Origin of the sequence: Pseudomonas sp. PGPPP1 (assembly GCF_002255865.1) — a bacterium.
Lineage (GTDB): Bacteria > Pseudomonadota > Gammaproteobacteria > Pseudomonadales > Pseudomonadaceae > Aquipseudomonas > Aquipseudomonas cremoris.
Genome location: NZ_NKIG01000033.1, coordinates 1 through 57671 on the forward strand (window position 1 = coordinate 1; position 57671 = coordinate 57671).

Genomic DNA, 57671 nt, shown 5'->3' on the forward strand with positions numbered 1-57671 from the left:
GTGTGGGTAAGACCACCACCAGCGCCGCTATCGGTACCGGCCTCGCTCTGCGCGGCCACAAGACAGTCATCGTCGACTTCGACGTCGGTTTGCGTAACCTCGACCTGATCATGGGCTGCGAACGCCGCGTGGTGTACGACTTCGTCAACGTGGTGAACGGCGAAGCCAACCTGCAACAGGCCCTGATCAAGGACAAGCGCCTTGAGAACCTGTACGTGCTGGCTGCCAGCCAGACCCGCGACAAAGACGCACTGACCAAGGAAGGCGTAGGCAAAGTCCTGGCAGAGCTGAAAGAAACCTTCGAATACGTGGTGTGCGACTCCCCGGCCGGTATCGAAACCGGTGCTCACTTGGCGATGTACTTCGCCGACGAAGCCATCGTGGTCACGAACCCGGAAGTGTCCTCGGTACGTGACTCGGACCGCATGCTGGGCCTGCTGGCCAGCAAATCCAAGCGCGCCGAAGAAGGCCAGGACCCGATCAAGGAGCACTTGCTGCTCACCCGCTACAACCCTGAGCGCGTCAGCAATGGCGAAATGCTCGGCGTTGAAGACGTGAAGGAAATCCTCGCAGTGACCCTGCTGGGCGTGATTCCAGAATCCCAGGCAGTCCTGAAGGCCTCCAACCAAGGCGTTCCGGTCATCCTCGATGACCAGAGCGACGCCGGCCAGGCGTACAGCGATGCAGTTGATCGCCTGCTGGGCAAGACCGTGGAACATCGCTTCCTCGATGTAAAGAAGAAGGGATTCTTCGAGCGTATCTTTGGAGGCAACTAAACAATGAAATTTCTCGACTTCTTTCGCGCCAACAAAAAGCCTACGACCGCGTCGGTAGCGAAAGAGCGTCTACAGATCATCGTGGCGCACGAACGCGGCCAACGCAGCACGCCGGACTACCTGCCAGCCTTGCAGAAGGAACTGGTCGAGGTGATCCGCAAGTACGTCAACATCGGGAACGACGATGTACATGTCGCCCTGGAAAACGACGGCAGCTGCTCGATTCTGGAACTCAATATCACCCTGCCTGATCGTTGATCGAACAGGCGGCCGCCACGGCGGCTCGCACACCTTGATCCCTTTTCGGGAGCCAGGTGGGCGAGCCGCCGTTGGCGTTTGTTACGAGGCTGTTTAATGCCGCTGTCCAATATCCATATCCTGCATCAGGACGACGCTGTCCTGGTGGTGAACAAGCCGACCCTGCTGCTCTCGGTGCCTGGCCGCGCCGACGACAACAAGGACTGCCTGATCACCCGCCTGCAGGAAAACGGCTACCCCGAAGCCCGCATCGTCCATCGCCTGGACTGGGAAACCTCAGGGATCATCCTGTTGGCCCGGGACGCCGATAGCCACCGCGAACTGTCCCGCCAGTTTCACGACCGTGAAACCGAAAAAGCCTACACCGCCCTGGCCTGGGGCCAACCGGAACTGGACAGCGGCAGCATCGACCTGCCCTTGCGCTACGACCCGCCGACCAAGCCGCGTCATGTGGTGGATTACGAGTTCGGCAAGCACGCGCTGACTTTCTGGAAGGTGCTGGAGCGCTGTGGCGACTGGTGCCGTGTGGAGCTGACGCCGATTACCGGGCGTTCGCACCAACTGCGCGTGCACATGCTTTCCATCGGCCACCCGCTGCTGGGTGATGGCCTGTATGCCCACGAACAAGCCCTGGCGGCCTGGCCGCGCCTTTGCCTGCACGCGAGCATGCTCAGCTTCACGCACCCGCAAAGCGGCGAGCGTTTGCGCTTCGAGTGCCCTGCTCCGTTCTAATGCTGCAAATGCGTTCAATGTGGGAGCTGGCTTGCCTGCGATAGCGGTCTTTCTACAAAAAAATGTGGAACTGACACTCCGCTATCGCAGGCAAGCCAGCTCCCACAGTAGTTTTGTGTTGGGTTCAAGACAGCAGCTTCACGCCAAATTCCGAGCCAATACGGTAAACTCCGCGCATTGCTGTCTGGAGCTATTTATGCGCGAAGCGTTGAATCAAGGCCTGATCGACTTCCTCAAGGCCTCCCCTACTCCTTTTCATGCCACTGCTGCCCTCGCCCAGCGCCTGGAAGCGGCCGGTTACCAGCGCCTCGACGAGCGCGATACCTGGACCACCGAAGCCAACGGTCGCTATTACGTGACCCGCAACGACTCCTCGATCATCGCCTTCAAGCTCGGCCGCCATTCGCCGCTGCAGGGCGGCATTCGACTGGTCGGCGCCCACACCGACAGCCCGTGCCTGCGGGTCAAGCCCCAGCCTGAGCTGCAACGCCAGGGTTTCTGGCAGTTGGGCGTTGAAGTCTATGGCGGCGCGCTGCTGGCACCGTGGTTCGACCGTGACCTGTCCCTGGCCGGCCGCGTGACCTTCCGCCGCGATGGCAAGGTCGAAAGCCAGCTGATCGACTTCAAGCTGCCCATCGCCATCATCCCCAACCTGGCCATTCACCTGAACCGTGAAGCCAACCAGGGCTGGGCGATCAATGCACAGACCGAGCTGCCGCCGATCCTCGCGCAGTTCGCCGGCGACGAGCGCGTAGACTTCCGCGCGGTGCTCACCGAGCAGCTGGCACGCGAACATGGGCTGAACGCCGATGTGGTGCTCGACTACGAGCTGAGCTTCTACGACACCCAAAGCGCTGCGGTGATTGGCCTGAATGGCGACTTCATTGCCGGCGCGCGCCTGGACAACCTGCTGTCCTGCTACGCCGGCCTGCAAGCCCTGCTCACCAGCGACACCGATGAAACCTGCGTGCTGGTGTGCAACGACCACGAAGAAGTCGGCTCCTGCTCCGCCTGCGGCGCCGATGGCCCGATGCTGGAACAGACCCTGCGCCGCCTGCTGCCGGAAGGTGATGAATTCGTACGCACCATTCAAAAATCCCTGCTGGTGTCTGCCGACAACGCCCACGGTGTGCACCCGAACTACGCCGAGAAACACGACGCCAACCACGGCCCCAAGCTTAATGCCGGCCCGGTGATCAAGGTCAACAGCAACCAGCGCTACGCCACCAACAGCGAAACTGCCGGGTTCTTCCGTCACTTGTGCATGGCCGAAGAAGTACCGGTGCAGAGTTTCGTGGTGCGCAGCGACATGGGCTGTGGTTCCACCATCGGCCCGATCACCGCCAGCCACCTGGGCGTGCGCACCGTGGATATCGGTTTGCCGACATTTGCCATGCATTCCATTCGTGAGCTGTGCGGCAGCCATGACCTGGCGCATCTGGTGAAGGTGTTGGGGGCTTTTTACGCGAGTCGCGATTTGCCCTGATTTCTGGGCTGAGTGCGGTCGAAAATGTGGGAGCGGGGTTGCTCGCGAAAGCGGAGTGTCAGTCACTGAGTATGCTGACTGATCCACCGCATTCGCGAGCAAGCCCGCTCCCACATTTAGTTTTATGTACACCTGATCTACATCACCTGCATTTCCCGCAATCCGACCTAAACTTGTCAGTATTCCCACTCCGACAAGGCCGTCGCACCATGATCTCCATGTCCTCCTTCCACGCCATGCTTATTCCTATCCTGATCGGCATGATCCTGCTGGCCGTAGGCTTCAACTTTCGCGACAAGCCCGTTGGCGTCTTTGGCATGTGGATCGGCATGCTGCTGATCCTGGGCACCGTGGTCTACAAAATCCTCGCCAAACTGGCCGAATGACCCACGCCCTCGTACACTCGGTCAACTCGTCGTTTTCAAGGTTGACCGCCTAGTGTTCTCCCGTCTCTTTGCCCTGCCCTGCACCCTGCTGATCGCCCTGCTCATGTTGCTGCCGCTCGCGCCTGCCCACGCCGTGAGCCTGCCGGGTCTGCTGGGCAACGCCACCAAGACTCAGCCTCAAGCCGACGTACCGCTGGGGCAGTCGCTGGACGAGGTGATCAAGACCCTGGAAAACGACCAGCAGCGCACCCAACTGCTGAGCGACCTGAAAAAACTCCGTGAAGCCACGCAAAAAGCCCAACCGGCCACCGAAGAAGGCGTACTCGGCTTGATCGGCGGCACCCTGGCCAATCTGGAGGCACAGTTTTCCGGTGCCGACAGCCCGCTGGGGCGCTGGTCCAATGAAATCGACCAAGCCCAGGAAGAACTCAGCGCCCTGATGTTGCCGGCCAACGAGTGGCTGCCGATCATTTTCGGTTTTGCGTTGATCCTCGCGGTATGGAGCCTGCTGGCGTACGCGTTGATCTGGCTCAGCCACCGCGTACGCGAACGTTTCGGCCTGCCCGAAGAACTGCCGCAACACCCGCGTACCTGGGACATGGTGCGCTTCGCCCTGCGCAAACTGGGGCCGTGGCTGATCGCCTTGGTGATCACCGTCTACTTGAGCTACGCGCTGCCTTCGTCCCTGGGTAAGTCCCTGGCGATGGTGCTGGCCTACGCGCTGGTGGTCGGCACGTGTTTCTCGGCGATCTGCGTCATTGCCTTCTCCGTTCTCGACGGGCCGCACCGCCACCGTGCGCTGTATATCCTGCGGCACCAGGCGTTCCGCCCGCTGTGGTGGATCGGCAGCTTTGCCGCGTTTGGGGAGGCATTGAGCGATCCCCGCCTGGTGCAAGCGTTGGGCCAGCATCTATCCCACACCGCCGCGACTGTCGCCAATGTGATGGCCGCGTTGTCCACAGGCGTATTTATCCTGCGTTTCCGCCGGCCCATCGCCCACCTGATCCGCAACCAGCCGCTGTCGCGCCGCCTGACGCGTCGCGCCCTCAGCGACACCATCGAGATCATCGGCTCGTTCTGGTACATCCCGGCGTTGCTGCTGGTCGGCATCTCGCTGTTCGCCACCTTCGTGTCCGCCGGCGATACCAGCACGGCCTTGCGCCAATCGCTGTTGTGCACGGTGCTGCTGGTGCTGTGCATGGTGATCAACGGCCTTGTACGCCGCCACGCCCTCAAGCCGCAGCGCGGGCATAAGCGCCACGCCCTGTATTCCGAGCGGTTGAAGAGCTTTTTCTACACCTTGGCGCACCTCGTGGTGTGGCTGGTGTTTATCGAACTGGGCCTGCGGGTGTGGGGCTTGTCACTGATTCGGTTTACCGAGGGCGATGGCCACGAAGTCAGCGTCAAGCTGTTCGGCCTGGCCGGGACCTTGCTGTTTGCCTGGCTGATCTGGATTCTCAGCGACACGGCGATCCACCACGCGCTCACACGCTCGCGCAAAGGCCTGGCCAATGCCCGCGCCCAGACCATGATGCCGTTGATTCGCAACGTGCTGTTCGTGACCATCTTCATCATTGCCGCCATCGTGGCCCTGGCGAACATGGGCATGAACGTCACGCCCCTGCTGGCCGGTGCCGGTGTCATCGGCCTGGCCATCGGTTTTGGTGCGCAATCACTGGTAGCAGACTTGATCACCGGCCTGTTCATCATCATCGAAGACTCCCTGGCCATCGATGACTACGTGGATGTGGGCGGCCACCTCGGCACCGTCGAGGGCCTGACCATCCGCACCGTGCGCCTGCGCGACATCGACGGCATCGTGCACACCATTCCGTTCAGCGAGATCAAGAGCATCAAGAACTATTCGCGGGAGTTCGGCTACGCGATCTTCCGGGTGGCAATCCCGTACAACATGGAGATCGACGACGCCATCAAGCTGATGCGTGATGTCGGCCACAAAATGCGCAACGACCCGCTGCAGCGCCGCAACATCTGGTCGCCGCTGGAGATTCAAGGGGTGGAGAGTTTCGAGTCAGGCAGCGCGATCCTGCGGGCACGCTTCAAGACCGCGCCGATCAAGCAGTGGGAAGTGTCGCGGGCGTTCAACCTGTCGTTGAAGCGGCATCTGGATGAGGCGGGGTTGGATTTGGCGACACCACGCTTGAGTGTGCAGGTGGTGACAGGGGCATCGGGCGGTTTGGAGAAAGAAAAAACCACTTAGAATGTGGGAGCTGGCTTGCCTGCGATAACGGTGTATCTGGTCCAAATGTGCCGGCTGACCCACCGCTATCGCAGGCAAGCCAGCTCCCACATTTTATCGTTTAAGCGATAGCGGCGCTGTCCATCTTCTGGCGCAGGCTCAATGGCCGCATATCGGTCCACACCTCTTCGATATAGGCCAGGCATTCCTTCTTCAGGCCGCTCTTGCCCACGGTGCGCCAGCCTTCCGGCACGGCCTTGTAGTCGGGCCAGATGGAATACTGCTCTTCATGGTTGACCACTACCTGAAACAGGATGTCGTCGCGGTCGAATACTGAGGTCATTGCTGTTCTCCATCGCTGAAAGACTGGCTGCGCACCACGCGCAGCACTGATATCTGTAGAAACGTGCCAAGCCGCCAAAAAATTAGAGGCTGGCCACCGCTGCCGCCAGGGCGCGCCCGAAGATCTCGGCCACGCGGTCCACTTCGGCGCCGGTGATCACCAGCGGCGGCAGGAAGCGCACGACGCTGCCGTGCCGGCCGCCAAGCTCCAGGATCAGCCCGCGCTTGAGGCATTCGCGCTGCACCCGTGGCGCCAATTGGCGATGCACGGGCGGATGGCCCTGTATGTCGGGTGTGCCGTTCGGGTCCACCAACTCGACGCCCAGCATCAGTCCGCGACCGCGAATATCGCCCAGGTGCGGGAAATCGCGCTGCAGGATGCGCAGGTGTTCACCGAGGCGCTCGCCCATGGCGGCGGCGTGGCCAGCCAAGTCGTGATCCTTGAGGTAGCGCATCACCGCCGAACCTGCCGCCATCGCCATTTGATTGCCACGGAAGGTCCCGGCATGCGCACCCGGCAACCAGGTATCGAGCCAGTCGCGATACACCACCACCGCCAGCGGCAGGCTGCCGCCGATGGCCTTGGACATCACCACCACGTCCGGGATGATGCCGGCGTGTTCAAAGGCAAACATCTTGCCGGTACGGCCGAAGCCGCTCTGGATCTCGTCGACGATCAACGCCACGCCGGCCTGTTCGGTGATGCGTCGCAGGCCACGCAGCCAGTCCAGATCGGCCGGAATCACACCGCCCTCGCCCTGCACCACTTCGACAATCACCGCTGCCGGCAACGCCACCCCGGCTTCCGGGTCGTTGAGCAGGTTTTCCAGGTAATGCAGGTTGACCCGCACCCCTTCCACGCCGCCCAGGCCGAACGGGCAACGATAGTCATAAGGGAATGGCAGGAATTGCACGCCATTGCTGAGCAACGCGCCCAAGGGTTTCTTCGGCCCCAGGCTGCCCATCAGGCTCAGGGCGCCCTGGCTCATGCCGTGGTAACCGCCCTGGAACGACAACACGGTGCTGCGCCCAGTCGCGGTGCGCACCAGTTTCAACGCGGCTTCCACCGCATCGGTGCCGGTCGGGCCACAAAACTGGATTTTTGCCTCCCGTGCAAGCTCTGCCGGCAGCAGGCCGAACAGGTCCTGCACGAACTGGTCCTTGACCGGCGTGGTGAGGTCCAGGGTGTGCAAAGGCAGTTCGTCGCTCAACACTTGCTGGATGGCTTCGATCACTGCCGGGTGGTTATGCCCCAGCGCCAGGGTGCCGGCGCCGGCCAGGCAATCGATAAAGCTGCGGCCCTCGACGTCTTCCACGTAAATCCCCTTGGCGCGCTTGAGCGCCAGGGGAATCCGCCGAGGGTAGCTACGGGCGTTCGACTCCTGCTGGCGTTGGCGTGCCAGCAGTGGGGTTTCTTCGAACTGATAAAGCGTTTCTTGAAGCGGGGCTTCTTCGATATGGCTGATAGCGACGGACATTACTTGATCCCTCATCTGGTTCCTGTTCTGGAAACGCACCAGCAAGGAAAGGATTTAGGGACCCTGATCTTTTACTGACGGATGAGGCTTCACAATCCAAGGTACTTTTCATTCAAGGCATAAAGAGTCGCGCACGTCTCTGCATCCAGAAACCCGCAATAATCCCGTGGACGATAGTGCATCTGAAACGCCCGCGTCCTGTGCTCAAACGCCTGGCGATTCTGCGCGGGCTTATACCCATAGCGCTGAAATGCCCGCTCCACCTCCACCTCCGGCGGCAGCCCCATGCAAAACCTGCGCTGGTACATCGCCCGCGTCGGCTCGTCATACCAAGCGCCTACACCCGCCTCGTGCAGGCACTGCCATGGCAGCCGGGGGCCCGGGTCGCTCTTGCGCCAGTACGCCACATCCGAATGCCCGAGGATGTCGGTCGGCCCGATCTGCGGATATCGCCCAAGCAGGTCGCGAAGCAGCAAGATCAGCACCTCGATCTGCGCTTCGGTATACGCCGGGAAGGTGAACACACCGCCGTCATCGCGCGCCAGGTTGACGATCTCGATGCCAATCGAGCGGCTGTTGAGGTTATCGCGACCGCCCCAATGACTGACCCCGGCATGCCAGGCGCGCTTGTCCTCGCTTACCAGGCAAAAAGCCCGCAGCTCATCGTAGCCAGCGGCTCGGTAACTGGGCTCATTTGGGTCGGGTAGTAGATAGTGCGCACTGACCCCGTCTTGGGTCAGGGTACGCAGGGATGACGCAAAGGCTGCTGCCGTGTAATGCAGGATCACCTGCCGCACCGGCTCACCGTTACGTTCGTTGAAGCCTTGGGCAGGAAAACTGGTGTCGATAACCAACATTAGAACCGTCCTTTTCAATACAGGCCGAGTCTTTCGGCCCGTTCAAGCGCAAAAAAATTACCGCCATCCTGAAGGCTTGAACCTCAGGAAGGCGGTAACTATTTGGCACTTGAGAGAACGGCAGTCAGCGCCGCAACGGCATACCCAGGTCAACGCGCAAGCCGTCGGGCCGGCTGTCGAACTTCAGCGAGCAAGAACAGCGCTGCACAATCGCCTGCACAATTGCCAGCCCCAGGCCGCAGCCTTCGCTGCTGCCATTGCGCCAGAAGCGTTGGGTCAGGTATTGCAGGTCTTCGGCAGAAATTTGCTTGCCATGGTCACGCACGCGGAACACCACCTGATCGCCAGCGGTGAACACGTTGAGTTCTACGCGGGTGTCCGCCGGAGTGTGGCGCAAGGCGTTGTCCAACAGGTTACGCAGGGCCGCAACCGCCAGGCCTACTGGCATTTCCACCGGGGCGTCAGTGAGGTTGTCCGGCAAGATCAGGTCGATGCGCTGATTGTCGCCCGCATTGGCGTCTTCGATGGCCAGCCGTGCGACGTCCTCCGCGCTGGACTGCAGGCCATCGTCAAACGACAGGCTGCCCTCGACCCGCGCCAGCAGCAGCAATTGCTCCAGGGTGCGGTGCAGGCGGTCGGCGCCTTCTTCGGCGTGGGCCAGGGATTGGTCGCGCGCGGCGCCTTCGGTCATGCGGGCCACTTGCAGGTGGGTCTTGATCGCCGTCAACGGGCTGCGCAGTTCATGGGCGGCGTCACCGGTCAGGCGGCGCTCACGCTCGATGGTCTTGGCGATGCGTTGCAGCAGTTGGTTCTGGGTGTCCAGCAACGGTTTGAGTTCGCTGGGCAACGGGTGAATCTGCAGGGGTTCGAGGGAGTCGGCGCTGCGGCGCATCAGTGCATCGCGCATGCGGTTGAGCGGCAACAGGCTTTGGCCGATGCCCAACCACAGCAGGCACAAGCAGCCCAGCATCGCCACACCCACTGGCACAGAGGCCGCCAGCAAGATCGACAGGTTGAGCGCTTCACGCTCGACCTGGCGGTCGGCGGTGGTGATCAACAAGTCGCCCCGGGACAGGGTGAAACTGCGCCACCCCACACCGTCGATCACCTGGTCACGAAAGCCGCTTTTGCGCGACTCCAGGCCTTCCTCCGGGGTGGTATGGCTGCGTGCGAGGATTTCCCCGCGCAACGAACTGACCTGGCAGGCCATGCCGCCGGGCACATGCAGTTGTTCAGCGCTGAAATGCGCCCCGCCACTCACACTGGCCAGCCCCGGCATTTGCTCGGTCAGCCCCGCGACCATTCGCGCGGAAGCCACCAGGCGCTGGTCGAGGGAAAACATCATCTGGTTGCGCAGGTCGTTGAGCATCCAGGCCGCTGCCAGGGCCCAGATCAATACAAATGCGGCGCCCAATTTGAACGTCAGCCGCAGGCGCAGGCTTTTCACGAAGAGTGCTCTCCACCATCCGCCGGGCCCAGCCGGTAGCCCAAGCCGCGCACGGTCTCGACGATGCCATTGCCCAATTTGCGCCGCAGGTGGTGAATGTGCACGTTGAGGGCGTTGCTTTCCAGCTCGTCATTGAAGCCATAGACGCTGTCCTTGAGCTGCTCGCTGGACAGCACGCGGCCCTTGTTATGCAGCAGCGCCTGCAACAACGCCTGTTCACGGCGGGACAGGTCCACCGGCTCGCCACCCAGGAAGGTCTCGCGACTGCTCGGGTCATAGGCCAGGCGCCCGTGCTCGATCAGGTTGACGCTACGCCCCGCCACCCGCCGCAGCAGGGTTTGCAGGCGTGCGGCAAGTTCGCGCAGGTCGAAGGGTTTGAGCAGGTAGTCATCGGCGCCGGCTTGCAGGCCATCGACACGGTTGGTCACCGAATCCCGCGCGGTGAGGATCAGCACCGGAATCTCCAGGCCCTGGCTGCGCTGTTGCTGCAGCAACTTCAGGCCGTCTTCATCGGGCAGGCCGAGGTCGAGCACCATGATGTCGAACGTCGCGGCCTTGAGCATCGCGCGCGCAGCCGACGCCGAGCCCACACGCTCCACGGTAAAACCCTGGGCGGTGAGGCCGGCCACGATGCCGCTGGCGATCAGTTCGTCGTCTTCACAGACCAGTACGTGCATGCTGAACCCTTCATGAAAGATGGGGGAATTAAAAGGGCAACGGATTAAGCGCAGATTATGCCGCTAAACGGTGCGCACTCACTCTAGAATAGCCCCGGTTAATCATCGGTTAATCAACGCCACACATTGTGTGCCTAACTTGCATCGAACTAAGGCTTGACCATGCGGCATCTGTTTACCTTTCTGCTGGTATTGTTCGCGGGATTCGCCCAAGCGTCACCGGGCAATCCCTTTGAAACCAAACCCGATTTCCTCCCGGTGGGCAAGGCCTTCACCTTTACCTCCGAGCGCCTGGAAAGCGGCGAGACCCAGCTGTATTGGCAGATTGCCGACGGTTATTACCTGTACCAGCAACGCATGAAATTCGACGGGCTGGCCGAAAAACCGACGCTGCCCCAGGGCGAAGCCCATAGCGACGAGTTCTTCGGCGAGCAGCAAGTGTACCGCCAGGGCCTGGAAGTGAAGATCCCGGCCGGCGTCACTGGCCAGGTCAAGCTGGGCTGGCAGGGCTGCGCCGATGCTGGCCTGTGCTACCCGCCGCAATCGATCACCGTGGACCTGGGCGGCAATCCGGCGGTAGCGGCCACCGCACAAGCCCAGGACCAAAGCCTGGCCAGCGGCCTGCAACAGCGCAGCCTGGGTTGGAGCCTGCTGGTGTTCTTCGGCCTGGGCCTGTTGCTGGCATTTGCGCCGTGTTCGTTGCCGATGTTGCCGATCCTCGCTGGCCTGGTCGTTGGCAGTGGCGCCAGCCCGCGTCGTGGCTTCGCCTTGGCCAGCAGCTACGTGGTGTGCATGGCGTTGGTGTATGCGGCGCTGGGCGTATTGGCCGCTCTGGCCGGCAGTAACCTGGCTGCGCTGCTGCAAACCCCGTGGATTCTTGGCAGCTTCGCCGCTCTGTTCGTGATCCTCGCCCTGCCGATGTTCGGCTTCTTTGAACTGCAACTGCCCGCCTTCCTGCGCGATCGCCTGGACAACGCCAGCCGCCAGCAAAGCGGCGGCAGCCTGGTAGGCGCCGGGGTTCTTGGCGCGCTGTCGGGCCTGCTGGTAGGCCCGTGCATGACTGCGCCGTTGGCCGGCGCCCTGCTGTATATCGCCCAAAGCGGCAATGCGCTGCATGGTGGCCTGATCCTGTTCGCCATGGGCATCGGCATCGGCATTCCGTTGTTGCTGCTGGTGACCGTGGGCAACCGCTTCCTGCCTAAACCGGGCACCTGGATGAACGTGCTCAAGGGCGTCTTCGGCTTCCTGTTCCTGGGCACCGCTGTGCTGATGATTCGTCCGGTGGTCGATGCCAGCCTGTGGATCGGCCTGTGGGGGGCGCTGGCATTGGTCATGGCGTACTGCGGCTGGACGCTTGCCCGCGAATACGGCCTGGCCGCCAAGGTATTTGGCGCTGGCTCCTTGCTGCTGGGCCTGTGGGGCGCGGTGCTGGTGGTGGGCGCAGCGGGGGGCAGCGACGACCTGTGGCAGCCGCTGAAGGTCTACAGCGGCTCGCGTACTGCTAACGCACCCAGCGCCCACGACGCCTTCATGACCATCAACGACCCGGCCGTGCTGCAAAACCAGCTCGACAGCGCCAAGGCCCAGGGCCAATGGGTACTGGTGGACTACTACGCCGACTGGTGCGTGTCGTGCAAGATCATGGAAAAACAAGTGTTCGGCCAACCCCAAGTGATGGACGCGCTGAAAGACGTGCGCCTGCTACGCCTGGACGTCACCGCCGACAACGCCGCCAGCCGCGAGCTGCTCGGCCGCTACAAGGTGCCAGGGCCACCGAGCTTTGTGTGGATCGGCCCGGACGGTGAAGAACGCCGTGCCCACCGCATCACCGGCGAAGTGGATGCCGCCGCCTTCCTGCAACGCTGGACGCAAACCCGAGACGCGCCCTGATGCTGACCCTGACCATCGGTACCTTCGCCATCGCCCTGAATCACATCCTGCTGATCAGCGCGCTGATTCTCGCCACCCTGGTGGGCTGGCGCGTGGCCAAGCGCGGTGGTGAGAACCCGGAATCGGTGCTGTTCAGTCTGTTCCTGCTGGGCATGCTGGCCGCGCGCATCAGCTTTGTGCTGATGTACTGGAGCGACTACCGCAACGACTGGGTGCAGATGGTCGATCTGCGCGACGGTGGTTTTCTCGCGTGGCCCGGCGTGATCGTGCTGATCCTCGGCGCGCTGGTCTACGGCTGGCGCCGCCCGGCCTTGCGCAAACCGCTAAGCGCCGGGGTGGTCACAGGCCTGGTGTTCTGGGGCATGACCAGCCTGGCGTTGAACCTGTATGACAAGGGCTCGCAACTGCCGGATATCACCCTGCGCAACGCCAATGGCGACGTGGTGCAACTGGCCGACTACAAGGGCGGCCCGCTGGTGATCAACCTATGGGCGACCTGGTGCCCACCGTGCCGGCGCGAGATGCCGGTGCTCGAGCGCGCCCAACACCAACGGCCTGACGTGACCTTCCTGTTCGTCAACCAGGCCGAAAGCATGCAAAGCGTCAGTACCTTCCTGGCAACTCAGGGCCTGACGCTGGACAACGTGCTGTTCGACGCCAGCGGCCGCCTCGGCCAGGCCGTCGGCTCCATGGCATTGCCTACTACCCTGTTCTACCAAGCCGATGGGCGCCTGATCAACAGCCACCTGGGCGAGTTGTCCCAAGCCAGCCTGGCCCGCGCCATGGAACCCTTCGACACCGCCACAATAAGGAAACCCACATGCCAAGCCTCCGCCACCTGCTGACCCTGCTGCCCCTGACACTGGCGGCTACCCTGGCCCAGGCCGAAGACTGGCCGGCACCGATCAAACAGATCGAAGCCAAGGGCGCCAAGATCCTCGGCAAGTTCGACGCCCCGAGCGGCCTCACCGGCTACGCCGCGCAATACCAGAACCGCGGCATGGCGCTCTACCTGACCGCTGACGGCAACAGCGTAATCGCCGGCAACCTGTACGACGCCCAGGGCAATGACCTGAGCAGCGCGCCCCTGGAAAAACTGGTGTACGCGCCGATGGCCAAGGAAGTCTGGGCCAAGATGGAAAAAAGCAGCTGGATCCAGGACGGCGACGTCAAGGCGCCACGCATCGTCTACCTGTTCAGCGACCCCAACTGCCCGTACTGCAACATGTTCTGGGAACAGGCCCGCCCATGGGTGAAGGCTGGCAAGGTGCAGTTGCGCCACATCATGGTCGGCATCATCCGCGAAGACAGCCCGGGCAAATCCGCCGCACTGTTCGCCGCCAAAGACCCGCAAAAAGCACTTGAAGAACATGAGGCCGCCGGTAAAGGCAGCAAGTTGCAGGCACTGGCCAAGATCCCGGCGGATATCGAGGCCAAGCTCGATGCCAACATGAAGTTGATGGATGAATTGGAGTTGTCGGCGACGCCGGCGATTTTCTATCTGGATGACAAGGGTGGGTTGCAGCAACAGCAAGGGGCGCCTTCGCCGGAGAAGTTGGTGAAGATACTTGGGCCAAAATAAATGCCACACACCCGGCGTTGGCAATGCCCGCGATTTGCGGGCTTTGCGTACGAGGTAAATACCTCTGGCGCTAAACGACCTTCAGCTTGAAACCTTTCATTCCGTAGTCGTTTCCAGCCCCAGATGCGACATGGCTTACGATCTCCACCACTCCAAATGTCGCCTTGGCCGTGAACTCCCCCTTCAAGCTACGCCATTGCGTGGTGTTGGAAATATCTGTCGGCGGTATGAGAGGTTCACCGTTCACTGTGACGGAGAGGCGGGGGACGGAATGCACGCTTCCAATGCGCATAAAATCCCCGCTGAATTCATACTTCCTGCCGACTTCAAGTGGGCTATAACCTTTTGACAATACGATCCCATTTGATTTGTTGGTATACGTATAGTTCAACACATACCAGATGCCAGCACTGTCTTGCACGATCTTCAGGTCCCTGGGATCAGTGCCAGGCGTAATTTCCCAACCACCCCAACCGTTCTCAAAGTCCGAAAACTCTTCAAAAGGCGGCTCTTCAGGGTCGCCTTTACGCAAATTTTCCGAAGAAGCAGGTAATTCAATCGCATTCGCCGGCAACAGCGACAACTCTGGGTCGGTGGGAGGCTCACCCTCTTCATGACTGAAGGTTACAGCGGTGCTCAACGTCACCGAACCATAGTCATCAAACTCATTCAGTGCATCCCGAGAAAGATGCATGACGATGTGTGTCGCCTTGGCCTCCTCTTCGGTCACTTTATCTCCATTGCGAACCCAGAAACACGACGGATCACTGTCTGCCGGATTGCTCATGGCGAGAACCCACAATCCCTGCCCTTCATGGATCAATGGATAACGGCACAAATTAATCACGGCGCTGCCACCGAATTTACGCATATCCAACCATCGCCCCCCGTGTTCTTGCGTCACATCCTGAAACTTTGCAGCAGGTAAATCCTCAGGTTTGAAGTGACGAACAGTCAGCTCAGCGACAGCAGATGTGACACCCTCCCCGTCGACCACAGCGGAATACCTACTGGAGAATGTTCGTCCTATAAAAAGCGCAAACCATTCAGCGTCAATATTAATTTCAGTATCGCGATCACCATTGGCGACACCGGTAAAGGATACAACGGGGTTTTCGACATCATCGACGCGCGATATATACAACGTAATAGGAGTTCCAACTTCCATTCTACCGGGAGCGATGATGGCTTTTCCCCCATATCTTATAGCCATCGGATCTATGTTGTTATTTTGGTCAGCATACTGATATTGCGGAGCAATCGGTTCGTACGTTCTTGGTTTAGACGCGGTCGTGCTCATGAATGTAACTCCTCTGTTGAGCAGCCACTCACGTGCGTGGCTACCTGTATTCAACACCACGCCTAAATCATTTAGATACTGTCAGATCTCACAGTGCGTCCATGAGAGTCACTGCATTCTGATCAACGGTTCCTTCGTCCGTGAGTAGCTGTGGAACTACAGCCCCTCCAACTCCGCCATCAAATCACTCAACCGATCCACCTTCTCGGCACTGATCTCTTTGGCCGCCAATCCGTCGATATACTCGGCCAACTCCGCCACCGTGCTGCACTCGAACATCGCCCTGAGCGGCACATCCCGCTGCAAGGTCTTCTGCACACGCGAGGCAATCTGCGTGGCCAGCAGCGAATGCCCGCCCAGTTCGAAGAAGTTGTCTTGCACCCCGACCCGTTCAACCTTCAGCACCTCAGCCCAGATCGCGGCCAACCTGGTTTCCAGTTCGTTGCGTGGCGCCAGGTAGTCCTGGCTGTGCAACTGGCCGATGTCCAAATCAGGTAGAGCCTTGCGGTCGAGCTTGCCATTGGCGTTCAACGGCAGGCGGTCGAGCCACAGCCAGTGCAACGGCACCATGTATTCCGGCAGTTCGGCGCGCAGGCGTTGCTTGATGCGGTCCAGACGTTCGCTTGGGTTCAGCGCTTCGTCGACCGCCACCAGATAGCCCACCAAGTGCTTGCCATTGACGCCCTCCTGCACGCCCACCGCCCCATCGCGAACTTCCGGTTGCTCATGCAGGCGCGCTTCGATTTCACCCAGCTCGATGCGGTAACCGCGAATCTTCACTTGATGGTCGATACGTCCGACGTACTCCAGCACGCCATCACTGCGCCGACGTGCCAGGTCACCGGTGCGATACAACCGCTCCCCTGGCGTACCGAACGGGTTCGGTACAAACACCGGCGCGGTGCGCAGCGGATCGCTGACGTAACCACGACCCACGCCGATGCCCGCTACACACAACTCACCCACCGCCCCTTGCGGCACCAGCTCCAGTGCGCCGTCGAGCAGGTACAAACGGTTGTTATCCGTCGGCGTACCAATCGGCAGATAAGTGCCTCGGGTCGACGCCAGATCGACGCGGTAGAACGCCACATCGTCCGAGCACTCAGCCGGGCCATAAGCATTCACCAGGCCAATCTCTGGGTAACGCTGCAACCACTGATGGGCCAGCTCCGGCGGCATCGCTTCACCGGTTGGCAGCATCCAGCGCAGGCCGTCCAGGCTGATGCGGTCCTGGGCAAGCATGCCCTGGATCAGCGACGGCACGCTTTCCAGCACGGTGATGCCCTGGGCCTGTACATGCGCAAGCAGCCCCTGCGGATCGTGGGCGATGGTGTTCGGCACGATATCCACCCGTGCGCCAAACAGCGGCGCGGCGAGGAATTGCCACACGGAAATATCGAAGCTTTGTGAGGCGGTCTGAGCGATCACATCTGCCGGGCCCAGGTCGAGGTACGGCACCTTGCTCAACTGGTTATTGAGCATGCCGCGTTGTTCCACCATCACGCCCTTGGGCAAGCCGGTGGAACCCGAGGTGTAGATCACGTAGGCGAGATTATCCGGGCCGCTGTAGACGCCAGGGTTTTCATCACGCTCATCCAATGCTTCCCACACCAGCAGTTTGGGCCGGCCCGAGCAAGCGAACTCTTCCAGCAGTTGCTCGGCCTGTTCGCGACACGCCTCGGTGCACACCAACAACGGCGTACGGCTCAAGTCGATGATGCGGCTCAACCGCTGGCTTGGCAGGCCTGGGTCCAGCGGCAAGTAACCGGCACCGGCCTTGAAGCTGCCGATGATCATGCCCAGCAAGTCCAGGCTGCGTTCAGCCAGCAAGGCCACCGGTTGATCCAGGCCAACACCCGCCTTGATCAACGCATGCCCCAGGCGATTACTGCGACGGTTCAGCTCGGCATAGCTCCATTGCTGGTCGAGGCAACTGGCGGCGATGCGTTGCGGGTGGGCGACCACCTGTGCTTCGAACAGCTCGACATAGCTGCGTTCCAGCGGATACGCGTGCTCGCTCTGGTTGCAGCCGTCCAGCAGGAATGCACGTTCCTGCTCGCCAATCAGCGGCAGGTCGGCCATGTCGCCATGGAAGCCCTGCACCAGCGCCAGCAGCAGGCGCTTGAACTCGCCGAGCATGCCTTGCACGGTGGTTTCGTCGAAGTAGCGTTGGTCATAGGACAGGTGCAAGCCCAGATCATCGCCCGGGTAGCACACCGCCGTCAGCGGGAAGTTGGTGTGGGTGCGGCCAGAGTCCGAGGTGGCATTCAGGCTTTGTGCGCGGTCCAGCACCGAGACTTCCACCGGGGCGTTTTCAAACACGAACAGGCTGTCGAACAGGGGTTGGCCCTTGGGCAGTTCGCTGTGTTCCTGAATGGTCACCAGCGGCAGGTATTCGTACTCGCGCAGTTGCATATTGCTGTCGAGCAAACTGCTCAGCCATTGGCGCACGCTGCACGGCTGATCGTCCTCAGGCAGCTTCACCCGCAGTGCGATGCTGTTGATGAACAGCCCGACGGTGCGCTGCATCTCGGGCATTTCCACCGGACGCCCAGCCACGGTGACGCCAAACAGCACGTCGCGATCGCCGCTCAAGCGGCGCAGTACCAACGCCCAAGCCGCTTGGGCGAAGGTGTTGACGGTCAACTGATGGGCCTGGGCCAGTTCACGCAATTGCGCACCATCACGGGCATCAAGACGGGTGTAGCAGTCACCCACCACCATGCCGCCATGGCCTGCGTGGTCACGCATAAATGGCCGGTCACTCGGGATCGGCGTGGTGCGCTCGAAACCTTGCAAGTTCTGTTGCCACCACTGGCGCGCCTCATTCAGGTTCTGGCGTTGTAGCCAGGCGATGTAGTCGCGGTAGCGCGGCGGTGTTGCCAGTTGCGCCTCGCGGCCTTCGCCCAGGGCCATGTAGATATCGAAGAAGTCATTCATCAGCAGCGAACGGCACCAGGCATCGATCAGGATGTGGTGGTTGCTCATCATGAACCAGTAGCGCTCCGCGCCGACGCGAATCAAACGCAGGTGGAATGGCGCCTGGTTGAGCAGATCAAAACCAGCTTCGCGCTCGCTCTTGAGCAAGGCTTGCAGGCGCGGCTCCTGCTCATGTTCCGGGTCATGGCTCCAATCCAGGTATTCAACCGGCGTACTGCCCGGCTTGTGGATCACTTGCAACATGTCTTCGCCGACGTTCCAGCAGAACGACGCGCGCAGGGCTTCGTGACGAGCGATCACCGCCTGCCAGGCTTGGGCGAAACGCTGCGGGTCCAGGGCGCTGTTGATGCGGTAACGGTCCTGCATGTAGTACAGGCCGGTGCCCGGCTCCAGCAGGGTATGCAGCAACAGCCCTTCCTGCATGGGCGTGAGCGGGTACACATCCTCGATGGCGCTGGCCGGTACTGGTAGCGCATCCAGTTGCGCTTGGGTCAGGTGCGCCAGGGGAAAGTCGGAAGGCGTGAGGCCACCGGCATCATCCTTGAGGCAATGGGCAACCAGGCTTTGCAGTTCGGCCAGGTAGGCGTCGGCCAATTCACGGATGGTCTGTGGGTCGTGACGTTCGCGGCTGAAGGTCCAGCGCAGCACCAATTCACCGCCATACACCTGGCTGTCGACGCTCAGGGTGTTGGGCAACGGTGCATCCGGATCATGGGCGATGCCAGCCGATTCATCCAGCGGATGGAACAGCGCATCGCTGCCGAAGCTCTGGTCGAACTGGCCGAGGTAGTTGAAGGTGATTTCGGCGCTTGGCAGCGCGGCCATGGTCTGTTTGATCAGGTCATCTGCGAGGTAGCGCAGCACGCCATAACCCAAACCTTTGTGCGGTACGCCGCGCAGTTGCTCCTTGATCGCCTTGATCGAGTCGCCCTGCCCTGCCTGCGGTGTCAGGCGCAGCGGATAAGCACTGGTGAACCAGCCGACACTGCGGGTCAGGTCGAGGTCATCGAACAGGGTTTCACGGCCGTGGCCTTCCAGCTGGATCAGCGCCGAGGCGTGGCCGCTCCAGCGGCACAACACGCGGGCCAAGGCGGTCAGCAGCAGGTCGTTGACCTGGGTGCGGTAGGCACTTGGCGCCTGTTGCAGCAACTGGCGCGTGTGTTCGGCGTCCAAGCGCACGCTGACCGTGTCGGCGTCGCGATTGCGCAGCGAGCCCCGGGGACGGTCCACCGGCAACGCCACCGCAGGGCCGGCCAACTGGTCTTGCCACACGCACAGTTCTTCACGCAGGGATTCGCTGCCGGCATAGGCCTGCAAGCGCGACGCCCAGTCTCGCAACGCACTGGTCTTGGCCGGCAGGCTGACGGCTTGGCCGTCGCTCAACTGGCGGTAGACCGTTTGCAGGTCTTCCAGCAACACGCGCCACGACACGCCGTCCACCACCAAGTGGTGAATCGCGATCAGCAGGCGTTGCTGACCTTCAGGGCCGTCCACCAGCAGGGCGCGCAGCAGCGGGCCGTGTTGCAGGTCGAGGCTGCGTTGGGTGTCGGTGAACAGCGCGGTGCACTGCGCCATGTCACGCACTTGCGCCTGCATCAGCACGCCACCTTGAGGCACAGCCAAATGCTCGGCGTGCCATCTGGCATCGCGCCGGGTGAAGCTCAGGCGCAGGGCGTCGTGGTGTTCCAGTACCGCCAGCAGGGCTTGCTCCAGGCGATGGGGTTCCAGCAGTTGCAGCGGCTTGAGCAACAATGCCTGGTTCCAGTGCTGACGCTGTGGAATCTCGGTGTCGAAGAACCAATGCTGAATCGGCGTAAGGCCCGAGCCTCCGGTGAGCACGCCCTGCTCCGCCGTGACCTGCTCGGAGCGCGTGGCGACGGCCGCCAGGGTTTGCACGGTCTGGTGCTGGAACAGGTCACGCGGGCTGAAATGAAGCCCCACCTGCCGCGCGCGGCTGACCACCTGGATCGACAGGATCGAGTCGCCACCCAGTTCGAAGAAATTATCGTCTAGGCCGACTTGCTGCACGTTCAACACCGACGCCCAGATCGCCGCGAGGGTTTGCTCCAGCTCATTGCGTGGCGCCACGTACTGTTGACGGTTGGCCTCGGGGTCCGGTTGCGGCAAGGCGCGGCGGTCGAGCTTGCCGTTGGCGGTCAGCGGCATGCTGTCGAGCACGATCAGGTGCGCGGGCACCATATAGTCCGGCAGTTGCGCCTTGAGATGAGCCTTCAAGGCGTCGCGCAGAGCGCCGTGTTCCGCATCGCTGACCAGGTATGCAACCAGCTGTTTGCCACTCGGCGAATCCAGCGCCAGCACCACCGCTTCACGTACGGCGTCGTGTTCCAGCAGGCGGGTTTCGATCTCGCCCAGTTCAATGCGGAAGCCGCGAATCTTCACCTGATGGTCGATACGCCCCAGGTACTCCACCAAGCCATCGGCGCGTTGGCGCACCAGGTCGCCGGTGCGGTACAGGCGGCCGCCATTGCTGGCAAACGGATCGGCAACAAAGCGCTCCGCCGTCATGCCTGGGCGTTCGTGATACCCCTGGGCCAGGCCAGCGCCACCGATGTACAACTCCCCCGTCGCACCTTGAGGCACCAATGCCAGGTCGGCGTCGAGGATGTACGCCACACGGTCACCGATGATGCTGCCAATCGGCACGCTGCCGGCGCCCTCTTCCAATTGCTCAGGCGCCAGGCTGGCCAGCGGCATCACCACCGTCTCAGTTGGGCCATAGGCGTTGAAAAACACCTTCGGTTGGAACGCTGCCCGGATGCGCTGCAAGTGTTCACCGGTCAGCGCTTCGCCACCGGTGATGCACATGCGCACCGGCAAGGTCTGTTGCTGGGTAGCCAGCCACTGCGCCAACTGGCTGCCGTAGCTTGGGGTGAAGCCCAGGACAGTGATGCGATGGGTACGGATCAGCGCGCAGATTTCTTCGGCATCCCACTGCCCTTGAGCACGCAATACCACCTGCGCACCACTGAGCAACGGCACCAGCAGACGCTCGGTGGCGGCGTCGAAATTGATTGAATAAAAATGCAGCTCGCAGTCGTCCGGGCGCATGCCAAAGCGCTGGATCACCGCCGCACAGTGCATGGCGATTTCACCGTGGGACACCACCACGCCTTTGGGCTTGCCGGTGGAGCCGGAGGTGTAGATCAGGTACGCCTGGTGTTGCGGCAGGCTGATAAAAGGCAACTCGCCGGACGGGTAATTGGCCAATACGGGAAGGTCATCTTCCAGGCACCAGCACGCCACAGTGGCCGGCAGTTCGCCGAGGGCTTCGAACATCGCCGCATCGCTGAGCAACAGGCCGATGCCGCTGTCTTCGATCATGTAATGCAGGCGGTCGAGCGGGTATTCCGGGTCCAACGGTACATAGGCGCCACCGGCCTTGAGGATCGCCAGCAGGCCGATCACCATTTCCAGCGAGCGCGGCAGCGCCAGGCCGACGCGCACCTGCGGGCCGACGCCACGTTCACGCAGCATCCAGGCCAGGCGGTTGGCACGTTCGTTCAATTCGCGGTAGCTGAGTGTGACGCCGGCAAACGTCAACGCTGGAGCATCAGGACGATTAATCGCCTGCTGGCTGAACAGTTGATGGATGCACTGGTCGAGGCGGTGCTCGCCTTTTTCGACACCCAGGCTGTCTTGCAACGCTTGTTGCTCCACGACGCTGAGCAATGGCAACTCGCTGAGGCGCTGCTGCGGATTCGCGATCAAGGCTTCCAGCAGATTGCGCCAATGCTCGGCCATGCGCGCAATGCGCGGCTCATCAAACAGGTCGGTGCTGTAGGTCAGGCAGCAACCCAGGCGATGGTCGAGGTCGGTGACTTCCAGGTTCAAGTCGAACTTGGTGGCACGGGCATCGTTGGCCAGGTACTCCACGGTCATGCCGGCCAACTGGCGGCTTTGCTGGAATTCCCAGCGCTGCACGTTGCACATCACTTGGAACAGCGGGTTGTACGCCGCACTGCGGGGCGGTTGCAGGGCTTCCACCAAGTGGTCGAACGGCAAGTCCTGGTGCGACTGGCCTTCGATCACAGTGTGACGCACGTGCTCGAACAGCTCGGCCACATTCATCTGCCCACTGAGCTGGCAACGCAGCACTTGGGTGTTGAGGAACGCACCGATCAACCCTTCGCTTTCCGGGCGAATCCGGTTGGCCACCGGCGCGCCGATGCGCAGGTCGGTCTGGCCGCTGTAGCGGTAGAGCAGCACGGCCAGGGTGGCGGTCATGGTCATGAACAGGGTCAGGCCGCGCTCGGCATTGAAGGCGCGCACGCGGGCGGCCAGGTCATCGCTCAAATCGAAACGGTACAGCTCGCCCTGGTGACTTTGCACCGGCGGGCGTGGGCGGTCGCCGGGCAGTTCCAACAGCGGGTGTTCACTGCCCAGTTGCTGCGTCCAGTAATCCAGCTGGCGCTGGCGCTCACCGGACTCCAGCCACTGGCGCTGCCACACGCTGTAGTCCAGGTAGTGCACCGGCAACGGCGCCAGGGGCGATAGGCGTTCATCGATAAACGCTTCGTAAAGCGCACTGAGTTCACGGGCAAAAATGTCCATGGCCCAGCCTTCGGTGACGATATGGTGCAGGGTCAGCACCAGGTAGTGTTCCTGCTCGCCGGCCTTGACCAGGCACGCGCGCAATAACGGACCGGTTTCCAGGTTGAACGGCGTATGCGCTTCGTGATCGGCCAGGCGTTGCAATCGCAGCTGGCGCTCGGCTTCATTCAGCGCTGAAATGTCCTGCCAGTCCATGCGCAGGTCGGTTTGCGCCGAGACCTTTTGATAAGCCACGCCATCGACACTTGGGAAGGTGGTGCGCAGGGTTTCATGGCGCATGATCAAGGCCTGCAACGCCGCCTCGAAACGCCCCACATCCAGCACGCCACGCAGGCGCGCCATGCCACCGACGTTGTAGGCCGGGCTGTCTGGTTCCATCTGCCAGAGGAACCACATGCGCTGCTGGGAATAGGAGAGCGGCACCGGTTGGTTGCGGTCGACCTTGGCGATAGCGGTTTGCTGGTTACGCTGGCCCGACGCCTGGATCAGCCCCACCTGCTCGGCAAACGCCCCCAGCTCACTGGCTTCAAACAGGGTGCGCAACGGCAGCTCGACGTCACACGCCTGGCGTGTGCGGGAGATGATTTGCGTGGCCAGCAACGAGTGGCCGCCAAGGGCGAAGAAGTCATCGCGCAGGCCGATGCGTGGCAGGCCAAGGACTTCGCGCCAGATCGCGGCGACCTGCTGTTGCAACGGGGTTTGTGGCTCCACGTGTTCACGGGTTTGCCACACAGGTGCAGGCAGCGCGCGGCGGTCCAGCTTGCCGCTGGGGCTCAGGGGCATGGTGTCCAGGCGCATCAGCAGCGCGGGCACCATGTACTCCGGCAGCTCAGTGGCCAGGGCGGTTTTTACCTCATCTTCATCCAGCTCGGTATGGGCGGTGTAGTAACCGATCAACTGTGCGTCGCGCACCAGCACCACCGCCTGGGCGATACCGTCCAGGGCCAGCAGGCGTGCTTCGATTTCTTGCGGCTCCACACGGAAACCACGCAGCTTGACCTGCTGATCCAGCCGGCCTAGGTATTCGAGCACACCGTCGGCACTCCAGCGTGCACGGTCACCGGTACGGTACAGACGAGCGCCGTGGTGATCGGCGACAAAACGCTCGGCGGTCAACCCCGCGCGGCCAAGGTAACCCCGGGCCAAGCCGATGCCACCGATGCACAACTCGCCTGGCACGCCCAGCGGCACAGGATTGAGGTGCTCGTCGAGCACACAGCAGATCACATTGCCCAGCGGCCGGCCAATCGGCGAGCGCTCGCCGTCTTCGGCGCGGCAGTGCCAGTGCGTCACGTTGATCGCGGTTTCGGTGGGGCCATAACGGTTGTGCAATTGCACCGCCGGCAGTTGCGCCAAGACGCGGTTGCGCAACTCGGCCGGCAACGCTTCACCGCCAGAGAACAAGCGGCGCAGGCTGGTGCATTCGCTCACCAAGGGTTCGTCGATAAACAGCTGCAACAGCGGCGGCACAAAGTGCAGCGTGGTCACGCCGTGCTCTTGCACCAACTGCGCGATGCGGTGCGGATCGCGATGTTCGCCGGGGCCAGCCAGTACCAAGCGGCAACCGGTGATCAGCGGCCAGAAGCACTCCCACACCGACACGTCAAAACTGATCGGCGCTTTTTGCATCAGCACGTCGGTGTCGTTCAACTGGTAAGTGGCTTGCATCCACTGCAAGCGCTCGGCCAAGGCCGCGTGAGTGTTGCCCACGCCTTTGGGCTGGCCGGTAGAACCGGAGGTGTAGATCACGTAGGCGAGGTTGTCGCCATTGAGATGCAGACCCGGCGGCTGGGTGGGCCAGCTGTCCAGGTGCAGGCTGTCCATGGCGATCACGCACACGCCATCAGCCGTGGGCAGTTGCACCAACAGCGCGGTCTGGGTCAGCAGCAGATGTACGCCACTGTCCTTGAGCATGTAGGCCAGGCGGTCGGCGGGGTAGTCCGGATCAAGCGGCACATAGGCGCCACCGGCCTTGATGATTGCCAGCAGTCCGATCAGCAATTGCGGCGAACGCTCGGCGGCGATCGCCACGCATACGTCCGGGCCGACGCCTTTGTCACGCAGGTAATGGGCCAGGCGGTTGGCCTGGGTGTGCAGTTGGGCAAAGGTCAGGCTGCCGTCCTGCCAGACCAGTGCGGTAGCGTCCGAAGTCTGCCGGTTGAGCAATTCGGGGAGCCATTGCTCGGCGGGCGCACACGGCGCTTGGCTCCAGGGTTGCTGTTCGTCTTGCTGCATCAGCTTGAGGTCGCCGATGGCTTGCTGGGGTTGGTCGCACACCGCTTGCAGCAGCTGGGTGAAGTGCTCGGCCAGGCGCTCGATGGTGCGGGTTTCGAACAGCTCGTCGGCGTAGTCGAACGACAGGCTCAGGCGCCCGTTGCGGTCCTCTTCACTGTGCAGTTGCAGGTCGAACTTGGCTTCGCGGCTGTGCCATGGCAGCTCATCGGCGAGCACGCCCGGCAGGCGGCGCAATGCACTGAGGTCGCGTTGCTGGTGATTGAACATGACCTGGAACAGGCCTTGTTCGCGGGCCTGCGGGAAGGCTTCGAGCAGTTGCTCGAACGGCAAGTCCTGGTGGGCCTGGGCGCCCATCGCCGTCTCGCGGGTGGCGGCCAACAGCGCGTCGAACGACAGGCGGCTGTCCAGTTCAGCACGCAACACCAGCGTGTTGATGAAGAAGCCGATCAAGCCCTGGGTTTCCTGGCGCGGACGGTTGGCGTTGGGCACGCCGATGCGGATATCACGCTGGCCGCTGTAGCGGTACAGCAAGGTCTGGAACGCCGCCAGCAACAGCATGAACGGCGTGGACAGGTTGGCCTGGGCGGTCTGGCGAATCGCTTCGCTGAGGCCCGCATTCAACCGCACGGTATGGCGCGAGGCGCTGTTGCGGTGATGCGCCGAGCGCGGGTGGTCGGTGGCCAGGCTCAGGGTCGGATGCTCCTCGCCGAGTTGCGCCTTCCAGTAAGCCAGTTGCCGCTGGCCTTCGCCCTCGGCCAGCCATTGGCGCTGCCAACTGCCGTAGTCGGCGTATTGCAGGGCCTGGGGCGGCAGTTCCAGGCTTTGGCCTTGGGCAGCGGCGGCGTACAGGCGGGAGAACTCGTCGATCAAAATGTTGAGCGACCAACCGTCGGCGATGATGTGGTGCAGGGTCACTAGAAGTTGGTGGTCTTCATCATCCAGACGAACCAGGGTCACCCACAGCAGCGGGCCTTTTTCCAGGTCGAACTGAGTGCGTGCTTCGTCCTCACGGATCTGTTGCGCGCGGGCTTCGCGTTCGGCCAAAGGCAGGTCGCTGAGGTCGATGACTTGCAGCTCGAAATCAGCCTTGGCATCGACGCGCTGGAAGGCCTGGCCATCGCGTTCATAGAAACGTGTGCGCAGCGCTTCGTGGCGTTGGATCAGTTGCTGGAAACTGGTGCGCACCGCGTCTTCGTCCAGCTCGCCGCGCAGGCGCAAGGCGCCGGGGATGGTGTAGGCGCTGCTATGGGGATCCAGTTGCCAGGTGATCCACAGGCGGTTCTGCGCCAGGGATTGGGGCAGTTCATCCTGGCGCGACAGGCGGTGGATGGCGCCTTGGGCGACGCCACCGTCCTGCTGCAATTGCGCGACATTCGTGGCGAAGCCTTGCAGGGTTGGCGCTTCGAACAGCATGCGCAGGTTCAGCTCCAGGCCCAGGGTTTCGCGCAAGCGCGCCACCACTTGGGTGGCGGTGATGGAGTTGCCGCCGAGCAGGAAGAAGTGGTCATCGGCGGCGACGGTTGCGACATGCAACTGCTCGCACCAGATCGCAGCGATCCTGTTTTGCAGTTCGGACTCCAACACCGCATCACCGACCTGGGTTTGCACCTCGGGAAACTGCGCGTAGCTATCGAGGCTGCCATCGGCGTGACGCAAGCCACACGCCGCCCGCTGCACCTTGCCGCTGGAAGTCTTGGGCAGCGCACCGGGATTGAGCAGCACCACCACGCTCGGCGCCTCTTGATAAGCCTCGGCAACCGCTTGGCGAATCGCCTTGATCAACGCTTCGGGCGGCAGGATTTTCTGCACGCTGCGGCTGATCTCGGCGGCAATGCCGATGCCTTCTAGGCCCCGGTCATTCACGGCAAACGCCGCAACCCGGCCCTTGCGCACCACTTCCACTTCGCGCTCGATGGTCTGCTCGATGTCCTGGGGGTACAGGTTGTGGCCGCGCACGATCAGCAGGTCTTTCAAGCGACCAGTGATGTACACCTCGCCAAAGCGCATAAAACCCAGGTCGCCGGTGCGCAACCAGGTACGCCCGGCGTGCTGCACGAAGGTCTTGGCAGTGGCCTCGGGGTTGCGCCAGTAACCGTGGGCGATGCTTGGGCCGGTGGCCCAGAGTTCGCCAACGCTATTGTCTGGCAACTCTGCCAGGGTCTGCGGGTCGACGATCAGCACCGCGTGTTCCGGCTGGCTGGTGCCGCAACTCATGATCGCAGCGCCCTGCCCCGGCTCGGCGCGGTTGGCGGCCAGCGCTTGTTCGTCCATGCGCATGGCCGGGATGCCACGGCCACGGCTGCCGCCGGCGACGAACAGGGTCGCTTCGGCCAGGCCATAGGAGGCGAAGAAATTATCTGGTGTGAAACCGCAGGCAGCGAACTTCTCGGCGAAGCGCTCCAGGGTGTCGAGACGGATTGGCTCGGAGCCGGAATAGGCCACGCGCCATTGGCTCAGGTCCAGGCGTTCCAGGGCCGACTCGCTGACCCGCTCGGTGCACAGGCGATAGGCGAAATCCGGGCCGCCGCTGATGGTGCCGCCGTACTCGCTGATCGCCTCGAGCCAGCGCAATGGGCGACCGAGGAAGTACGCCGGTGACATCAACACGCACGGCACGCCGCTGAAGATCGGTTGCAACAGGCCGCCGATCAGGCCCATGTCGTGGTACAGCGGCAACCAACTGACGATCACGTCATCCGGGTTGAGGTCGATGCCAAAGCCGCGACGGATCAGCACTTCGTTGGCCACCAGGTTGCCGTGGCTGACTTGCACGCCCTTGGGCAGCGCGGTGGAGCCGGAGGTGTATTGCAGGAAGGCGATGTCGTCGGCATGCAGGTCAGGGGCGACCCAGCGATCGGCAATCTGCGCATCGAGGGTATCGACACTCAATACCGGCGGCGCATTTTCGATCTGCGCCAGGCCATCGCCGAGGCTGGCGATAGTCAGCAGCAGGCGCGGTTCGGCGTCACTGATGATCGACAGCAGGCGCTCCTGGTGATGGCGACGGGTGGACTCCGGTGGATACGCAGGTACCGCGATCACCCCAGCGTACAGGCAACCAAAGAACGCCGCGACGTAATCCGGGCCGCTAGGGAACAACAGCACCGCACGGTCGCCGAGCGCCGCATCGGCCTGCAACGCGGCGGCGATGGTGCGGGCACGCCTGTCGAGGTCGCGATAGCTGAGCACAACGTTCTGCTCGGCGGATTCGGCAAGGAAGCGCAAGGCCACCTGGTCCGGGGTTTGCGCGGCGCGACGTTGAAGGGACTGGACCAATGTGCGGGGAAGTTCGAAGGCGTCCATCATGGGGTTCCTGCCTGAAATCGGCTTACGGGGAAATCGGGGAATGTGAGGCGCTCAACCAGCAGCCAGTTGCCGTGCCGCGTCATTGCGCCAGCGGGCCAGGTGCTCGTCGGCATAGCGCCGCACGCAGCGCAGTACGGCGCTTTCGTGCTGCACGAGGAAGAAGTGGTGACCGTCGAACATGTCCAGGGAAAAACCGCTGGCCGCGTCGGTTTGCCAGTCGAGCAATTGGTCGGCGCGCACCGTGTCTTGCTTGCCGCCCAACACATGGATCGGCATACCCAACGGCTCGCGCTGGCCGTAGGTGAAGCTGCCGCACAGCAGAAAATCGGCGCGCAGGATCGGCAGCATCAACTGCATCAACTCAGCATTGGCCAGGACCTCTTCGGCGGTGCCCTGCAGTTCGCGCAGGCGGTCGATCAGCTGTTCGTCGGTTTTTTCGACGGCGTATTCGCTGACATCGCGATGTGCCGGGCCCGCTGTGCCGGACGCGAATAGCGCCAAGGGCGCCGGGGCATTACGCGCGGCCAAAGCGTGGGCCAGTTCGAACGCCAGCAGCCCGCCGAGGCTATGGCCAAACAGCGCATAAGGGCCGTCCAGGTCGCGACTGATTTCATCTGCAAGCTGCGCTGCCAAGGTTTTGATATCGCGCTGCAAGGGTTCGCCCAGGCGCATGCCACGGCCCGGCAGCTCTAGCGGACACACCTGCAACCACTCCGGCAAAGCGCGGCGCCAGCGCGCGTAAACCATGGCACTGGCGCCCGAATAAGGCAGGCAGAACAGGCGCAGCCGCGTTGGTGTACTCATCGCTTGAGGACTCCAAACTGAAACATGCTGTGTGCACGATCGAAACCCATCTCGCTCTCCTGCGGGTGCTGATCCTTGGCCGTTTCACTAACGAGCCTGTCACCCATGAGAACGGACGGCAGCGGCAAATAATTAGTCGCGGGGGATGAGCGAGACGTGGTTCACACCTTCCGGGAAGGCATAAGATTAGTTCGTCTTCTCATTTGACAATCATTATCATTAAGCCTAATTTGTTGCCCGATGTGTAGGAGGCCTCAGCAAGGACGCCCTCCCCTAACCTCTTTAGCAATCAGGTGAATTCCATGACGGAACCCGTATCCACAGGCAGGTGTGACTCACCGCTTCTTCAGGCATTTGTCGACAATCGGCTGATCCTGGTGAAGATCGCAGCACGTATCACCGGCTGCCGTTCACGCGCCGAAGACGTGGTGCAAGACGCCTACTTCCGACTGCAATCGGCACCGACGATCACCTCATCGTTCAAGGCCCAACTCAGTTATCTGTTCCAGATCGTGCGCAACCTGGCGATCGACCACTACCGCAAGCAGGCACTGGAGCTCAAATACTCGGGGACGGAAGAGGAAGGCTTGAATGTGGTCATCCACGGCGCTTCACCGGAAACCTCCCACATCAATTTCAACACGCTGGAAAACATCGCCGACGCCCTGACCGAGTTGCCACAGCGCACCCGTTACGCGTTCGAGATGTATCGCTTGCATGGCGTACCGCAGAAGGACATCGCCAAGGAATTGGGCGTATCACCGACGCTGGTGAACTTCATGATTCGCGATGCGCTGGTGCATTGCCGCAAGGTGTCGGGCAGCCATAGCGATACGTTTGCGCGGCGGGTCTGAACCCCTTATAGCCAAGCGCACCCAAACTGCCATGTAGTGAGCGGGCTTGCCCCGCGCTGGGGGGGGCGAAGCCGCCCTAAAACCCGACAGCCGAGTTCTACCTGGAAGAACGGGGCGGCTGAATTAGGGCGGCTTGCCCCCCAGCGCGGGCGATGCGGCGACCCGACAAGCCCGCTCACTACAAAGAGCGTCCGAGCTTTAGACCAATCCACACCGATCAAAAAACCGCTCGCGCCCCAGGATCATCAGCGCCGCACGCTTATGGGGGAAATCGAACTCCTTATCGCAGTGGAAGCACTGGTTCTGCATGTGGCCGATCATCTTCGCGTTGTCAGCACGCGGCTCCGCCACCACGCGCTGGGTGCGTGGGTCATCCAGAAACAGGTAGTGCACCAACGCAGATAGCCAACTCGCGACTTTGTGCGGGCCACGGTGATGTTCTTCCCCCACCAGCATGTGAATGCCACGGTCATAGTCGCCAGCAGCGTAGAACGGTGCGATGCGGTCTTCCTTGGCCCAGTAGGCTTCGAAATAAGCGAAGGGTTCGTCATCGAAGCATCCGATCAGCGTGAGGGTGTGCGGATCGGCTTCCAACTTGTCCAGGTATTCGCGGTGCTGTTCCAGGCTGCCGCTTTCCTGCCAGAAACTCGCCACGCGCTCGCTGTTCTGCCAGCGGTTGAAGCGCGCCAGGTCCACATCAATTTCAACGGTGCGCAGGGAAATCCAAGCGCCCAGGCGTGCGTCAAAACGCCGGTACACCTCACCACGCGGCTTGGGTGCGCGAGCGGGGTGGCGCTTGCCATTGCTGATGACCATCTGTTGCGGGTAGCTGCCAGTCACCGATTGCCCGAGCCACGGCTGGGGCAGTTGCCAGAACAGCGTGCGCTCGCAATGAAATTGCCCGACCACCTCGGTGGCAACCAGCAGGCCACTGCGCAAGGCGTCTTCAGCCGCATGTTCAAGGTGCCAAACCAGGTGCTGGCGAGCAGGCTCCTTGACGAACAACCAGTAACTGGCCGCCCATAAGGCGCGCGCCGGGGCGACGTGGTTGGCGTCCTGCAAATGCACGTGCAACACGTCGCCCCGCTCAAGGCGTAAACGCACCAGCGGCTGGCCTTCCAGGGTCAGGCTCAGGTGGGCGTCGGTTTCATCGGCATTCAAGGCGGGCCCGGCCGGCAGCGGCAGGGTCGACAGGTCTTTCAGATTGGACATGGGAGGGGCTCACGATAATCGTCGACAGATAGAGAAGTGACGTGAGCCAGGGGTAGAAATTTAGCCCGTCAGGGCGTGGGCATGACATTGGTGCGTTAGGGTTCGAAGAGTTTCAGCATCTGGCCATTCCCGCATCTACTGACGTTATGCGGGAATGGCCAGATGCTGAATATCACACTCTACTGTCAGGGTTTAATCCACATATGAAAGAAGTCCAAGAAGCTATAGTCACGGCAATATAACTTCATGGTTTTTATCCCCGCCGCCGAACTGAAGTCAGCCCACACATTTGACCACTGAGTCAACGTCAGATCATCAATCAGATTCCCTTGATCATCAAAGAGTTCAGCGCGCAAATAAAAGTGCACCCAGGTTATCGCAAATTTCAAACGGGTCAACGACTCATCGAATGTAATCAGAAGTTGCTGCTGATCAATATTGGAGTGAATGTTTTTGCACACCGCGATTGAATTTCCTACGCGCATTCCCGGAAGAGCGTACGCAAAAGTATCGATACCCGCCACCCCATTGGACCCACTCAACAAATCAATCTTCATATGGTTAACCGTGATACTCCCCCCCGCCGAAATCAGACTTAACGGCTCCGTCTCAAAATCCTGTTCTTCAAAGCGAGCCTGCAGTATCTGGCGAATTTGATAAGTATCGCGACTCAACTCAGTGGCCAGATTTTTATCATTGAGGCCCTTGTAACTCACATAAATCACTAATGTGAGCCCCGCATAGTCCTGGAACAAGTGTAAAAAATCGCGATCAACTGTCAAATCTAGCCCCTTTGTTACTTGATTTCCATCCAGCTTTTCCCCCTGGAGTAAGTGGTGGGTTATTGGCGTAGAACTTCCATCCAAGCCTTGCAGATCGAACCAAACACGCATATTTGTAGACGCGAAGGGTATAGCGCCTAACGTGCAACGGATCAGTTCGCGAATCTCTCTAAGGTCCAAAACCTTGCCTTTGGCTTGAGGCATAGCCGGTATCGGTTGATCAGAGTCTTTTATGCGTTGCACTGTGAGCACGAGTGTTATGGATTGTACCGAGACAGAGCCACTGGTCACCCAATAAGTAATATAGGCTTCACCATCAATAAACAGAGCAATCATCGCTTCCGTGAGTTCGAACACAACAAATCCGTTGGCTTTATCTCCGGGCTTAGGCTCTAGCAGAATATCATCAAGTCCTTCCCCCACTATCTTCACGTCAATTAGATGGTCGTTATCAATCTCTGGATATTTAACCTCAAGTTCGTATATCCAGGGTTTTGCAGTTGATAAAATAGGATAAAGCAAGTTCCCATTCATTGCCTGCCGTACGGTGGGCGCCGGGGGTTCAGCGATAAAGCTGCAGATGCTGTTACTGGACAAACCTTTAGACGTATTCATGGTCAACCTCCAACGGAAGGGGACAGTAAACAAGCTCTTAGATCAAGAACTAGGCTGACCGCCCCACATGGCGTTGGCTACTGTCGAAGTTGACAGGTTTTTCTTCCGTCCGATAGACGGTCGTTCAGGGCGTGGGCATCACATCGATGCGGTAGGGTTCGAAGATTTTCAGCAACTCGCCGTTGTCCCGCAGGCGCTTGAGCAACCCGGCAAACGCTTCGCCGGTAATCGGCGCCTTGGGTCGCAGCAACGCATAGTGGTGATAGACCTGATCGATGCGTTCCGACACCAGGAACTGCGCGGCCATCTCCGCGTTGCGCACCATGAAATCACTGAGGTATGAGCGGGTGACCAAGGCAATGTCCGCACGCCCGCGCGCCACCATCAACAGGTTGCTGTCATGGGAATAGGTCAACGTGGCGTTGAAGTGCTCGGCCATGTACTTGGGGTCGGGGTTGAAGTTGGCAAAGGCGTAGTGATAACCGCTGAACACCGCCAGGCGTTTGCCGGTGAGGTCGGCGAAATAGTCCTGGCCGCGACCGGCCTCACGCTGGGCGACGAAGATTTCTGCGTCTTCCAGGCCCATATCGACACTGGTGTGAGCAATTTTCTGCCAGCCCCAGTCAGGGTTCTCGAAGATCGCCATGTCGACGCGGCCCTGCTCAAAGTCCCGGAAACGCCGGGGGATCGAGGTGGGTACCAGCACAAATTGGTAATCGCTTTGCGAGGCATTGAGCGCCTCAACCAGTTGCGGCAGCAGTCCGGTGTCTGCGCCCTGCTCCGGGCGCACCGTGTAGGGTGGGAAATGTGCCGCGCCGATCCTCACCAACTGCGCAGCCGAAGCCGGCATCCAGCCCACGGTGCCCAGTGTCCATAAAGCAAGTCCTGCAGCCAGCCGCCAGGGCGAAAACATCAAGGCACACACCGTTCAATACACTGATGGCAATAAGCTAGGCGTTTTCCTCTGGAGAGACAACTTTCCAACGTCAAATTAATAGCTTGCGCCTCAATCCGCCTTCAGAACCATCAACAGGGCTTCTTCGGCCAGTTGCTCAAGCGTGAGGCTGCCCTCGGCACGGAACCACGTGGTGGTCCAGGACAAGGCCCCCGTGAGAAAGCGCCGCGTGATAAACACATCGCCCTTGATATAGCCGGCCGCCTTGGCCTCCCCCAGCACCTGCAACCAGATAGCTTCGTAGACATCGCGCAGCGCCAGCACCTGTGCCTGGCCTTCGGCCGACAGCGAGCGCCACTCATACACCAACACCGCCATGGCCTCGCCGCTGCCGCCCATGATCGACTGCAATTCGCAGCGGATCAGCGCCAGCACGCGTTCACGCACGTTCGTCGCTTCTTCAAGGGAGGCACGCATCATCGCGGTGTTGTAGTGGATGGTTTCTTCCATCACTGCCCGTAGGATCTCGTCCTTGCTCTTGAAGTGATGAAAGATGCTGCCGGACTGGATGCCCACGGCGCTGGCCAGGTCACGCACCGTGGTGCGCTCGTAGCCCTTGTTACGAAACAGGTGGGCCGCGGTTTGCAACAACTTGCCCCGGGCACTGTCGGGGTCGGTCAATTGGCCGCCGTCGACCATGGTGCGCATCACCCGCAGGGCTTTGTGCTCATCCATGTTGCTCTCCTCACCTTTACTTCTACGGACGTCTTGGCCGGCAATTTAGGCCGTGGCCGCTACCCAAGCAAGCGCTTGGCTTAAACTTTGTGTCGAGAGTTTACAAACCAAGCGCTTGCTTGGTAGTCTCGGCAGCAGCCACTTGGAGAAGGATTTCTCATGAGCAAGACGGTTCGTATCGGCTGCGCCAGCGCCTTCTGGGGTGACACCTGCACCGCCGCCGCCCAATTGGTACACGGCGGCGCGTTGGATTACTTGGTGTTCGACTACCTGGCGGAAGTCACGATGTCGATCCTGGCTGGTGCGCGGATGAAAGATCCCCAGGCCGGCTACGCAACGGATTTCGTCGAAGTGCTTACACCCCTGCTGGCGGATATCCAGCGCCAGGGCATCCGCGTAATCAGCAACGCCGGTGGCATTAACCCACAAGCCTGTGCCGCGGCCCTGCAAGCGGCCTGCGACAAGGCTGCGATCCCGCTGAAAATCGCCGTGCTGCTGGGCGATGACCTGCAACCCCAGCTGAAAAAATTCCACGGCATCACCGACATGTTCAACGGCACACCGCTGCCGCCGATGTGTGTGTCCGCCAACGCCTACCTGGGCGCACCCGGTATCGTCCAAGCGCTTGGGCTGGGGGCCGATATCGTCATCACTGGCCGCGTGGTGGATAGCGCGGTGGTCAGCGCCGCGCTGGTGCACGCGTTCAACTGGTCGTGGCACGACTACGACCGCCTTGCCCACGCCGCACTGGCGGGGCATATCATCGAATGCGGCGCCCAATGCACCGGCGGTAACTTCACCGATTGGCGCGATGTGCCGGACTACGAGCACATCGGTTTTCCCATCGTCGAAGTCAGCGCCGACGGGCAGTTCACCGTGAACAAGGTCGAGGGCAGCGGCGGGCTGATCAGTGAACTCAGCGTGGCCGAGCAGTTGCTGTATGAAATCGGCGACCCTCGTGCCTACCTGCTGCCGGACGTGATCTGCGATTTCAGCCAAGTCAAAGTGCAGCAACAGGGCAAACACAGTGTGCGCCTGCACGGGGCCAAGGGCCTGCCACCCACCGATCAGTACAAGGTGAGTGCTACGTACCCGGATGGCTTTCGCTGCACCGCCAGTTGCCTGATCGCCGGCATCGACGCGGTGGCCAAGGCCGAACGAGTCAGCCAGGCGATCATCAGCAAGACCGCCGAGCTGTTCAGCCAACGCGGCTGGGCGCCTTACACCGATGTGAATATCGAACTGCTCGGCAGCGAAGCCACTTACGGCGCCCACGCCAGGCGTCACGACTGCCGTGAAGTGGTGGTGAAACTGGCGGTGCGTCACCCGAGCAAACAGGCCTTGGTGTTGTTTGCCCGGGAGATCGCCCAGGCGGCGACAGGCATGGCACCGGGGCTCACCGGCATCGTCGGTGGACGGCCGACGGTGTACCCGTTGATCCGCTTGTTTTCATTCCTGGTCGATAAGTCGTTGTGCACACCCGTGATCGAGTTCCAGGGCCAGCGCCACCTGTGCGACTTGCCCACCACCCAGGCGCCGGTCACGCCCGCTGCATCATTTGACCCGCCCAAGCCCCAAGGCCTTGCCGACGCCAGCGTGCCCCTGGTCAAACTCGCCGTGGCGCGCTCCGGTGACAAAGGCAACCACAGCAATATCGGCGTGATCGCCCGGGCCCCCGAGTACCTGCCGTGGATCGCCGAAGCGTTGACCCCGGCCGTGATCGTCGACTGGATGGGCCACGTTCTCGACCCGCTCCACGGTCGCGTCGAGCGCTGGTATTTGCCCGGCAGCCACAGCCTCAATTTCCTGCTGGAAAACGCCTTGGGCGGCGGCGGTATCGCCAGCCTGCGCATCGACCCGCAAGGCAAGGCGTTCGCCCAGCAACTGCTGGAAATCCCCATTGCCGTGCCGCAACACATCGCAGACTTATTCCAATAAAAAGGAGCGTTGCCGTGCCCTTCGACTCGATCTTCAAAGCCGACCTGTTCCAAGGGACAACCGTGATTATCACCGGCGGCGGCAGTGGCATTGGCCGCTGCACCGCGCATGAACTGGCGGCTTTGGGTGCACGGGTGATTTTGGTAGGACGCAAGCCGGAAAAGCTGCAACAGGTCGCGGCAGAGATCGCCGAGGACGGAGGCAGCGCCTATTGGCAAGCCTGCGACATTCGCGATGAAGAGGCAGTGAAGGCTCTGGTCAGCCAGATCCTCAAGGACCATGGGCCGATACACGGCCTGGTCAACAACGCTGGCGGCCAATACCCGTCGCCATTGGCCGCGATCAACCAAAAAGGCTTCGAAACCGTTCTGCGCACCAACCTGGTGGGCGGTTTCCTGATGGCGCGGGAAGTGTTCAACCAATCCATGAGCAAACACGGCGGCGCCATCGTCAATATGCTCGCCGACATGTGGGGCGGCATGCCCGGCATGGGCCACTCGGGCGCTGCGCGTTCGGGCATGGACAACTTCACCAAGACCGCCGCATTTGAGTGGGGTTACGCCGGGGTGCGCGTCAATGCCGTGGCACCGGGCTGGATTGCCTCCAGCGGCATGGACACCTACGAAGGCGCCTTCAAGGCGGTGATTCCGACCTTGCGTGAACATGTGCCGCTCAAACGCATCGGCACCGAATCGGAAGTCAGCGCTGCCATCGTCTTCTTGCTCAGCCCCGCCGCAGCCTTTATCAGCGGCAGCACCCTGCGCATCGACGGCGCCGCCAGCCTGGGCAGCCGCGCCTGGCCGCTGCACAAGGCGCAACCGCCGAGCGAGTCGTTCAACGGCTTTCACCGTGCGTATGTGCCGGATGTGCTCAAGGGGGAGAACTAAGCCATGCCGGTGATTGAATCCCTGATCGACGCTCACAGCGCCCAGTTCGCACACAACCGCGACGCCATGCTGGTAGGCATCCAGCACCTGCGTCAGTTGGAGCACAACCTGCTCAGCAAGGCGCAGGAGGCCAAGCCCAAGTTCGACAAGCGTGGCCAACTGCTGCCGCGCGAGCGCCTCAACCTGCTGCTGGACCCCGGCGCACCGTTTCTGGAACTCGCCGGCCTGGCAGGCTACAAACTCCACGATGACAAAGACGGCAGCGCCGCCGGCGGTGGGCTGATTGCCGGAATCGGTTACGTCAGCGGTGTGCGCATGCTGGTGGTGGCCAACAACAGTGCGATCAAGGGCGGCACCATTTCCCCCTCCGGCCTGAAAAAATCCCTGCGTCTGCAACAGATCGCCATGGAGAACAAATTACCGGTAGTGACCCTGGCCGAAAGCGGCGGCGCCAACCTCAATTACGCCGCTGATATTTTTGTCGAAGGCGCGCGCAGCTTTGCCAACCAGGCGCGCATGTCGGCCATGGGCTTGCCGCAGATCACCGTGGTGCACGGCTCGGCCACGGCGGGCGGCGCGTATCAACCAGGGTTGTCGGACTACGTGGTGGTGGTGCGCGGCAAGGCCAAGCTGTTTCTCGCCGGGCCGCCGTTGTTGAAAGCCGCCACCGGCGAAGTGGCCAGCGATGAAGAACTGGGCGGCGCCGAGATGCATGCGCAAACCGCCGGAACCGCCGAATACCTGGCGGAAAACGATGCCGATGGCGTGCGCATCGCACGCGAGATTGTCAGCGCGTTGCCTTGGAATAATCGGCTGCAGGTGGAGCCCAAAAAAGCTTACGCAGAGCCGTTGTACCCCATAGAGGACCTGCTGGGCCTGATCCCCGACGATCCGAAAAAGCCCTATGACGTGCGCGAAATCCTCGCGCGCCTGGCCGACGCGTCCAACTTCCTCGACTTCAAGGCCGCGTTCGACGCCCACACCGTCTGCGGCCACCTGCACATCCAGGGCCGCGCCGTCGGCGTGATCGGCAACAACGGCCCCATCACGCCCAAGGGCGCCAGCAAGGCCGCGCAATTTATCCAGCTGTGCGACCAGAGCCGCACGCCGCTGCTGTTTTTGCACAACACCACCGGCTTCATGGTCGGCACCGAGTCCGAGCAACAAGGGGTGATCAAGCACGGCGCGAAGATGATCCAGGCGGTGGCCAATGCACGGGTGCCTAAACTGACGGTTGTGGTGGGCGGCTCCTACGGCGCGGGCAATTATGCGATGTGCGGCCGTGGCCTGGACCCGCGTTTTATCTTCGCCTGGCCCAACAGCCGCACGGCGGTAATGGGCGGCGCACAGGCGGGCAAAGTGCTGCGCATTGTCACCGAGGCCAAGCAATTGAAGGACGGTCTGGTGCCTGACCCGAAGGTGCTGGACATGCTGGAGCAGGTCACTGTACAGAAGCTCGACAGCCAGTCCACCGCCCTGTACGGCAGTGCCAACCTGTGGGACGACGGGTTGATTGATCCACGGGATACCCGCACGTTGCTGGGGTTTGTGCTGGATATCTGCCACGAGGCCGAGGTGCGGCAGCTGCAACCCAACAGCTTTGGTGTGGCGCGTTTCTAACCGGAGAATAAGAACAATGATCTTTACCCAGGAACACCAGGAACTGCGCCGCACCGTCCGCGCCTTTGTCGACCGCGAGATCAACCCCCATGTGGACGAATGGGAAAAAGCCGGGCGCTTTCCCATCCACGCCATTTTCCGCAAGGCCGGCGACCTCGGCCTGCTGGGCATCTCCAAGCCGGAGAAATTCGGCGGCATGGGCCTGGACTACAGCTACTCCATCGTCGCCGCCGAAGAGTTCGGCACCATCCACTGTGGCGGCATCCCCATGTCCATCGGTGTGCAGACCGACATGTGCACCCCCGCCCTCGCCCGCTTTGGCAGCGATGAACTGCGCGACGAGTTCCTGCGCCCGGCCATCAGCGGCGAGCAGGTCGGTTGCATCGGCGTCTCGGAAACGGGCGCAGGCTCGGACGTGGCGGGGCTCAAGACGCATGCGCGCAAGGACGGCGACGACTACGTGATCAACGGCAGCAAAATGTGGATCACCAACTCCCCCAGTGCCGACTTCATTTGCCTGCTGGCCAACACGTCCGACGACAAGCCACATATCAACAAGTCGCTGATCATGGTGCCGATGAACACCCCCGGCATCAGCGTCAGCCCACCCCTGGAAAAACTCGGCATGCACAGCTCCGAGACCGCCCAGGTGTTTTTCGACAACGTGCGCATCCCCCAGCGCAACCGCATCGGCCACGAAGGCGCGGGCTTCATGATGCAGATGCTGCAGTTCCAGGAAGAACGCCTGTTTGGCGCGGCCAATATGATCAAGGGCCTGGAGCACTGCGTCGACAGCACCATCGCGTACTGCAAGGAGCGCCAGACCTTCGGCAAGGCGCTGATCGACAACCAGGTGATCCACTTTCGCCTGGCCGAACTGTCCACCGAAATCGAATGCCTGCGCGCGCTGGTCTACCAGGCCACCGAGCAATACATCAAGGGCCAGGACGTGACCCGCCTGGCGTCGATGGCCAAGCTCAAGGCCGGTCGCCTGGGCCGCGAAGTCAGCGACAGTTGCCTGCAATATTGGGGCGGCATGGGCTTTATGTGGGACAACCCAGTGGCGCGGGCCTATCGCGATGTGCGGCTGGTGTCGATTGGCGGCGGCGCCGACGAAATCATGCTGGGCATCATCTGCAAACTGATGGGCACTCTGCCTGGGAAAAAGCCATGAACACCCTGCTGCTGGAACCGCATAACGGCGTGCTGCACATCACCCTCAACCGCCCCGAATGCCGCAATGCCATGAGCCTGGAAATGGTCAACGAACTACGCGCCGTATTGGCGCGGTTGGACAGCCAAACGCGGGCCGTGGTGATCAGCGGCGCCGGTGGGCACTTCTGCGCCGGAGCGGACGTGAAGGACCTGGTCACTGCGGGTAACCAACTGCAGGCGCTGAACCGCGCGTTCGGCACCTTGCTGCAAGAGGTCGAAGCGGTGCCGCAGGTGGTCATCGTGGTGCTGCAAGGCGCGGTGCTGGGCGGTGGATTTGGTTTGGCGTGCGTCAGTGATATCGCGATTGCCGACCACCAGGCTCAGTTCGGTTTACCCGAGACAGGCCTGGGCTTGTTGCCGGCGCAAATTGCGCCATTTGTGGTCAAGCGCATCGGGCTGACCCAGGCCCGCAGGCTCGCGCTGACGGCCGCGCGGTTTGATGGGTTAGAGGCTGAGCGGTTGGGCGTCGTGCACTTTACCGAGCGTGATGCGCAGGCGCTGGCCGAGCGATTGGATGAGGTGTTGGGGCACGTGTTGCGCTGCGCGCCGGGCGCGAATGGGCGGACTAAAGCGCTGTTGCTGGCGAGTGTGGAGGAGCCGCTTGAAGACGTGCTGGATCGGGGGGCGCAGTGGTTTGCCGAGGCCGTGAGGGGGGAGGAAGGGATTGAGGGGACGCAGGCATTTGTGCAGAAGCGTAAGCCAAGGTGGTGCAAATGACGCCTTCGCAGGCAAGCCAGCTCCCACATTTAACCGAGTTCCAACAGGAGAATGCGGTCGAATGTGGGAGCTGGCTTGCCTGCGATGAGGCCCGAAATAACACCCCATCAGCCCAGGGATAACCCAATGCCCGCATTCAGCAAAATCCTGATCGCCAACCGCGGTGAAATCGCCTGCCGCGTCCAGCGCACCGCCCAGGCCTTGGGCTACCGCACGGTGGCCGTCTACAGTGACGCCGACGCCCAGGCCCTGCACGTGCAAATGGCCGACGAAGCCGTCCATATCGGGCCCGCCCCGGTGCAGCAGTCGTACCTCAACCTAACGGCAATCATCAATGCAGCAACGCTCACCGGCGCTGACGCCATCCACCCCGGCTACGGTTTCCTCTCCGAAAACCCCGACTTCGCCCGCGCCTGTTTGGCGGCAGGCCTGACCTTCATAGGCCCCAGCGTTGAAGCCATCGAACTGATGGGCAGCAAGCGCCTCTCCAAGCTCGCCATGCTCGACGCGGGCGTGCCGTGCATCGCCGGCTACCAAGGCAGCGCCCAGGACGACACCACGCTGCAACGCGAGGCCGAACGCATCGGCTACCCACTGATGATCAAGGCCAGTGCTGGCGGCGGTGGCCGGGGCATGCGCCTGGTGCACACGAGCGATGCGCTGCTGGACAACCTGCACACCGCGCGCTCCGAAGCCAGAAACGCCTTCGGCAGTGACGAACTGATCCTCGAACAGGCGCTGATCGACCCGCGTCACGTCGAAATACAGCTGTTCGGCGACAGCCACGGCCACCTCATCTATCTCGGCGAACGGGATTGCTCGGTCCAACGTCGCCATCAAAAAGTCATCGAGGAAGCGCCCTGCCCGGTGATGACTCCCGCGCTACGCCACGCCATGGGCGAGGCGGCGATCAAGGCCGCGCGTGCGGTGAACTACGTCGGCGCCGGCACCGTGGAGTTCCTGCTCGACCGCAACGGCCAGTTCTACTTCCTGGAAATGAACACGCGCCTGCAAGTCGAGCACCCAGTCACCGAACTGATCACCGGCCTCGACCTGGTGGACTGGCAGTTGCAGATCGCCGCCGGCCAGTCGCTGCCGCTGACCCAACAAGAGGTGACCCTGACCGGCCACGCCATGGAAGTACGCCTGTACGCCGAAGACCCGGCCCAGGGCTTTCTGCCGCAAACCGGCGACGTGTTGCGCTGGCAACCGGCAGCCGGTGTGCGCACCGATCACGGGGTTGTCGAAGGCCAGCGCATCAGCCCGTTCTACGATCCGATGCTGGGCAAGGTCATCGCCCACGGCGCTACCCGCGAAGAGGCGCGGCGCAAACTGCTGCGGGCCGTGGAGGACACGTTGCTGCTGGGCGTTGCCACTAACCAGCGCCTCCTGGCCAACCTGCTCAAGCATCCAGACTTTATCGCTGGCGATTTCAGCACTGGGTTTATCGCCGAGCACTTCAACGAAGTCTCGCACCCGGAGGCGTCAGAAGAGCAACTGGCCCTGGCCGCCGCGCTGTTTTATCAGCACAGCGCCGACCACCACCCCCAAGCCCTGGCGGGGTGGCGCAACAACGCCAGTGTTCCCGTAACCTACCGCCTTGAGGCCAACGACAACCTCCACACCGTCAGCGTTGACCCGCTGCCAATTACCCTCGACGGTCGCTACGCGGTCGTGGTGCTCAATGGCATCCGCCGTCGTATCGCCTACCACCTCCACGGTAACCAGTTGTGGCTACCCGGCCTGACCGTGATCAATCGCACCCAGCAAGTCGCCAACCGCCAGGCCGACGCCCGCAGCGGTACGGTCAAGGCACCGATGGACGGTGCCATCGTCGATGTGCGGGTCAACGCCGGTGACCGCGTGAGCAAAGGCCAACTGCTGCTGGTACTGGAGGCGATGAAAATGGAGCATCCGCTGACCGCCGGCATCGACGGGGTGATCAAGGGCGTGCAGGTGACGACGGGCGATCAGGTGCGCAATCGCCAGGTTCTGCTGGAGATCGAATAACGCCCTAGGCGGAACTACACGGCCGGGCTACGCTCTATCCCCATCAGGAAAGGACGAGTACGGGAACCTGCACCATGCCTCATTGGCTGATTATTGACCTTGAAGCCACCACGGATGACGGCGGCTGGCCCGTGACGGAGATGGAAGTCATCGAGATCGGCGCGAGCCTGGTGAACCGCCAGGGTCGCGAGCTGGATCACTTCCAGCGCTTTGTGCGGCCGCTGCGCCGCCCCTTGTTGACGCCTTTCTGCCGCCAACTGACCCACATCACCCAAGCCAACATCGACAGCGCCGCTGCGATCACCGAAGTGTGGCCGCTGTTCGAGCGCTGGCTGGGCCAGCATCAAACCCGCCTGGAAGGCTGGGCCAGCTGGGGCGATTACGATCGCAGGCAGTTGGAACTGGAATGGCAACGCCATGGCCTGGCCAGCGCGCTGGCCGACACGCCGCATGTGAACCTCAAGCAACGCTTCGCCAAGGCGCGGCGCCTGGACAAGCCCTTGGGGCTTAATGGCGCACTGCAATTGGCGGGGATGCAGTTCCATGGCCAACAGCATCGGGCGTTGGAGGATGCGCGCAACACCGCGCGCCTGCTGCCGTTGATTTTGCCGGTCTAGGCAGCTCCCCTGCCCTTGGGCATACTGGCCGACCTTTCCAGACCCTTTTCCGAGGATTCACCCATGTTTAAAGTCAACGAGTACTTCGACGGCACCGTCAAGTCGATCGCTTTCGGCACCGCAGAAGGTCCAGCGACCATCGGCGTCATGGCCCCGGGTGAATACGAATTCGGTACTGCCCAGCGTGAAATCATGCACGTGGTGTCCGGCGCCCTGACCGTCAAGCTGCCAGATGCCAGCGAGTGGGAAACCTTCGCCGCCGGTAGCCAGTTCAACGTGCCGGCCAACAGCAAGTTCCAGTTGAAGGTCGCCGTGGACACCGCTTACCTGTGCGAATACCGCGGCTAAGGTATAGCCGCTCAAAAAAAGGCCCGTCTCGCAGGAGACGGGCCTTTTTCATTCCAGGACCGTGACCGGCATCCCCACGGCCAACTGGCCGATGCCGTCGTTGACCAGGTTCTGGCCGAACATCACGTCACCGTCCTGCTCGCGATAGGTCTTGAGCGTTGCCAGTGGTTCGCGGTCGGCACTGCGCTCGCCGGTGGCCGGATCGATAGTAGTGAGGATGCAGCGTGAGCAGGACTTGACCACGCGAAACTCCACCTCGCCGATGCGCACGCGTTTCCAGCCGTCTTCGGCAAAGGCATCGCTGCCTTCGATCACCAGGTTGGGGCGAAAGCGCAGCATCTCCATGGGCCGGCCAATGCGTTGTGACAAGTCGTCCAGGGAGGCTTGGCCAATCAGCAGCAAGGGGAAGCCATCGGCGAAACCGACTTTGTCGTCATCTTCGCCGAAGCCCGCCTCGGTGCTGCGCGCACGTTCCACTGGCACTTGCACCAGGCGCGTCGGCTTGCCGATGAAGTCGCTGACCCAAGCGGCGGCCGCGTCGCCGGCGTCTGGCACCCGCAAGGTGTCGCGCCAGATGGTCACGCCACGCAACTCGGCCTCGCTGCCGGGCAGTGCCACGTCCAGCGGCGCATGGCCTGGCGAACTCAAGGTCAGGCCGCCGGCGCTGTTCCACAACGCCGCCAGCTGGCTCATCTTCGCCACTGCACGCTGGGTCAGGAAACGTCCGCTGGCCGCGTCCACCAGCATCCAACGTCGGTCGCCGTCCAGTCCCAGTTTGTCCAGGCCGATCTGCTGCAAGACCTCGGCCTTGCCGGACTTCAAGGGGTAACGGTACAACGCGCTGAGACGAAGCATGGGCCTGCGTTCCTGAAGGGAGAAAGCCCACACTATACGCGCTACGGCGCGGGACAAGCCCGCTCACTACATCAGGCGGGCACTTCGTCCAGCAGCAGGCGTTGGCGTACCACGTCCACCAGCTTGTCGGGCTGGAATTTGGACAGGAAATTGTCGCAGCCGACCTTCTTCACCATCGAATCGTTGAAGCTGCCCGACAACGATGTGTGCAGCACCACGTAGAGCCCGCGCAGGCGTGGGTCGTTGCGAATCTCGGTGGTGAGGCGGTAACCGTCCATCTCGGGCATTTCGGCGTCGGTGAAGATCATCAGCAGCTTGTCGGTCATCACCTGGCCCGTGTCGGCCCAGGCCTTGAGCATGTTCAGCGCCTTGAGGCCGTCGCTGGCGATGTGCATTTTCACTCCCAGTTGGCCGAGGGTATCGCGCAGTTGCGAGAGGGCCACGTTGGAGTCGTCCACCAGCAACACTTCGCGGCCACGGGCGCGTTCCAGCACCGGGTCTTCGAGTTTTTCACGGGAGACCTTGGCGTTGTACGGCACGATCTCGGCGAGGACTTTTTCCACGTCGATGATCTCCACCAACTGGTCGTCGACCTTGCTGATGGCCGTGAGGTAATGCTGGCGACCGGCGCTGGCCGGTGGCGGCAGGATGGCTTCCCAGTTCATGTTGACGATGCGGTCTACCCCGCCCACCAGGAACGCCTGCACTGAACGGTTGTACTCGGTAACGATGATGGTGCTGTTGGGGCCAGGCACCAGCGGGCGCATGCCGATGGCCTGGGACAGGTCGATCACCGGCAGGGTCTGGCCGCGCAAGTTGACCACGCCGCAGACAAAGGGATGACGCTGTGGCATCAGGGTCAATTTGGGCAGTTGCAGCACTTCCTGCACTTTGAACACGTTGATCGCGAACAGCTGCCGCCCGGCCAGGCGAAACATGAGGATTTCCAGGCGATTCTCACCGACCAGTTGCGTGCGTTGATCTACCGTGTCGAGAATGCCGGCCATTAAAAGCTCCTGATGCGCTAAGGGGTTGTGCAACTGACGAAAACGCGTTCGTTCTGATTCAACGCGGCGCCTTTGAATTCTTCGCGAGAGAGCTCGCTCCTACGCTATTTATCGGCGGCGAGCGCCAGATCTTGACCCTGGTAAAATGCCACGTAAATTCATTGATGTCACACTGACATCATGGTTTACTGCGCGGGCCTTCTCATATGGCTTTGCGGCAACGTTGCGCGACATTCAATTCGACGCAAGGTTCCTCTATGTAAGGGATTCCCCTACACACAATCGGGCCCAACCTGATATTCGCGATATCTAATAGCCATTAATGTGACGCCATTCTCAATGCATGAATGGAGTCAGGCTTTTGTTTGCCATCCCAAGCCCTCGGCCCACGGGTCTTCCAGACGTTCACTTGTCGGCAACTGAAGTTGTGCACTTGACCCCACTCATGAGGGGCGTGCGCTGCAGTCGCCCGCATTTCAATAAACGTCCTACTGAAATCTCAGAACGGACCTACAGATTCCAGTCATATTTCAGCGCTAGTTTTAAGCCATTCACCCGGTGCGGCATCTCATCACCCGACCTTATGTTGTGGAGACTTGCATGATGAACAGCGCAAATGAATGGCAAAGCACACTTCCCGAGTTTTTGCTTGAAGCTGAAATGCTGCTGGCCAAGTCGGAAGAATGCTTGAACCACCTGCATCTGATTCGTGACGACAGCGACGCCATTGACTGCATGAAAACCAGCCTGATCAAGTTGGCTGAAAAGGCCGACACCCTGGCCCTGCAGGCGATCAGCGAGTTTTCCCGACATATCCAGTACCTGATCGACAACGCCGCCAGCCCCATGCAGTTGCATGACCAGGCACTGGATGCGTTGCACGCCTGCCTCACCCTGTTGGCCTGGCAATTGGAACTCATCGACTCGCGAACTGGCGAACTGGGTATGGATGACAGCGAACAAGCCACGTTGATTGCGACAGTCACACTGCAAATCCCACAAAAGGATTTCAGTTATAAGCCTCAGCAACGCGTGCATCACGCTTCGTCTTGAAGGGATATCTGGTCGTATTCAAAGCATGAATTGTCTGAAAACGACACAATCAACTAACACCTGGGCTTGAGTTAAGCGCGGAAAGATATCAATTAGCCATTAATGGTAATAACGATACAAACACATTCAAACAATACAACTCCCCCTTTTGATGAACTCTGGCAATACCGCCCAGGGTGTTTACGCGTTTAATAAACCGGCCGGGCACGCCACCAGGCGACCAACGGTTAGAGTGGTGGTACTATGCCCCGCTCGAAGTGACTCAACTTCACCATGCTTAAAACCGATTCGATAGAGCATTCCAAACAGAGCCCCGTCAGCCGCCGTGACCGGACTTCCCGCAGCGAACCTTCATTGGCTCCATCCTCTATGTACGCCAACCTCAAGACACTCATCGCAAGGTCCGCGTCCCGCAGCAATGCACGTCGTTTGATCCTTGCCCTGTGCCTTGGCTCGCTGCTGCTGAGCCTGTGGGCCTACAGTTTTTCCGCGGCCTTGCCTCTGCTGGTGGTCCTTAACCTGGCAACACTGGTGGTGGTCGGCCTGCAACAGTGGCACTCGCGCAAGTCCATCAAGTTCCAGCCCCAGGAACTGGCCGACCGCTTGCTGCAGGTGCAGGAAAACGAACGCCACCGCCTCAGCCGCGAACTGCATGACGATATCGGCCAACTGCTGACTGCCGCGAAGCTGCAAAGCGAATGGCTCAAGCGCCGCCTGCCCGAAGACCTGCAAGACCAGTGCACGGTCCTGTGCAATACCCTCAGTGAAACCCTGGCCAAGGTGCGCGACGTGTCCGCCATCCTTAATCCCCGGCAGTTGGCCAGCCTGGGCCTGGAGGCCAGCCTGCGCGCGCACCTGCTCAAGACCCTGGAAAACACGCCTGTGCACTGGAGCCTGGAGTGCCAGCAACGGCTGACCGGTATCCCCGAAGAAATGGCCGTGGCAGCCTTTCGTATTACCCAGGAAGCGGTAACCAACATGCTCCGCCACGCCCAGGCGCAGAATCTGCTGGTACGTCTGCAACGTTTGCCTGAGGGCCTGTCGCTGACGATCTGCGATGACGGCCAGGGCTTTTCCCCCGCCATCAACCCAGGCCTGGAAGGCCAACGGGGCATGGCGGGGATGTCCGAGCGAATTGATCAACTGGGAGGCTCGTTGTCCGTTAGCAGCCAGCCAGGCAAAGGGACGCGGATCGACGCACTTTTTCCCTGGGCGCCCCGCGCCCTCGAACGGGCCAGTTCCCCTAAGGTTCTCGAGTGACCTGCACATTACTCCTGGTGGATGACCACGCCCTGATCAGGGCCGGCGTACGCGCGCTGGTCCAGGATATTCCCGGCTACCAAGTGGTCGGCGAAGCCAGCGATGGCGCGCAACTGCTTGAACAGTTCAGTGCCTTGCAACCCGATATCGTCCTGCTGGACCTGTCGATGAAGCACACCGGCGGCCTGGACGCCTTGCAACAGCTCAAGCGCGCTTACCCCAAGAGCCGTGTGCTGATTTTGTCGATGCACACCGACCCCGAGTTGATCATGTGCGCGCTGGAGTCCGGCGCCCACGGCTACCTGCTCAAGGACACCAGCGCCAACGAGCTGGAACACGCGCTGCTGGCGTTGCGCAACAACGAGCGCTACCTGAGCCCGGCAATCGCCCACACCGTGATCAACCAGGCGCTGGTGCGCAGCCAGGGACCGACCACGCCCGCTGGCCACAGCCATAACCTCACGGCGCGGCAATTGGAGATTTTGCGGTTGATCGTGCGTGGCAAATCCACCCGCGAAATTGCCCATGGCCTGGGCCTGAGCATCAAGACGGTGGAAGCCCACCGCTCGCAGATCATGAAGCGCCTGCAGATTTTCGACGTGGCGGGCCTGGTGCTATTCGCCGTGCGCGAGCAAATCATCAGCCTGGACGACTAGCGGCGAACCCACCGGCAAGTGCACCCGCAGCGCCTTGGGCAAAGCGGTGAAGCGCAGGTCGTCGCCCTTCAGAGGCTCGCCGTCGAGGTTGATGTACAACCCTTCGGCAACCTTGATCTCCACCCACGGCAAGCGTGCACGCACAAACATATTGTCCAGCCCCCAACCGTCGCTCATCAGCGTGAGCAGCGTGCCCACCACTTCCTGAGGCGCCGGCAGGATGCTGATGTCCAGCAGCCCATCGTCTGCCAATGCGCCGGGGCACAACACGTGCCCGCCACCCGCCTGGCGCCCGTTGCCGATGCCGAGCGCGAGCAGATCGCCCTTCCAGTGAAACCCCGGGCCTTCCAGCTCGCCATAGGCAGCCTTCAACTCGCTGAAGCGCGTCAAGCCGGTGAACAGGTAGGCAGCACCGCCGAGGACTTTCTTCAAATCTTCGGAGGTATTGGCCGTGACCTGGCTACCAAAGCCGCCGGTGGCCATGTTGAGGAAAATCTGCCCACCGGCCTGGCCCAGGTCGATGGCCCTGGCCGGCACATCCAGCAGCGCGAGAGCCGCGTCCGGTTCCAATGGAACCCCTGCCGCACGCGCGAAGTCGTTGGCAGTGCCCAGGGGCATCAGCACCAGGCTGGCGTCAGTCTTGGCCAGGGCCATGGCTTCGGCCACATCGCGCAAGGTGCCGTCGCCGCCGCCGGCAATCAGGTGGGTATAGCCGTCATCGAGGGCTTCGTTGACCAGCCGCTGGGCATCGCCGCCTTCCCACGTCACCCGCACGGCCAGCTCCCAGCCCAGGTCGCGCCTGGCCTGCACGGCAGCGCGCACGTCCTCGTTGAGGGCTTGTTTGCCGTGAAGGATCAACAGGGCCTTGGGGGTGGTCATGGTGGAGTTCTCCTGAGTTCAAAGGTGCTTGAAGGATGTTGACCTTGAACTGATAGGAAAAGTGCAGCTACAAGCTTGTAGCTGCAAGCTTGAAGCTCTTAACTACCCTTGTGCAACTTGCTCATCAACTGCGCCTCGGCCTGGGTCAGGCCGCACGACTGGGTCAATTCATCCACCGTCGCGCCCATGCCCACCAACTTCGCCGCCTGGGCAAATGACAGGCTTGAGGGATCACGCTGCTCGATCTGCGCCAGCTTGTCCGGCAAGGGCCCGAGGATCGCGCGCAGTTCATGCACTTCGTCCCCGACCTTCACCGCGCTCTGCTGGAAGTGGTCGACACGTTTGACCAGCTCCACCAGGCGCCGATCACGCACCGCGTCACGCTCGGCCTGTTGCAAGGCCAACTCCCGCTGCTGGCGCACGTAGCGCAGCACAAACGCCAGCGTCCCGGCCCACAACAGGGCCAGGACAATCACCGCTGCCTCAAGGAACAATCAGATGCTCTCCAGTTCCGACCACTCTTCTTCGCTCATCATCTTGTCCAGCTCAACCAGAATCAGCAGTTCGCCGTTCTTGTTGCACACGCCCTGGATGAACTTGGCGGATTCTTCGTTACCCACGTTCGGCGCGGTTTCCACTTCCGATTGGCGCAGGTAAACCACTTCGGCCACGCTGTCGACCATGATCCCGACCACTTGCTTGTCGGCTTCGATGATGACGATACGGGTGTTGTCGTTGACTTCGGTCGGCACCAGGCCAAAGCGCTGGCGGGTGTCGATCACGGTGACCACGTTGCCGCGCAGGTTGATGATGCCCAGCACATAGCTTGGCGCACCCGGTACCGGGGCAATCTCGGTGTAGCGCAGCACTTCCTGCACGCGCATTACGTTGATGCCGTAGGACTCGTTGTCCAGTTTGAAGGTCACCCATTGCAGGATCGGATCATCCAAACCTTGTGCGGACGCTGACTTGTTCATACCCCTGACCCCTTCAAATGCCGCTGTATGCGGCGTGTATGCTTCATTGGCCACGCAACCGCGTGGCCCTTATTGTTCAATCAACTGCGTTTGGTCACCGGCATCGTCTTGACCGCGCCGCTGGCGATCAACTCGGCCAGTTCGGCGACGTCGAGCAACGCGCACATGTGTTCGATCACGGTGCCCGCCAGCCAAGGCCGTTGGCCCCGGTGGCTGCGCCATTTGATTTCGTTCGGGTCCAGGCGCAACGAGCGGCTGACTTGATGCACCGCCAGCCCCCACTCGTAACCCTGCACCGAGATCACGTATTGCAGGCCCTGGCGGAAATCATCGCGGTAGCGGTCGGGCATCACCCAGCGCGCGGTGTCCAGCACCTTGAGGTTACCAGCCTGGCTGGGCAGGATGCCGAGGAACCACTCTGGCTGGCCGAACAGCGGCGTGAGTTCCTGGCCTTCCAGGGAATAGATCGACCCCAGGCACACCAGCGGCACCGCCAGGGTCAACCCGGCGACATCAAACAGCAGGCATTCGAACGGCTCGGCCGCCCAACTCGGGCGACCGTCGCCGGTCACTGGCGGCGGCGAGATGCTCGGCGGCAGATGAACCTCGACAACCGGCTCGACCACCACAGGCGCCACAGGCACCGCTACTACTGCCACCGGAGCGATCGGCACCACGACGGGCGCGACGACAACGTGAGCATCACGCGCTTGTTCTTCCAATACCGCCAACTGGAATTCATCCAGCGTGCTTTGCGGCTCGATCGCAGGCTCGAGGACCAGGATCGGTGCCGGCAATTCTTCCTCGGTCGCATCCTGCAGCAAGGCATCCAGGTAGGATTCCAGCGCCAGTTGCGGCCGCGTCTTGAGCTCGATAGGCCGGTTCATCACGCCACCTGCGCCACAAGTTGCTGCGACAGCAGATGCTTGAGCAACGCGCGGTAGGCCAGCACGCCACGGCTTTTCGGGTCGAACTGCGACGGCGCGAGGCCTGCGCGGCTGGCGTCGCGCAGGCGCGTGTCCACCGGGATGTAGCCGTTCCAGATGGTGTCCGGGTAAGCATCACGCAGCACGCGCAAGGTGCCGAGGGACGCCTGGGTACGGCGGTCGAACAAGGTCGGCACGATGCTGAACGGCAGCGCCTGTTTGCGCGACCGGTTGATCATCGCCAAGGTGCTGACCATGCGCTCAAGGCCTTTGACCGCCAGGTGCTCGGTCTGCACCGGAATCACCAACTGCTGGCTCGCCGCCAAGGCATTGACCATCAGCACGCCCAACAACGGCGGGCTGTCGATGATCGCGTAGTCGAAGTCCTGCCACAGCTGCGCCAGGGTCTTGGCGATCACCAGGCCCAGGCCGCTCTGCCCCGGCGACTGGCGCTCCAGAGTGGCCAGCGCGGTGCTGGATGGCAGCAGCGAAATGCTTGCATTGCTGGTGGGCAGCAACAGTTGCCCGGGCAGGTCGGCCGGCACGCTGCCCTTGTGCAGGAACAGGTCGTAGTTGCTGTGCTCCAGCGCATCCGGGTCGTAGCCGAAATAGCTGGTCATGGAGCCGTGGGGGTCCAGGTCGACCACGACCACGCGCTTGCCCGCCTCGGCCAGCAAGCCGGCTAAGGCGATGGAGGTGGTGGTCTTGCCGACTCCACCTTTTTGATTGGCAACTGCCCAGACTCTCATTCGGTTGGTTCCTCCCGGCAGGCGCAGGCGCGACCGAGACATTGCATAAGTTATAGAGCCGGTGACGGAGTATTGACGGTGCCCTGACGAACCGGCGGCTTAACAGGAGGCAAAGCAGTTTGTGTGCCAGCGCGCTTTAAGGCGGCGTCCGGTGTTGCATTGGCCGTGCCGGTGCCGGTCAGGCTGCGACGTACATCCAGGTTGCGCGACACCACCAGCACCACCCGGCGGTTCTTCGCGCGACCGTCTGCCGTGGCGTTATTGGCCACCGGTTGGAACTCACCATAGCCCACCGACGCCAGCCGCCCAGGGTTCACGCCCTGCATCGCGAGCATGCGCACGATGCTCGACGCACGTGCCGAGGACAGCTCCCAGTTGGTCGGGTACTGCGCGGTGCTGATCGGGAAATTGTCGGTGAAGCCTTCTACGTGGATCGGGTTCTCAAACGGTTTGAGGATCGCCGCCACCTTGTCGATGATGGTGAACGCCTGGTCGCTCGGCAGCGCGTCGGCACTGGCGAACAACAGGCTGGAATTAAGCTCGATCTCTACCCACAACTCATTGCCGCGCACGGTCATCTGGTTGGAGCTGATCAAGTCGCCAAAGGCTGCGCTAATGTCATCGGCGATGCTTTTCAGCGGGTCGCTGGTACCGCCCACGCCGGCGGCGGTTTCGTCGCTGTCGTTGACCAGCGGCTTGGCCGGGGTGACGGTCTTGGGGCGCTCTTCGCCGATGGGGATCGGCTTGAGGGCGCGATCGGCGTCGTTGAACACCCCGATCAGCGCCTGGGAAATGACTTTGTACTTGCCTTCGTTGATCGACGAGATGGAGTACATCACCACGAAAAAAGCGAACAGCAAGGTGATGAAGTCCGCATAGGACACCAGCCAACGCTCATGGTTGACGTGTTCCTCAGGCTCGCGACGGCGACGGCTCATAGACGATCCTCCCCATCAATCCATGAAGCCCTGGAGCTTCAATTCGATGGAGCGCGGGTTCTCGCCTTCGGCAATCGACAGGATGCCTTCAAGCAGCATTTCGCGATAACGCGACTGGCGCATGGCAATCGACTTGAGCTTGCTGGCCACCGGCAGCAACACCAGGTTGGCACTGGCCACGCCGTAGATGGTGGCGACAAACGCCACGGCAATACCGCTGCCCAGTTGCGACGGATCAGCCAGGTTGCCCATCACGTGGATCAGGCCCATCACCGCGCCGATGATGCCGATGGTCGGCGCGTAGCCGCCCATGCTTTCAAAGACTTTGGCAGCGTTGATATCGCGGCTTTCCTGGGTATAGAAATCCACTTCCAGAATGCTGCGGATGGCTTCCGGTTCGGCGCCGTCTACCAGCAACTGCAGGCCTTTGCGTGCGTAGCTGTCGGGCTCGGCATCGGCCACGCCTTCCAGGCCCAGCAGGCCTTCCTTGCGTGCAGTGAGGCTCCAGTTGACCACGCGGTCGATGCCACCGGGCAGGTCTACGCGTGGCGGGAAAATGATCCACACCAGGATCTGCATGGCGCGCTTGAACGAGCTCAAGGGCGACTGCAACAACGCAGCGCCGACGGTGCCGCCGATCACGATCAACGCCGCCGGGCCGTTGGCCAGGGCGCCAAGGTGGCCGCCTTCGAGGTAGTTGCCGCCAATGATTGCGACAAACGCCATGATGATGCCGATCAGGCTTAAAACATCCATCAGAGGCAGGCCTCCACCAGATGCTTGCCGATGTCGTCCAGGCTATAGACGGCGTCGGCCAGGTCAGCCTTGACGATGGCCATGGGCATGCCATAGATCACGCAACTGGCTTCGTCCTGGGCCCAGATGGCACTGCCGCCCTGTTTGAGCAGGCGCGCGCCTTCGCGGCCATCGGCGCCCATGCCGGTGAGCACCACCGCCAGAACTTTGTCGCCGTAGGACTTGGCTGCCGAACCGAAGGTGATATCCACGCACGGCTTGTAGTTCAGGCGTTCATCGCCCGGCAGGATTTTGATCGCGCCACGGCCGTCCACCATCATCTGCTTGCCACCCGGAGCCAACAGCGCCAAACCAGGACGCAAGATATCGCCATCCTCGGCTTCCTTGACGCTGATGCGGCACAGCTTGTCCAGGCGCTCGGCGAAGGCCTTGGTGAACGCGGCCGGCATGTGCTGGACCAACACGATCGGCGCAGGGAAGTTGGCCGGCAATTGGGTCAGCACACGTTGCAGGGCAACCGGGCCGCCGGTAGAGGTGCCGATGGCGACCAGCTTGTAAGCCTTGCGCTTGGGCGCCGGCGAATGCGCTGTCGCAGCAGGTGCAGGCGCACGTACAGGCGCTACCGCAGGCCGTGGAACGGGCGCAGGTGCTGGACGTGCAAACGATGAAGTCGGCGCGGTCGACGTAGCCACCGGTGCAGGCGCCGGGGCTGGCGCACTGAACAGACTGCGACGGTTACTGCGGGAAATGCTGTGGACTTTCTCGCACAGCAGTTGCTTGACCTTCTCGGGGTTGCGCGAGATGTCTTCGAAGTTCTTCGGCAGGAAGTCCACCGCGCCAGCGTCCAGCGCGTCGAGGGTTACCCGGGCGCCTTCGTGGGTCAGCGAGGAGAACATCAACACCGGGGTCGGGCAGCGCTGCATGATGTGCCGGACGGCCGTGATGCCATCCATCATCGGCATCTCGTAGTCCATGGTGATCACGTCAGGTTTCAACGCAATGGCTTGATCGATCGCCTCTTTGCCGTTGGTGGCCGTGCCGACCACCTGGATCGTTGGATCGGCGGAAAGAATTTCCGAGACGCGGCGGCGGAAGAAACCCGAATCGTCCACCACCAGGACCTTGACTGCCATAAACACTCCGTTAGGCGGGGCGGGCAAACCGCCCTGCCCCACCAGAATCAAATACGCCGAGCGGCGTAACGCTTGAGCATGCTCGGAACATCGAGAATCAGCGCGATCCGACCGTCACCGGTAATGGTCGCACCCGACATGCCCGGGGTTCCCTGCAGCATTTTGCCCAAAGGCTTGATGACCACTTCTTCCTGGCCCACCAGTTGATCGACGACAAAGCCGATGCGCTGGGTGCCCACGGAGAGAATCACCACATGGCCTTCGCGCTGCTCTTCATGCTTGGCCGATGCCACCAGCCAGCGCTTGAGGTAGAACAGTGGCAACGCCTTGTCGCGCACGATCACCACTTCCTGGCCGTCCACCACGTTGGTGCGCGACAGGTCGAGGTGGAAGATCTCGTTGACGTTGACCAGCGGGAAAGCGAACGCCTGGTTGCCCAGCATCACCATCAGGGTTGGCATGATCGCCAAGGTCAACGGCACCTTGATCACGATCTTCGAGCCCTGGCCCTTGGTCGAGTAGATATTGATCGAGCCATTGAGCTGGCTGATCTTGGTCTTCACCACGTCCATGCCCACACCACGGCCGGACACATCGGAAATCTCGGTCTTGGTCGAGAAGCCCGGGGCGAAGATCAGGTTGTAGCACTCGGTGTCGGTCAGGCGGTCGGCGGCGTCCTTGTCCATCACGCCCCGCTTGACCGCGATGTTGCGCAGGATGGTCGGGTCCATGCCCTTGCCGTCATCGGTGATCGACAGCAGGATATGGTCGCCTTCTTGCTCGGCCGCCAGAATCACCTTGCCGTTGCGGGACTTGCCCGAGGCTTCGCGCTCTTCCGGGGTTTCCACGCCGTGGTCGACCGCGTTGCGCACCAAGTGGACCAGCGGGTCGGCCAGGGCCTCGACAAGGTTTTTGTCGAGGTCGGTTTCTTCACCCACCAGTTCCAGGTTGATCTCTTTCTTCAATTGGCGCGCCAAGTCGCGAACCAAACGCGGGAAGCGGCCGAAGACTTTCTTGATCGGCTGCATCCGCGTTTTCATCACGGCGGTCTGCAGATCGGCCGTCACCACGTCCAGGTTCGACACGGCCTTTTGCATGGCTTCATCGCCGCTGCTCAGGCCCAGGCGCACCAGGCGGTTACGCACCAACACCAGTTCGCCCACCATGTTCATGATGTCGTCCAGGCGTGCGGTATCCACCCGCACGGTGGTTTCGGCTTCGCTGGCGGCCTTTTCGGCAACCGGAGCCGCTGCGGCACGTGCTGGAGCAGGCGCTGGGGCAGGTGCAGGTTTGGCGGCGACAGGCGCAGCGGCCTTGGCGGCAACCGGAGCCGGCGCGGCAACGGCGGCTGCGGCAGCCGGGGCCACTTCGGTGAACTTGCCCTTGCCGTGCAACTCGTCCAACAGGGACTCGAACTCGTGATCGGAGATCAGGCCGTCGCCGGCCGGCTCAACACTGGCAGCAGGCGCTGCAGCAGTCGCAGCGATTTCCGGCAAGGCGTCGGCCACGAAGGTGCCCTTGCCGTGCAGTTGGTCGAGCAGCGCTTCGAATTCATCGTCGGTAATGTCGGTGCTGGCACTAGCCGCAGGGGCTTCTGGCGCAGCGGCAGTGGCCACCGCATCGGCCGCGAACTGGCCTTTGCCGTGCAACTGGTCGAGCAGGGATTCAAACTCTGCGTCGGTAATGTCTTCGCTGGTCGGTGCCGCAACGGGCGCAGCTGGCGCTTCTGCCTCGGCCTTCACGGCACTGAGGGAGTTGAGCAGCTGTTCGAACTCGCTGTCGGTCACATCCGGCTCTGCTTCAACGACAGCGACCGCCACCTCGACAACCGGCGCGGGCGAGTTGTCGGCAGGTTCCGCCAGGCGCGCCAGGGCGGCCAGCAGTTCCGGGGTGGCCGCAGTGATCGGTGCACGTTCGCGCACTTCGCTGAACATGCCGTTGACTGCATCCAGTGCTTCGAGAATCACGTCCATCAATTCCGAATCAACGTGACGCTCACCCTTGCGCAGGATGTCGAACACGTTCTCGGCGATGTGGCAGCACTCCACCAGCTCATGGAGCTGGAGGAAGCCGGCGCCCCCTTTTACAGTGTGAAAACCGCGAAAAATTGCATTGAGCAGGTTCGCATCATCCGGTCGGCTTTCCAGCTCGACCAGTTGCTCGGACAACTGCTCTAAAATTTCGCCGGCCTCTACAAGGAAATCCTGAAGGATTTCTTCATCGGCGCCGAAGCTCATGTGGGTGCTCCTTAGAAGCCTAAACTGGATAACAGGTCATCAACATCATCTTGACCCGATACAACGTCTTCACGTTTATCGGCATGAATCTGCGGACCTTCACCCTTGGCGAGATGTTTTTGCGGATCTTTTTCCGAGAGGATCGCTTCGCGGTCATGTTCGATGCCGGCAAAACGGTCAACCTGGCCTGCCATGAGCACCAATTTGAGCAAATTGCTTTCCACTTCGGTGACCAGCTGGGTCACGCGCTTGATCACCTGACCGGTGAGGTCCTGGTAATCCTGGGCCAGCAGAATGTCGTTGAGGTTGCTGGAAACCGTGCGGTTCTCCTGCTCGCTGCGAGACAGAAAACCTTCAACCCGACGCGCCAACTCACGAAACTCTTCAGCCCCCACTTCACGGCGCATGAAGCGGCCCCAGTCAACGCTGAGGGCCTGGGCTTCAGTGGCCATGCCGTTGACCAGAGGCGTGGCGTTTTCCACCAGGTCCATGGTGCGATTAGCCGCCGCCTCAGTCAGCCTGACCACATAGG

The 57671-nt window shown here is 61.6% G+C and carries 45 protein-coding genes (1 of these 45 running past the window's edge); 21 read left to right on the forward strand and 24 right to left on the reverse strand.

Annotated features, from left to right (window positions below):
• The first annotated feature begins 2 nt into the window (after window positions 1-2).
• The 6 genes from minD to CFE47_RS26500 all read left to right on the forward strand — a co-directional run bounded on the left by minD (window position 3) and on the right by CFE47_RS26500 (window position 5859).
• Window positions 3-776, forward strand: coding sequence for a septum site-determining protein MinD (gene minD / locus CFE47_RS26475; RefSeq protein ID WP_286841581.1), 774 nt, complete (start codon window positions 3-5; stop codon window positions 774-776).
• 3 nt (window positions 777-779) lie between these two features.
• Window positions 780-1034: a cell division topological specificity factor MinE gene (minE, locus tag CFE47_RS26480; RefSeq protein WP_010208824.1), complete on the forward strand. Its 255-nt coding sequence runs from the start codon at window positions 780-782 to the stop codon at window positions 1032-1034.
• Between the two features lie 96 nt (window positions 1035-1130).
• Entirely contained in the window at window positions 1131-1766 is a 636-nt protein-coding gene (locus tag CFE47_RS26485; protein WP_159962013.1) for an RluA family pseudouridine synthase, read from the forward strand.
• Between the two features lie 196 nt (window positions 1767-1962).
• Window positions 1963-3252 carry a M18 family aminopeptidase gene (locus CFE47_RS26490; protein WP_105694917.1) on the forward strand — a complete coding sequence of 430 codons (1290 nt, stop codon included), beginning with the start codon at window positions 1963-1965 and terminating at the stop codon, window positions 3250-3252.
• A gap of 209 nt (window positions 3253-3461) precedes the next feature.
• Window positions 3462-3638 (forward strand): hypothetical protein, encoded by a 177-nt coding sequence (locus CFE47_RS26495; protein WP_178119653.1) that lies wholly within the window; start codon window positions 3462-3464, stop codon window positions 3636-3638.
• A 52-nt stretch (window positions 3639-3690) separates the two neighbouring features.
• On the forward strand, window positions 3691-5859 hold the full coding sequence (locus CFE47_RS26500) for a mechanosensitive ion channel family protein (RefSeq protein WP_286841585.1): 2169 nt from the start codon (window positions 3691-3693) through the stop codon (window positions 5857-5859).
• A 100-nt stretch (window positions 5860-5959) separates the two neighbouring features.
• On the opposite strand, the gene CFE47_RS26505 is transcribed toward CFE47_RS26500, so the two are convergent.
• The 5 genes from CFE47_RS26505 to CFE47_RS26525 form a co-directional block, all read right to left on the reverse strand.
• Window positions 5960-6181 (reverse strand): MbtH family protein, encoded by a 222-nt coding sequence (locus CFE47_RS26505; protein ID WP_058424653.1) that lies wholly within the window; start codon window positions 6179-6181, stop codon window positions 5960-5962.
• 82 nt (window positions 6182-6263) lie between these two features.
• Entirely contained in the window at window positions 6264-7658 is a 1395-nt protein-coding gene (locus CFE47_RS26510) for an aspartate aminotransferase family protein (RefSeq protein ID WP_286841586.1), read from the reverse strand.
• 89 nt (window positions 7659-7747) lie between these two features.
• Complete coding sequence (locus tag CFE47_RS26515) at window positions 7748-8515, reverse strand: N-acetylmuramoyl-L-alanine amidase (RefSeq protein WP_286841588.1); 768 nt, start codon at window positions 8513-8515, stop codon at window positions 7748-7750.
• A gap of 124 nt (window positions 8516-8639) precedes the next feature.
• Window positions 8640-9962, reverse strand: a complete 1323-nt coding sequence (locus CFE47_RS26520; RefSeq protein WP_185703738.1) for an ATP-binding protein — start codon at window positions 9960-9962, stop codon at window positions 8640-8642.
• Entirely contained in the window at window positions 9959-10639 is a 681-nt protein-coding gene (locus CFE47_RS26525; protein ID WP_185703736.1) for a response regulator, read from the reverse strand. Before CFE47_RS26525 ends, CFE47_RS26520 begins: the two co-directional genes overlap by 4 nt.
• Before the next feature lie 162 nt (window positions 10640-10801).
• Between CFE47_RS26525 and dsbD the strand changes: the two genes are divergently transcribed.
• Genes dsbD through dsbG form a run of 3 tightly spaced genes read left to right on the forward strand, consistent with a single transcriptional unit; the run spans window position 10802 to window position 14111 of the window.
• Window positions 10802-12529 (forward strand): protein-disulfide reductase DsbD, encoded by a 1728-nt coding sequence (gene dsbD / locus CFE47_RS26530; RefSeq protein ID WP_286841590.1) that lies wholly within the window; start codon window positions 10802-10804, stop codon window positions 12527-12529.
• Window positions 12529-13374, forward strand: coding sequence for a TlpA disulfide reductase family protein (locus CFE47_RS26535; protein WP_286841592.1), 846 nt, complete (start codon window positions 12529-12531; stop codon window positions 13372-13374). Before dsbD ends, CFE47_RS26535 begins: the two co-directional genes overlap by 1 nt.
• Window positions 13350-14111 carry a thiol:disulfide interchange protein DsbG gene (gene dsbG / locus CFE47_RS26540; protein ID WP_286841594.1) on the forward strand — a complete coding sequence of 254 codons (762 nt, stop codon included), beginning with the start codon at window positions 13350-13352 and terminating at the stop codon, window positions 14109-14111. Before CFE47_RS26535 ends, dsbG begins: the two co-directional genes overlap by 25 nt.
• 70 nt (window positions 14112-14181) lie before the next feature.
• Here dsbG and CFE47_RS26545 read toward each other — a convergent pair whose 3' ends face one another.
• The 3 genes from CFE47_RS26545 to CFE47_RS26555 all read right to left on the reverse strand — a co-directional run bounded on the left by CFE47_RS26545 (window position 14182) and on the right by CFE47_RS26555 (window position 29268).
• The gene (locus CFE47_RS26545) at window positions 14182-15411 is read right to left on the reverse strand and encodes a hypothetical protein (RefSeq protein ID WP_286841596.1); all 1230 of its coding nucleotides are present in this window, start codon (window positions 15409-15411) and stop codon (window positions 14182-14184) included.
• A 156-nt stretch (window positions 15412-15567) separates the two neighbouring features.
• Entirely contained in the window at window positions 15568-28464 is a 12897-nt protein-coding gene (locus CFE47_RS26550; protein WP_286841598.1) for a non-ribosomal peptide synthetase, read from the reverse strand.
• A 51-nt stretch (window positions 28465-28515) separates the two neighbouring features.
• Window positions 28516-29268 carry a thioesterase II family protein gene (locus CFE47_RS26555; protein WP_286841600.1) on the reverse strand — a complete coding sequence of 251 codons (753 nt, stop codon included), beginning with the start codon at window positions 29266-29268 and terminating at the stop codon, window positions 28516-28518.
• A 302-nt stretch (window positions 29269-29570) separates the two neighbouring features.
• Between CFE47_RS26555 and CFE47_RS26560 the strand changes: the two genes are divergently transcribed.
• A complete protein-coding gene (locus CFE47_RS26560; protein ID WP_003192867.1) occupies window positions 29571-30122 on the forward strand; it encodes an RNA polymerase factor sigma-70 in 552 nt (183 codons plus the stop codon).
• A gap of 198 nt (window positions 30123-30320) precedes the next feature.
• Here CFE47_RS26560 and CFE47_RS26565 read toward each other — a convergent pair whose 3' ends face one another.
• The 4 genes from CFE47_RS26565 to CFE47_RS26580 form a co-directional block, all read right to left on the reverse strand.
• On the reverse strand, window positions 30321-31334 hold the full coding sequence (locus tag CFE47_RS26565) for a GNAT family N-acetyltransferase (protein WP_286841602.1): 1014 nt from the start codon (window positions 31332-31334) through the stop codon (window positions 30321-30323).
• A 185-nt stretch (window positions 31335-31519) separates the two neighbouring features.
• Window positions 31520-32731, reverse strand: coding sequence for a hypothetical protein (locus tag CFE47_RS26570; protein ID WP_286841603.1), 1212 nt, complete (start codon window positions 32729-32731; stop codon window positions 31520-31522).
• A 124-nt stretch (window positions 32732-32855) separates the two neighbouring features.
• Entirely contained in the window at window positions 32856-33644 is a 789-nt protein-coding gene (locus tag CFE47_RS26575) for a substrate-binding periplasmic protein (RefSeq protein WP_286841605.1), read from the reverse strand.
• A gap of 93 nt (window positions 33645-33737) precedes the next feature.
• Window positions 33738-34361, reverse strand: coding sequence for a TetR/AcrR family transcriptional regulator (locus tag CFE47_RS26580; RefSeq protein ID WP_185703720.1), 624 nt, complete (start codon window positions 34359-34361; stop codon window positions 33738-33740).
• A gap of 159 nt (window positions 34362-34520) precedes the next feature.
• On the opposite strand from CFE47_RS26580, the gene CFE47_RS26585 reads away from it, so the two are divergent.
• The 8 genes from CFE47_RS26585 (at window position 34521) to ppnP (ending at window position 43713) form a co-directional block, all read left to right on the forward strand.
• Window positions 34521-36299 carry an acyclic terpene utilization AtuA family protein gene (locus tag CFE47_RS26585; RefSeq protein WP_286841607.1) on the forward strand — a complete coding sequence of 593 codons (1779 nt, stop codon included), beginning with the start codon at window positions 34521-34523 and terminating at the stop codon, window positions 36297-36299.
• A 14-nt stretch (window positions 36300-36313) separates the two neighbouring features.
• Window positions 36314-37186 (forward strand): SDR family oxidoreductase, encoded by an 873-nt coding sequence (locus tag CFE47_RS26590; protein ID WP_286841609.1) that lies wholly within the window; start codon window positions 36314-36316, stop codon window positions 37184-37186.
• 3 nt (window positions 37187-37189) lie between these two features.
• Window positions 37190-38806, forward strand: coding sequence for an acyl-CoA carboxylase subunit beta (locus CFE47_RS26595; RefSeq protein ID WP_286841611.1), 1617 nt, complete (start codon window positions 37190-37192; stop codon window positions 38804-38806).
• Window positions 38807-38822: 16 nt separating this feature from the next.
• Window positions 38823-39980, forward strand: coding sequence for a citronellyl-CoA dehydrogenase (atuD, locus tag CFE47_RS26600; RefSeq protein WP_286841613.1), 1158 nt, complete (start codon window positions 38823-38825; stop codon window positions 39978-39980).
• Window positions 39977-40738 carry an enoyl-CoA hydratase/isomerase family protein gene (locus tag CFE47_RS26605; protein ID WP_286841615.1) on the forward strand — a complete coding sequence of 254 codons (762 nt, stop codon included), beginning with the start codon at window positions 39977-39979 and terminating at the stop codon, window positions 40736-40738. The genes atuD and CFE47_RS26605 overlap by 4 nt, the downstream gene beginning before the upstream one ends.
• Before the next feature lie 126 nt (window positions 40739-40864).
• On the forward strand, window positions 40865-42748 hold the full coding sequence (locus CFE47_RS26610; RefSeq protein ID WP_286841617.1) for an acetyl/propionyl/methylcrotonyl-CoA carboxylase subunit alpha: 1884 nt from the start codon (window positions 40865-40867) through the stop codon (window positions 42746-42748).
• A 74-nt stretch (window positions 42749-42822) separates the two neighbouring features.
• Entirely contained in the window at window positions 42823-43365 is a 543-nt protein-coding gene (locus CFE47_RS26615; RefSeq protein ID WP_286841619.1) for a 3'-5' exonuclease, read from the forward strand.
• A gap of 63 nt (window positions 43366-43428) precedes the next feature.
• Window positions 43429-43713: a pyrimidine/purine nucleoside phosphorylase gene (gene ppnP / locus CFE47_RS26620; RefSeq protein WP_010208796.1), complete on the forward strand. Its 285-nt coding sequence runs from the start codon at window positions 43429-43431 to the stop codon at window positions 43711-43713.
• Window positions 43714-43761: 48 nt separating this feature from the next.
• On the opposite strand, the gene CFE47_RS26625 is transcribed toward ppnP, so the two are convergent.
• Window positions 43762-44568 (reverse strand): MOSC domain-containing protein, encoded by an 807-nt coding sequence (locus CFE47_RS26625; RefSeq protein WP_286841622.1) that lies wholly within the window; start codon window positions 44566-44568, stop codon window positions 43762-43764.
• A gap of 71 nt (window positions 44569-44639) precedes the next feature.
• On the reverse strand, window positions 44640-45575 hold the full coding sequence (locus CFE47_RS26630) for a chemotaxis protein CheV (RefSeq protein ID WP_185703702.1): 936 nt from the start codon (window positions 45573-45575) through the stop codon (window positions 44640-44642).
• A 600-nt stretch (window positions 45576-46175) separates the two neighbouring features.
• On the opposite strand from CFE47_RS26630, the gene CFE47_RS26635 reads away from it, so the two are divergent.
• The 3 genes from CFE47_RS26635 to CFE47_RS26645 all read left to right on the forward strand — a co-directional run bounded on the left by CFE47_RS26635 (window position 46176) and on the right by CFE47_RS26645 (window position 48544).
• Entirely contained in the window at window positions 46176-46628 is a 453-nt protein-coding gene (locus tag CFE47_RS26635) for a hypothetical protein (RefSeq protein ID WP_286841624.1), read from the forward strand.
• Window positions 46629-46997: 369 nt separating this feature from the next.
• A complete protein-coding gene (locus CFE47_RS26640) occupies window positions 46998-47888 on the forward strand; it encodes a sensor histidine kinase (protein WP_286841651.1) in 891 nt (296 codons plus the stop codon).
• The gene (locus tag CFE47_RS26645; protein ID WP_286841626.1) at window positions 47885-48544 is read left to right on the forward strand and encodes a response regulator transcription factor; all 660 of its coding nucleotides are present in this window, start codon (window positions 47885-47887) and stop codon (window positions 48542-48544) included. The genes CFE47_RS26640 and CFE47_RS26645 overlap by 4 nt, the downstream gene beginning before the upstream one ends.
• On the opposite strand, the gene yegS is transcribed toward CFE47_RS26645, so the two are convergent.
• From yegS to CFE47_RS26695, 10 genes are all read right to left on the reverse strand, one after another.
• Window positions 48503-49423 (reverse strand): lipid kinase YegS, encoded by a 921-nt coding sequence (gene yegS / locus CFE47_RS26650; RefSeq protein WP_286841628.1) that lies wholly within the window; start codon window positions 49421-49423, stop codon window positions 48503-48505. The genes CFE47_RS26645 and yegS overlap by 42 nt on opposite strands.
• A gap of 98 nt (window positions 49424-49521) precedes the next feature.
• On the reverse strand, window positions 49522-49917 hold the full coding sequence (locus CFE47_RS26655; RefSeq protein WP_286841630.1) for a DUF2802 domain-containing protein: 396 nt from the start codon (window positions 49915-49917) through the stop codon (window positions 49522-49524).
• Window positions 49918-50400, reverse strand: coding sequence for a chemotaxis protein CheW (locus CFE47_RS26660; RefSeq protein WP_010564003.1), 483 nt, complete (start codon window positions 50398-50400; stop codon window positions 49918-49920).
• An 80-nt stretch (window positions 50401-50480) separates the two neighbouring features.
• Window positions 50481-51287, reverse strand: a complete 807-nt coding sequence (locus CFE47_RS26665; RefSeq protein ID WP_286841633.1) for a CheW domain-containing protein — start codon at window positions 51285-51287, stop codon at window positions 50481-50483.
• Entirely contained in the window at window positions 51287-52075 is a 789-nt protein-coding gene (locus CFE47_RS26670) for a ParA family protein (RefSeq protein ID WP_185703689.1), read from the reverse strand. Before CFE47_RS26670 ends, CFE47_RS26665 begins: the two co-directional genes overlap by 1 nt.
• A gap of 50 nt (window positions 52076-52125) precedes the next feature.
• Window positions 52126-53013, reverse strand: a complete 888-nt coding sequence (gene motD / locus CFE47_RS26675) for a flagellar motor protein MotD (protein ID WP_185703687.1) — start codon at window positions 53011-53013, stop codon at window positions 52126-52128.
• Window positions 53014-53028: 15 nt separating this feature from the next.
• The gene (locus CFE47_RS26680; protein ID WP_010208778.1) at window positions 53029-53769 is read right to left on the reverse strand and encodes a flagellar motor protein; all 741 of its coding nucleotides are present in this window, start codon (window positions 53767-53769) and stop codon (window positions 53029-53031) included.
• A complete protein-coding gene (locus CFE47_RS26685; RefSeq protein WP_286841637.1) occupies window positions 53769-54902 on the reverse strand; it encodes a protein-glutamate methylesterase/protein-glutamine glutaminase in 1134 nt (377 codons plus the stop codon). Before CFE47_RS26685 ends, CFE47_RS26680 begins: the two co-directional genes overlap by 1 nt.
• A gap of 47 nt (window positions 54903-54949) precedes the next feature.
• Complete coding sequence (locus CFE47_RS26690; RefSeq protein WP_286841638.1) at window positions 54950-57139, reverse strand: chemotaxis protein CheA; 2190 nt, start codon at window positions 57137-57139, stop codon at window positions 54950-54952.
• A gap of 11 nt (window positions 57140-57150) precedes the next feature.
• On the reverse strand, window positions 57151-57671 hold the 3' portion of the coding sequence (locus tag CFE47_RS26695; RefSeq protein WP_025855886.1) for a protein phosphatase CheZ. It continues 268 nt past the right edge of the window; only the last 521 of its 789 coding nucleotides appear in the window; its start codon lies off the right edge, out of view; its stop codon occupies window positions 57151-57153.

What these genes read in the sequence shown, in the direction of transcription:
- dsbG (WP_286841594.1), top strand. Translation starts at nt 13,350, where the DNA reads ATGCCAAGCCTCCGCCACCTGCTGACCCTGCTGCCCCTGACACTGGCG.
- dsbD (WP_286841590.1), top strand. Translation starts at nt 10,802, where the DNA reads ATGCGGCATCTGTTTACCTTTCTGCTGGTATTGTTCGCGGGATTCGCC.
- CFE47_RS26610 (WP_286841617.1), top strand. Translation starts at nt 40,865, where the DNA reads ATGCCCGCATTCAGCAAAATCCTGATCGCCAACCGCGGTGAAATCGCC.
- CFE47_RS26635 (WP_286841624.1), top strand. Translation starts at nt 46,176, where the DNA reads ATGATGAACAGCGCAAATGAATGGCAAAGCACACTTCCCGAGTTTTTG.
- CFE47_RS26690 (WP_286841638.1), bottom strand. Translation starts at nt 57,139, where the DNA reads ATGAGCTTCGGCGCCGATGAAGAAATCCTTCAGGATTTCCTTGTAGAG.
- minE (WP_010208824.1), top strand. Translation starts at nt 780, where the DNA reads ATGAAATTTCTCGACTTCTTTCGCGCCAACAAAAAGCCTACGACCGCG.
- CFE47_RS26555 (WP_286841600.1), bottom strand. Translation starts at nt 29,268, where the DNA reads ATGAGTACACCAACGCGGCTGCGCCTGTTCTGCCTGCCTTATTCGGGC.
- CFE47_RS26545 (WP_286841596.1), bottom strand. Translation starts at nt 15,411, where the DNA reads ATGAGCACGACCGCGTCTAAACCAAGAACGTACGAACCGATTGCTCCG.
- CFE47_RS26630 (WP_185703702.1), bottom strand. Translation starts at nt 45,575, where the DNA reads ATGGCCGGCATTCTCGACACGGTAGATCAACGCACGCAACTGGTCGGT.
- CFE47_RS26570 (WP_286841603.1), bottom strand. Translation starts at nt 32,731, where the DNA reads ATGAATACGTCTAAAGGTTTGTCCAGTAACAGCATCTGCAGCTTTATC.
- CFE47_RS26625 (WP_286841622.1), bottom strand. Translation starts at nt 44,568, where the DNA reads ATGCTTCGTCTCAGCGCGTTGTACCGTTACCCCTTGAAGTCCGGCAAG.
- CFE47_RS26670 (WP_185703689.1), bottom strand. Translation starts at nt 52,075, where the DNA reads ATGAGAGTCTGGGCAGTTGCCAATCAAAAAGGTGGAGTCGGCAAGACC.
- yegS (WP_286841628.1), bottom strand. Translation starts at nt 49,423, where the DNA reads ATGACCACCCCCAAGGCCCTGTTGATCCTTCACGGCAAACAAGCCCTC.
- CFE47_RS26505 (WP_058424653.1), bottom strand. Translation starts at nt 6,181, where the DNA reads ATGACCTCAGTATTCGACCGCGACGACATCCTGTTTCAGGTAGTGGTC.
- CFE47_RS26660 (WP_010564003.1), bottom strand. Translation starts at nt 50,400, where the DNA reads ATGAACAAGTCAGCGTCCGCACAAGGTTTGGATGATCCGATCCTGCAA.
- CFE47_RS26495 (WP_178119653.1), top strand. Translation starts at nt 3,462, where the DNA reads ATGATCTCCATGTCCTCCTTCCACGCCATGCTTATTCCTATCCTGATC.
- CFE47_RS26485 (WP_159962013.1), top strand. Translation starts at nt 1,131, where the DNA reads ATGCCGCTGTCCAATATCCATATCCTGCATCAGGACGACGCTGTCCTG.
- CFE47_RS26525 (WP_185703736.1), bottom strand. Translation starts at nt 10,639, where the DNA reads ATGCACGTACTGGTCTGTGAAGACGACGAACTGATCGCCAGCGGCATC.
- CFE47_RS26535 (WP_286841592.1), top strand. Translation starts at nt 12,529, where the DNA reads ATGCTGACCCTGACCATCGGTACCTTCGCCATCGCCCTGAATCACATC.
- CFE47_RS26580 (WP_185703720.1), bottom strand. Translation starts at nt 34,361, where the DNA reads ATGGATGAGCACAAAGCCCTGCGGGTGATGCGCACCATGGTCGACGGC.
- CFE47_RS26550 (WP_286841598.1), bottom strand. Translation starts at nt 28,464, where the DNA reads ATGATGGACGCCTTCGAACTTCCCCGCACATTGGTCCAGTCCCTTCAA.
- CFE47_RS26595 (WP_286841611.1), top strand. Translation starts at nt 37,190, where the DNA reads ATGCCGGTGATTGAATCCCTGATCGACGCTCACAGCGCCCAGTTCGCA.
- CFE47_RS26680 (WP_010208778.1), bottom strand. Translation starts at nt 53,769, where the DNA reads ATGGATGTTTTAAGCCTGATCGGCATCATCATGGCGTTTGTCGCAATC.
- CFE47_RS26575 (WP_286841605.1), bottom strand. Translation starts at nt 33,644, where the DNA reads ATGTTTTCGCCCTGGCGGCTGGCTGCAGGACTTGCTTTATGGACACTG.
- CFE47_RS26615 (WP_286841619.1), top strand. Translation starts at nt 42,823, where the DNA reads ATGCCTCATTGGCTGATTATTGACCTTGAAGCCACCACGGATGACGGC.
- CFE47_RS26565 (WP_286841602.1), bottom strand. Translation starts at nt 31,334, where the DNA reads ATGTCCAATCTGAAAGACCTGTCGACCCTGCCGCTGCCGGCCGGGCCC.
- atuD (WP_286841613.1), top strand. Translation starts at nt 38,823, where the DNA reads ATGATCTTTACCCAGGAACACCAGGAACTGCGCCGCACCGTCCGCGCC.
- CFE47_RS26585 (WP_286841607.1), top strand. Translation starts at nt 34,521, where the DNA reads ATGAGCAAGACGGTTCGTATCGGCTGCGCCAGCGCCTTCTGGGGTGAC.
- CFE47_RS26685 (WP_286841637.1), bottom strand. Translation starts at nt 54,902, where the DNA reads ATGGCAGTCAAGGTCCTGGTGGTGGACGATTCGGGTTTCTTCCGCCGC.
- CFE47_RS26510 (WP_286841586.1), bottom strand. Translation starts at nt 7,658, where the DNA reads ATGTCCGTCGCTATCAGCCATATCGAAGAAGCCCCGCTTCAAGAAACG.
- CFE47_RS26560 (WP_003192867.1), top strand. Translation starts at nt 29,571, where the DNA reads ATGACGGAACCCGTATCCACAGGCAGGTGTGACTCACCGCTTCTTCAG.
- CFE47_RS26640 (WP_286841651.1), top strand. Translation starts at nt 46,998, where the DNA reads ATGTACGCCAACCTCAAGACACTCATCGCAAGGTCCGCGTCCCGCAGC.
- CFE47_RS26490 (WP_105694917.1), top strand. Translation starts at nt 1,963, where the DNA reads ATGCGCGAAGCGTTGAATCAAGGCCTGATCGACTTCCTCAAGGCCTCC.
- CFE47_RS26605 (WP_286841615.1), top strand. Translation starts at nt 39,977, where the DNA reads ATGAACACCCTGCTGCTGGAACCGCATAACGGCGTGCTGCACATCACC.
- motD (WP_185703687.1), bottom strand. Translation starts at nt 53,013, where the DNA reads ATGAGCCGTCGCCGTCGCGAGCCTGAGGAACACGTCAACCATGAGCGT.
- CFE47_RS26665 (WP_286841633.1), bottom strand. Translation starts at nt 51,287, where the DNA reads ATGAACCGGCCTATCGAGCTCAAGACGCGGCCGCAACTGGCGCTGGAA.
- ppnP (WP_010208796.1), top strand. Translation starts at nt 43,429, where the DNA reads ATGTTTAAAGTCAACGAGTACTTCGACGGCACCGTCAAGTCGATCGCT.
- CFE47_RS26515 (WP_286841588.1), bottom strand. Translation starts at nt 8,515, where the DNA reads ATGTTGGTTATCGACACCAGTTTTCCTGCCCAAGGCTTCAACGAACGT.